Origin of the sequence: Psychrobacter sp. M9-54-1 (assembly GCF_016613355.1) — a bacterium.
Taxonomy (GTDB): domain Bacteria; phylum Pseudomonadota; class Gammaproteobacteria; order Pseudomonadales; family Moraxellaceae; genus Psychrobacter; species Psychrobacter faecalis.
In genome coordinates this window covers 1-46,569 of sequence record NZ_JADGFW010000023.1, presented here as the reverse complement: position 1 = coordinate 46,569, position 46,569 = coordinate 1, and the positions used below count along the sequence as shown (strand labels likewise).

The following is a 46,569-nucleotide window of genomic DNA, read 5'->3' as shown; positions in this document are numbered from 1 at the left end:
ATCAATTATTCTATATATGTCAACACACCCTAGTAACTCTAGTGTAAAACGTTAGCAGCAAAACTGTAACATAAGAAAGCAATATTCCCGACAGGCGGTAGGTATTTAAGGACAGGCGGTGTAAATTTATACTTTTTTACAAGATGCCCCTTATTCAAGGATAGATAAAATAATGAGCCCAAAATTAAGCTCAGTCTTTTATAATTTCTATTAGCAATAGAGGCTAAAACTCATAATAAAATCAGGTAAAATAGTGGTTATGACCGCTCTTATTCAACCTACCCCTCGTAAAATTATTCATATCGATATGGATGCTTTTTATGCCAGTGTGGAACAACGCGACTTTCCTGAACTGCGCGGCAAGCCCTTAGTCGTTGGCGGAGATCCAAATGGTCGCGGCGTGGTTGCGGCGGCAAGCTATGAGGTGCGTCAGTTTGGTGTACGCTCCGCCATGTCGTGTTATGAGGCGCGTAAACGTTGCCCAGATGTCATATTTGTGCAGCCGCGTTTTGATGTCTACCGCGCGGTCAGTCAAGATATTCGCCGTATTATGCACCGTTTAACGCCGCAAGTTGAGCCATTATCGTTAGATGAGGCCTATCTTGATGTGACAGGATTGAACGTACATCACGGCTCAGCCACGCTAATGGCAAATTGGCTACGGGCACAGATTTTAGTGCAGACGGGGCTTAATGCATCTGCAGGCGTGTCATTTAATAAAATGCTCGCCAAGATTGCCTCTGATATTAACAAACCTAATGGTACGGCAGTTATCACGCCAGCGGAGGCCGACGCCTTTATTAGCGCGTTGCCCATTGAGCGTTTTCACGGTATTGGTAAAGCGACTGCTCGGCGCTTGCATGCGATGGGTATCAGTAATGGCGCTGATCTACGACGCACGCCCGCGGCACTATTGGTCAATGAATTTGGCAAGCGCGGTCAGTTTTATCACGACATCGCTCATGGCCGTGACGAACGCCCCGTTAAATCGCAGCGTACGCACAAGTCGGTTGGCTCTGAGACGACTTTTAGGGATAATTTGAATCACGATGACGAGCTACGCAGACAAATCTATGAGCAAAATACCGATGCCTTTAATCAGTTACGCAAAAAACAGCTCATCGCCTATACCATTACCCTTAAAATAAAATACGCTGACTTTACTCAGGTTACGCGCTCACATACCTTATCTACCGCTTTTGATAGTGCCGAATCTGCCCATTACTGGCTTGATAAGTTGTTTTCAGATATTCCGCGCTTACTACCTATTAGGCTTGTCGGGGTGACGTTTTCTTCATTGATGCCTGCTACCCAAATTTTGCCACAGTTAGATTTGTTTGAATAATGGCACTTTACTTGACTTGCAAAGATAAAGATAAATTTTAAGGACTCAATAACTATTACTTAGGCTATTTAATTTATTTTCAGCTTTAATATGAACGGTAGCAGCTGAGGAAAACGTTCTTTCATATCTGCATTTCTGCTACAATTACCGCAAAATCTCCATCTACTGAAAGACTAACTATGACTGATTCTCAACCTGTAAACTTAGATACGACTTGCACCGATACTGCTGACAAAAATCTTGACAAGAGCAGCGTTAAAAACACTAATAAGATGCTAGATAAAAATGCTGAAACTTTAGAATATCTAAGTGTTGATGATTATGATTATGAACTGCCGGACAGCTTAATTGCCCGTTATCCTTTAGCGCAGCGTTCGGCGTCAAAATTACTATATTTAGCCACTAATCAGCAGAAAGATAGCGACAGTCAGATTATAGACAAACAATTCTCTGAGCTGCCCGATCTGCTAAATGCGGGCGATTTAATTGTCTTTAACGACACCAAAGTCATGAAAGCGCGCTTGTTCGGGCAAAAAGACACGGGCGGTAAGATCGAAGTGCTGATTGAGCGTTTGGTTAACATTTCAGATTTAGATAGCACAGTCTTACAGCTAGAAACGACAGATGGCAAGAGCATTGACCAAGAGCATATCGCCCTTTGTCATGTTAAAGCCAGTAAAGCACCTAAGCTTGGGCAACGGCTAGAGATTGCTGATGGTCATATGCAGGCTGTGGTCATAGGTCGTCAAGAAAACTTATTTATCTTAGCTTTTGAAGCGCTGATTTTGCCAGATTTAGAGCGTTATGGTGAGCTGCCTATTCCGCCCTACTTTGAGCGCCACGCCGATGCGACTGACAATACTCGTTATCAGACCGTTTTCCATGATCCAGCCAAACTTGCCAGCGTTGCTGCACCGACGGCCAGCTTGCATTTTGATAAATTCGTCCTAGATAAGCTGGCTGCTAAAGGCATTCATACTGCTTTTGTTACCTTGCATGTGGGGGCTGGTACGTTTGCGCCAGTCAAAACCGACAACTTACTCAATCACACCATGCATAGCGAATACGCTCATCTGCCTCAAGTTACTGCCGACCTCATCAACCAAACCCATGCTAATGGCAAACAGGTGATTGCAATAGGCACGACAGTGACGCGCGTCCTTGAGACCGCTTATCAAAAAACAGCGGTTAATGGACAAGCGCTTTCTAGCTGGGCGGGCGATACTGATATCTTTATTTATCCTGGGTTCAGATTTGGTGTGATAGATAAACTGCTTACGAATTTTCATTTGCCAAAGTCTACGTTACTCATGTTAGTGTCTGCATTTGCAGGTAAAGCCCCGATTGAACAAGCTTACCAACATGCTATTGATAACCAATATCGCTTCTTCAGCTACGGCGACGCCATGCTCCTTGATAAAAAAATAAAAGCGTAAGCGCAAACACTAAACAAACAATAAATATATTGTTTATAACGGCAGCGAAATAAACTGGTAAACTAAACGCTATTTTGTTATAACAACATAGTTAATACTTATTTTTAAAGGGCTGCATATGTCTTGTCATTTACCTCATCGCCTGACTACGATACATCGCTCAGTATCAATGGCGCTGCTTTATTCAGTCAGTTATGCCGCCCTTATATCTAACGCCCAAGCGGCTACCATGGGTAAGACTGTCATTACCTCAGCTCAGCATGAACCTTTATCAGCCAGTATTGTTGTTAATGACATTCAAACCCCTGATTTCTCCGCGAGTTTAGCTGACCCTACCCTTTATCAGCAAATGGGTTTGACTCCAACAGATTCAATGACGGTTCGTTTTCAGCCTACTTCAGCTACCAGTGGGCAGGTCTTTATTACGACCACAAAACCTGTCTCTAAACCTTTTGCTGATGTGGTTTTAGCCATTAATGATGGTGCGCAGCGTAGCGTTATCCCTAAAACATTGCTTATGCCGCTCGATGGCAGCTTGTCCATCAATCCTTCAAAAAATAGTGTGACAGCAGCAAAGAAACCTAATTTGCCTGTTATTTCTTCATCTAATGCTCAGCCACTACTAGTTACAAAAGGAGCCCCTCCACCGTTGCTTTTGGCATCTACAGAAATAGACAAGCCTACAGTACAAGGCAATAATACGGTGTATGCTACTGATCAGTCAGACACTAATCGTTTGAATAATGATGGCAATTCGAATAACAATCTTACTGCACCCATTACAAGTAATACCAGCACGAGTCCAACTGTGGCTCTGAACAGTTCTAATGCTGCGACTCCAATTAATGATGCGCCGTTTAAGTTTGACATCTTAAACATTCAGATTATCCGTCAAATACAGCCTAAAAGTGCAAATAAAGAAAGTAGTGCAAAAAACTCTGACATTATCGTTTCTACGCCTATGACGCCAATGTCAGATAACAGTCCATCAACCGCCAACACTATTGCTAATGACACCATTCCTTATAATAACAATTCCTCTAATAGTATCTCTACGCTAGGCTCTAATGCTGATATATCTAGCATAAGCCCTGATGATACTGGCTCTGAATTTAACTATACAGTACAACGCAACGATAATTTATGGGTTATTGCCCAGCAAATCGCAGAAAAAAACAATCTTGACGTTCAAACCGTGATGAGTGAGATTCAAGCGCAAAACCCGAAAGCTTTTATTAATAAAAATGCCAATCAGCTCAAGGCCGATGCGCAGTTAAGCCTACCTAAATACGATGTCGTGCCGTCGCAAAAAAAGATACAGACAGCCATCAGCGAACAAAGAAAGCATAGTAGAAAAGCAAATACGCCTGTCATCAAAAAGGATACTATTTCGAAAGCTGCATCCAAAGCACAAACTGAGAAAGCTCAAGCAGCGAAACGCAATGAGAAGCCCCCTATAAAGAAAACGCAGAAGCTACCAACCGCCCAGTTTTCTGTGCTCGCTCCTGGTCACGACGGTAGCGCCGATGGTACTAAGGCTAAGGCAGGTGTGGCAACGGGTAATGGCCTTAGTACAGACGTATTAGATATTCTTAAGTCATCAAGACAAAGTACCGCAGACCAAGCACAACGTTTATCAAAGACCAACGCTACACTTGGCAGTTATACTAGAAAACTGCAATTACAAAACCAAAAACTGGCGGAGCTACAAGCTCGTCTCGAAAAATTACGCAATCAATAATTACCTAGCCGATCAGTGCCGTATGCTGCAACCATGATCGTAGGTATAGGAGTAACTATGGACAATATGCTATATATTATCGCTGGATTGGTATGTATTGTACTAATAGCAGTCTTGGTCATGCGCAAAAACAAAGCGCAAAAACCACCAGCACAGTCAAGCATAAAAGCAGACAGAACAGCGACTTTACCAAAACATACCGCTATCAAAGGTGCCGCTACTCAAGCTAATGTCAATAGTGATAAGCGATTTGATCATATTGAGATAGCACAGCGTTTTATGGAGCAACAGCGCTATGATAAAGCTATTGATACCTTAAAACGCGGTCTCGCTGAAAAGCCAAATGATAGCCAGCTAACTCTAAAGCTTCTAGCAGTATACGCAACGATAGATGAGTCTGATAACTTTAATAAAGTCTATGATTCCATTAAAACGCATGGTGATGCCAAAAGCATCGCTCAGGCTGATGACTTAAAAGCATTGCTGACTGAAGAACAAAACCAAGCAGCCGAACGTGCGTTGCCAGCTGATAACAATCAAGACGCTGGCTTTGAAAGTATCGATTTTGATTTGCCAGCGAACAAAATTGAGAATAACGAGCCAACTATTGATCCTAGTCTTAATGAACAAGCGGTCACTCATAACGAATATAAAAATGATTTAGCCGCTAGCTCAGATAGCACGTTAGAAACTTCTAATGATTTCAATGATAGCCAGCAAGATTTTGCCCTCAGTTTAGACGACTTAGAACAAGATATTGATGAGCCAGCTGCTACTAGTGCCGCACCTGTCATTGAGCTAGATATTGCCGATGTAGAAAGCTTATCAACGTCGACGGTCAGCGGCACAAATGACAACAAGAGCAATAGTGAGCTGGATTTTGACTTCGACTTAGCAGAACAGGATAATACTGCGTCAGAAACCAATGCGTCTTTGTCTAAAGATAATTTAAACAACGCTGATGATGAAGATTTTGTCTTAGATTTAGCAGACTTAGAGCTAGATACGAGCGAAACTAATGTGAGTCTTAATGATGAGCCTATGACAGACGTCAGCTCATTAGAAGATGATCTTGCTTTATCGCTTGATATTATAGATGATAATAACGACACACCTGTTGAAACAGAAACATTATCAAATGAAACTTCAACCGTTATTGATGATAGCTTGAATGATTTTGAATTCGACAACTTTGTTCTTGAGGACCATCCATCAGAGAATAACAGTGCTTTGGAAAGCAATAGCATCAACGAGCTTAGTTTCGCAGATGTGGATACGGCAGACAATCAAACAAATGAGACAATAGCTTCTAGTAACGCGCCAACTACTGACAGGTTCGATGACAATACTTTAATCGATGATGATTTTGACTTCGACTCTTTAGCAAGCGCTCCAACAGCGACGACGCCTGTTGACGTTGCAAGCGAAATTGAAAACAATGTTCCAAGTGAATTTACGGCTGATACTGAAGTTGAAGCCACAGAGGACTTTTCATCACGTTTTGCTGCGGACTTTGATTTTGTTAAAACCTTAGATAGCAATCAAGTTACCTTAGACTTAGCCAGTCAGTATGTACAACTGGGTGAATATGATAGCGCCAAACGTTTACTGACTGAGGTCATTAACCAAGGTAATAGCGAGCAGCAGAGCCAAGCGCAAGCACTACTAGATCGCACTGCATAAAAAGTAGCGTTTTCTTTCATCAGCAAGTATTCTATTAGCATAAGAATACTTGCTGATTTTTTTTGTAGTTAGCTTTTCTACTATTTAACGTGCTAAATTACTCGTATCATCGCCTTTTCCACCACTCCTTGATTGTAACCATACTATGCCCTCTTCCGCTATGATAAAAACACTCTCCACACCTACTCAACTCATTTACGCTGGCGGCACTTTTGGCAGTTATGGACGTCCATTAGCGCCATTATCAGCAGACGTTTTTTTGCCAACGCTGCAACAATTATTGGCTGAACATAATGCAGCTACGCACCTAGCGCCCGTATCCTGGCTGGAAAACGGTCTGATTAAAGACAGCAGCCAACTTACTCCTAACGATTTTATTCATTTTTATCAGCTGTTGTTATCGGCTTATGCACAAGGCCATAAACGCTTTGTTTTAATTACTGGTACAGATACCTTGAGTTATTTAGGGGCTTTTTTGGCTGAGGCTTTTGCTGGCAGCGATATTTGCGTTGTCGTTACGGGTAGCATGCGCCCCTTACTCGATAGTGAAGTGCTGGATGCTTATACGATTGATACCCATAGCGACGCTTGGGACAACCTCACTGACGCATTAAAACTGGCGGCAGCTGGTGAGTCAGGTGTGAAGATTAGCTTTGGCGGCGAATCATGGCCTGCACAAACCGTGCAAAAAATTCATAGCCATGACTTTATGGCGTTTACCGGTCACTCACGAGCGGCATATCCGGCCAATAGTTATATCAAAAACTTACCAGATACCCGCCGCCAGCATTGGCTAGATGATCAGCAAGCACTGGTCAGCACTATCGAAGCTCGGGCGGAGCAAGCATGCGTTCACGCTTTATATTGTTTGCCAAATGATACGGACGTTTTAAACAATCAGTTGCGTGCCTTATTATCACAGCCGCCTTGTGGCATTATTTTATTAGGTTTTGGCGCTGGTAATGTACCTTACTCGCCAGCTTTAGCAGAAACATTGCAACTGGCTTATAAAAAAGGTCACATGCTGATATGTGCCAGTCAATGCCCGTTTGGCGGCGTTAGTGACACTTATGCGGCGGGCAGTTGGCAATACGATTATCATGTGATTGCCGGTGGCCGCTTAACCATTCCCGCAATTTATGCGCGCTTGCTATGGCTATTGCTGCGTTATGATACTCCGGCCAGACGGCGTCAACGTTGGTTAAATAATGTCAATCAGGCCGGTACTACTATCAAAAAACGCTAAATAACTATTCACTGTTTATCACTCTATAAGCTTTAACATGACAATACCTGAGATCGAAAACATCAAAAATGACAACATTAAAACTCAAACCGCAACTGAAAACCAAGCAACTTACACCTTAGCCATTGCCATCGAGTTTTTAGGTACAAATTATCATGGTTGGCAACGACAACGAGAAGTACTTGGCGTCCAAGAAGCGTTAGAAACCGCTATCAGTAAGGTCGCCAATGAGCCAGTAGAAGTGGTAGCAGCGGGGCGTACGGATTCAAGCGTCCATGCCAGCAACATGATTGCGCATTTTGTCACTCATGCTTATCGTCCTACCCATAACTGGCTACGTGGCATCAATAGCTTATTACCGGATGATATTGCTCTACGTTGGGTTCAACCGATGCCCGCTGACTTTCATGCGCGCTTTGGCGCTATTGCCCGCCGTTATCGCTATATCACCCTCAATCAAGCCCAGCGCCCTGCTATTTTAAATCATCAAGTGACTCACATTTATGAGCCGCTGGATTTGGCCGCGATGCAATTAGCGGCGGCTGATATTGCCGGTACTCATGATTTTAGTAGCTACCGCGCTGCCGCTTGTCAATCTAATCAGCCTATTCGCCATATCAGTCACGCCAGACTATTTGCGCATGGGCAGTTTATCGTTTTTGATATCCAAGCAGATGGATTTTTACATCATATGGTGCGCAATCTGATGGGCACCCTCTACGCTATCGGCCGACATGAGTTGCCGCCAGCCGCCTTTTTAGATATTTTAGCCAAAAAAGACCGTAGCATTGCTCCGCCGACCGCTTCTGGTGACGGCCTGTATTTTATCAATGCCTACTATCCTGAACGCTTTCAACAGTTATTGCCACACGCGCCTTTGACGCCTGTTTGGCTTAACCTGCCTGATTAAATATTAAGCGGGCATCGTTAATACAAACAGACATACATATCACTTACAAGCTGTCAAGTAAAAATCAGGTTCTGTATTGCTTTAATCCGCTAACTTGCGTATAATATGGTCTTATTTTTAATTGATTGATAGATAAAAAATTATGGCAAAAGACGATATTATTGAATTTGAAGGCGAAGTCATCGACACCCTTCCAAATACGTTATTTAAAGTTCGCCTAGAAAACGGACACGAAATCATTGCGCACATTTCAGGTAAGATGCGTAAACACTATATTCGCATTTTAACTGGCGATAAAGTTAAGGTTGAGATGACGCCTTACGACCTGTCAAAAGGTCGCATTACTTACCGTGGTAAAAACTAAATTTTTATTGCCTAAAATGGTTATAACAGCATTGATATCAATGTTTGAGTGGTTTAACTGATAATAATAATGATATTGCTAACCTACTCATTATTACCTAGCGAATTTTAGTGTTCTAATATCAGTTTTTTGCTTTTACCATAAAAAATACCGCTATTGTAGCGGTATTTTTTTGTCTGCGTTTTATGAAATAATTAAACGTTGAGTTATTTGAACTCGACAGTGGCATCGTTCTTGATAACACCTAATAGGCTCAGTGCATCCCAGTTAGTGAGGCGAACACAACCTGCTGATGCCTGACGACTGATACGTTCAGGATCGGGTGATCCATGAATGCCATACGATGGTTTGCTAAGGCCAATCCATACCACACCAACGGGATTGTTAGGGCCTGGCGGGATAATAGATTTTTTGCCATTATCGCTAGTATAGGTGTAATTTGGCTCGTGAATTTTGACTTTGACTTTATGCGTACCCGTTGGCGAAGGTGTTGCTGTGCTACCTACTGTGGTTGGATAGCTGGCAACCAGATTGTCACTGTCATCGTATGCATATAGGGTTTGCGTGTCTTTATCAGCGACCACTCGGCTCACTGGTGTTGTATTAGGGTTTCCTGGGTTATAGACAATGATGGTTTCGCCACTTTTAAAGCTGGCATTTGGGTTAAGCGATTTGAGATAATCACGACTGATATGAAATTTTTCGCCCAAGGCTTCAAGGACGCTTTCATAATACATACCATCTAGCTTGGCTTTGGCTTCAGCACTAGCAGGAATTTGGGTAGTTTTGACATTCACATCAGCATCTGTCAGCTGATAACTGACCAATACAGGCTGTGTCGTTAGTTTTTCATTTTTAGTCAATGCTTGCCAAGTCTCGTTATTTAAATTATCAGTTACCGTCAAGCCATTGGCTTTTTGAAACGCTTGCATGGCTTTGATGGTGTTCTTACCCCAATAGCCATCGACAGAGCCTACGCCATTTTGGTTCCAGTTTAATAGAGCTTGCAGCTTGGTAGTAGTATCACGATCTCTCTTCATTCCTTGTTTCCAAGTAGCACTATTTACCTTTTGCGCCTGCACTGGCAGATTTTCAGTTGTATATTTAATCGTTGGTAAGTACTTATTTAATGACGTCGCTGCTTTACTATTACTGGCAACTTTTTGACTGACGCCGTTGGTTACTGGGCTAACATCTTTAATATTGTCAGTTTTAGTATGGTCAGTGGCAGCAAAGCTTGGACTCATCACCAAAGCCGCCGATAAACCCAATGCTGTTAATGCGCTAGTAATTTTCGTTAATTGATACATGTAAAACTCCTAGAATTATTATTGATGTTATTTTTATTAGAATTTAATGAGAAATTGACTATCAAGACCCTTTGTTTATAAATATTTTATTTAGGGCTTAATGGTTTTTAAATTATTACGATATCAGACAAAAATAGTGCAGATAAACAATAACTACTTTAATGAGCTATTTATATTGACAGATTGGTGTGTGAGGATATAACAGCTTTATGTTAATTAAACCTATGTCCTGCGGTAGCTGTGTTAAAAAAAGGCTTTTTTTGCGACTATCTGGGTAAGTCTGTTACGGTACATAAATGAGCCATATAGACATAAAAAAACCCATAAATTGCTCAGCAACTTATGGGTATAAAATGAACGAGATTAAACTGTAAAAACTACCTTAAAATGGTCTACATTAGATTAGCTGACTTATACCAGTTTAGCCAATACCGCTTGCCCCATCTCTTGACAGCCCACTTGTTTAAGCCCCGTCTCACTACGATCGAGAATATCAACGGTACGTAAGCCATCGTCAAGCACTTCACTGACCGCTTGCTCGATCGCCTGCGCCGCGGTTTCTTGTTTAAAGGTATACCGCAGCATCATCGCCACCGATAAAATGGTCGCCAATGGATTGGCTTTATCTTGACCGGCGATATCAGGCGCTGAACCGTGGCAAGGCTCATACATCCCTTTGCCCGCCTCATCTAGACTCGCCGATGGTAGCATGCCGATAGAGCCGGTCAGCATCGCCGCTTCATCAGATAAAATATCACCAAACATGTTGCCCGTGACCATGACATCAAACTGTTTAGGGTCTTTGATCAGCTGCATACAAGCATTGTCCGCATACATATGCGATAACGCTACGTCATCATAATCCGCTTGCTGCATCTCAATCATCGTCTGCTTCCACAGCTCGGTGACTTCTAAGACATTGGCTTTATCGATTGAGCAAACCTTGGCGGGCGTACCGGCTGCTTGTGCGCGGGTTTTTGCCAACTCAAAAGCAACTCTACCGATACGTTGAATTTCACTGGTGCTATAAACCATGGTGTTATAGCCTTGCTGCTCGCCATTTTCTAGGGTACGAATACCGCGCGGCTCGCCAAAATAAATACCGCCAGTCAATTCACGAACGATTAACAAGTCCAAACCTGAGATAATTTCAGGCTTGATGCTTGAAGCATTAGCAAGCTGCGGATAAAGTTTTGCCACACGCAGATTGGCAAACAAACCAAGCTCGCTACGAATTTTCAGCAGACCACGTTCAGGACGTTTGCTACGTTCGATAGCATCCCACTTAGGACCGCCAACCGCACCCAATAACACGGCATCCGCTACGCGCGCCCGTTGGAGCGTTTCTTCTGGTAACGGTTCACCCGTTGCATCAACCGCCACACCGCCAATTAATCCAGATTCTAGGGTCAAACCTAAAGCGAACTTATCATTGACAGCATTTAGCACATCAATGGCTTGAGTCATGATTTCAGGGCCGATGCCATCGCCTGCTAATGTTAAAATCGTTGCCATACTAATCCTTGTGGGTAAATGGGGAAGTAAGTTGTTGTTTATGGTATTGCTAGCTTATGGTATTGCTAGCAGGCTTACATAGCCTATTAAAAAACGACTTCTTGGGCAATGCGCTGCGCAAGAAGTCAGGGTCTATCGTCGATAGTTAGTACCGTTTTCTATTCAATTTTATCTAGCCTGCTTTGGTTTTCACTTTATTTTTCGCTGCTGATGGCGTTTGAGCAGGCGCAACTTTAACCACACGCGTTTCTACAAACTCTCCTTGGTGCTCAGCCCCCATCTCTTTACAAAAACGGCGCTTTACGCTGTTGCCTTGATAAAGATCGACACACAATGGCTCTGGAGAAGCCGTTTCTAACAAGCTACCTGAATTTGCGCCAGATTTTTTTTGGTAAGCACGCAGCTGATACGTACCTTCTTCCATAAAGTCGTGAATCATCGCAAAACGCTCGACGTAGCCCAAATTATTTTCTGGATAAAAATTAATCTGCACTTCGCGCTTCGCAGGTGTGACTCGCGCATAATAATTGGTAAGCCCAGGCATAGCAGACGCGGATAAGGGGACAATTTTAATGGCGTTTTTATGGCTCAGCGGCGTCATATCCATCGCAATGGGCGCGGAGACCTGCTTATTGCCCGCCCGACTTTTGCCATTTGCCTCTTGTGTCTTGACTAGCATAGTGGGATTGATCGGCTCATGAGTCTCACTGCTTATAATGCGTGTCTGATCAATGCGCGCTATTTCACAATGATACGTTCCCACGCAGGCGATATTTACTTCACCAGCGACGGGTTTTATTTTGCCTGTCCACGCTTTGGCATTCTCTGCCGAGTCTATCTGCTGATAACCCGTCAACAATTGACAGCCAGATAATAATAAGCTTGCGGCAAGAGCCGTGCCTGTCCATACAGCAAAACGTGTTTTATTCATAATGGCGTCTACTATTTATAAGGAAGAAAATACAATAAGGTAAAAAATAGATTGCCATTCATTTTAGCCACTTAATGCCCATAACTCAACGCTGTATTAGCGCTGAGCTCTTTTTTATGTCGATTAAAATGTTTGAATGAAGCGTTTTTATCAAAGACTAAGCTCTAACCTCATTGAATATCCAAGGTGTTTTTTGCATCATCTTATGCTCATATTCTTTGATGGCATCGCTTTGTTGCAAAGTCAGTCCGATATCATCAAGACCATTGAGCAAACAATGCTTACGAAACTCATCAACCTCAAAAGCGTACTCTTGACCGCTTGGGGTGATGACCACTTGGCGCTCAAGATCGGCGGTTAATTCATAGCCTTCATTGGCAAGCGTCGCTTTCATCAAAGTATCAACGATGACTTCATCTAGCACGATGGGCAACATCCCGTTTTTAAAGCAGTTATTATAAAAAATATCGGCAAAACTTGGCGCAATAATCGTACGAAAGCCATATTCTGAAAGTGCCCAAGGCGCATGCTCACGGCTTGAGCCACAGCCAAAGTTTCTGCGTGCCAGCAATATGGTAGCGCCTTGATAACGCGGCTGATTTAGAACGAAATCTGGATTAATCACGCGAGTGCTACTGTCTTGACCCGGATAGCCTTCATCAAGATAACGCCAGTCGTCAAATAGATTGACGCCAAAACCGGTACGCTTAATGGATTTTAAAAACTGTTTGGCGATAATTTGGTCGGTATCGACGTTTGCGCGATCGAGCGGACAAACGATACCCGTTTGGGTGTTATAAGCTTGCATAAGTTTTCCTATCAAATATATTTATTATTGATAAATAAAGCACAAAATCAAAAGTTAAAACGTACGCACATCGACAAAGTGACCCGCTAATGCTGCTGCTGCTGCCATCGCTGGGCTGACCAAATGCGTACGACCGCCATTGCCCTGACGACCCTCAAAGTTACGGTTAGAGGTTGAGGCGCAATGCTCCCCTGGCTCTAGCTTATCGGCATTCATTGCCAAACACATCGAACAACCCGGCTCGCGCCATTCAAATCCAGCATCCGTGAACAAAGCATCCAAACCTTCTGCTTCTGCCTGCAATTTCACTTGCCCAGAACCTGCTACCACGATCGCTTCTTTAATATTATCGGCAACTTTCCGGCCTTTAATCACCGCTGCGGCATCACGTAAATCCTCGATACGTGAGTTAGTACATGAACCAATAAAAATACGATCAAGCTGGATATCAGTAATTTTTTGCCCAGCGTCTAAACCCATATAAGTATAAGCGCGTAACCAGCCTTCTTCTTGTGCTTCATCAACTGCTTGGTCAGGCGTTGGCACCGACTGGGTAATATCTACGACCATCTCAGGTGAGGTACCCCAAGATACTTGCGGCGCTATCTCGCTACCATCAATCTCAATCACGCTATCAAATACCGCATCATCATCTGAATACAGAGTGCGCCAATAAGCTTCGGCTTGCTCCCACTGCTCCTCGGTTGGCGCATAAGGACGACCTTTGACATACTCAATCGTCGTATCATCGACAGCAACCATGCCGACGCGTGCACCCGCTTCAATCGCCATATTACAGACGGTCATACGACCTTCCATGCTCATGTCTTCAAATACTTGCCCTGCAAACTCAATGGCGTACCCTGTCCCGCCTGCGGTGCCAATTTTGGCAATGATAGCAAGTACCACATCTTTTGAGGTCACGCCAGCGCCAAGCTTACCAGTGACTCGGATTTGCATGTTTTTTGATTTCTTTTGAATCAAACACTGAGTGGCTAGTACATGCTCAACTTCTGAGGTTCCGATACCATGCGCTAAGCAGCCAAGAGCGCCATGGGTAGCGGTATGCGAATCACCGCAAACCACCGTCATACCAGGCAAGACCAAGCCTTGTTCAGGACCGACTACGTGCAAGATACCTTGACGCGCATCATTAATGGTAAATTCAGCAATATCAAACTTGCTACAGTTTTCATCCAAGGTCAGCACTTGCAGACGCGATACTTTGTCTTTAATACCAGACATACCCTCTAAGCGCTCTTTGGTCACTGTTGGCACGTTGTGGTCCGGGCTTGCGATATTAGCCGACAGACGCCACGGCTCCCGATTGGCAAGCTCTAAACCTTCAAAGGCTTGCGGACTTGTCACTTCGTGCAGCAAATGGCGGTCGATATAAATTAGGCTCGAACCATCGTCACGCTTGGTGACTTCGTGAGCATTCCAAAGTTTGTCATATAACGTTTGACCGGCCATGTTGCTATCCTTTTATTTACTAATGACTAAATGGCTCATTACTTTATTAATGAAAGTATGACTTAATCTATTTGCTGGCGCACTTTAAGTTGCTGTTTACATCTAATATTTAATTAACCAGATATTTTATAAAGACAAATATTTTATAATAATGACTATTTATGATGCTAAACGCCTGGTAAAACAAGTAATACGCCGTCAAAAATGCGCTTAACAGAATAAATATGTCACAATACGTCTTGATGTCTTGTGATTATAGCAGGCTAATCCTATAATAATAATTGATGATTTTTACATAGTCACAAACTTTTATTTCTAATTCATTTTGATTAGGTCAGCCAACTTTTAATTATAGCTCGCTACTAGCTAAGGACATCGGTGTGAATACCACAAATTTGACGACATTCGTCACGGTTATGCAAACAGGCAGCATTTCAGGTGCCGCAGAAAAGCTGTTTATCACTCAGCCTGCGGTCAGTAAACGTATTAAAAACTTAGAAGACGAATTTAACATCACCCTATTTGATACAGTCGGGCGCGGTATTGTACCGACGCAAGCGGCTAGTGAGATGTTACCTCATGCCAAACGCTGGCTTGAAGATTATGAAAACTTTAAAATCAATCTCCAGCATTCGCAGCATATTGTCTCGGGCAAACTCGTTATCGGCACCAGCCACCATATTGGCTTGCACCATCTAGCCCCTGTGCTCAAGCATTTTATCCAAGCCTATCCTGCAGTGCAGCTAGAAGTGCATTTTGTCGATTCAGAAACGGCTCATAAAGCCGTGCTCGATGGCGATTTGTCACTCGCATTTTTAACCTTGCCGCCCGTCTATGATAAACGCTTAACCTATCATACCTTGTGGTCAGATCCGCTTTACTTTATGACCGGTACGTTATCGCCTTTGGCGACCAAGTCCAATGTGACGCTCGAGCAATTGGCGCGCTACCCTGCTATCTTACCGTCTGCCAATACTTTTACTAGCCAAATCACCTTAGCGGAATTTGCCAAGCATAATTTAAAACCTTATGCCACTATGAGCACTAATCCTTTAGAATCAATCCGCATGCTGGTTTCTGTCGGTCTTGGTTGGTCAGTATTGCCGCAAACTATGGTCAGTCAGGATTTGGAACGTATCGATATGGCCGATAATATCGAATTACAGCGTTATTTGGGCGTGGTCATTAATCCAAAACTCACCCAATCTAGTAGCGTAACGGCTTTACTAGATTTGCTTGCGCCAATTGACTAAAGCTTTGGCAAGCGATTATATATTATTCGCTAATCAAGATATTTATTTGATAAATAGGCGCGTTCGCATTTGTGTGACTCATACGTTATAATACGTCTGACGTTGTTTAAATAACATAATTTTACCTGAAACTCACTGATAATCATATATTGAAGACTTCTAGTAATATATGATAGTAAGCAGTAGGTTTGATGGTTTTAAATGATTGGTTATATAAGCGGCTGATATTTATAAACGATGATTTGATGCAAGTGAGAAGATAAGATTGCGTTACAAGTTTGCCGTTTGCATTTCATCATAACTTTGTAGGTATCAACCCACAACCACACCAATCATATAAAACTAACAGCAGATTTTGAACAAAAGCCATTATGTCCTACTTAATGGCTTTTTTCGTCTTTAGATTATGTTCTTAAAATATTGTTTTGAGCAGCGTCTTATCAGACTCAATTTTTCTCGTTAAAAATAATGACAGCTAACTATGTTGGTTAAGGACAGTTTATATGAACGGAGTTTCTAGTGGCGTGCTGATATCACTTGGCGCCTATTTCTTAGTGATGATTGGGATTGGTGTTTATGCTTATTTTAAGCAAGCCAATGATACTGAAGGCTATATGCTGGGTGGACGTAGCCTAGGTCCTGCAGTCACCGCCTTATCAGCAGGTGCATCGGATATGTCGGGTTGGTTGCTCCTTGGGTTGCCCGGTGCGATGTACGCTGACGGTGTGGTCAGCGCTTGGATTGCCATTGGTTTGACCTTGGGTGCTTTTTTAAACTATATCATCGTGGCACCGCGTCTTCGCGTTTATACCGAAGTCGCTGACAACGCCATCACTTTACCTGATTATTTCGCTAACCGCTTTGAGGACAAATCACATTTACTGCGGGTTATCTCAGCCGTGGTTATTATCTTATTCTTTACCGTCTATACCGCCGCAAGCTTGGTCGGTGGCGGTAAGCTCTTTGAAAGCTCGCTCAACCTTTCTTACAGTACAGGTCTGTGGGTGACCGCTGGCGTCGTCGTCGCTTACACGCTATTTGGTGGTTTCCTAGCCGTATCAATGACCGACTTTGTGCAAGGTATTATCATGCTCTTTGCCATGGTGATTGTCCCTATCGTTGCTTTGACTGACCTTGGTGGCGTAAGCGCAACGACCAATGCTATCAGAGCCATCGATCCAAGCATGCTCGATATCACGAGTGGCATGACAGCTTTAGGTATTATCTCCTTACTCGCTTGGGGCCTTGGTTATTTTGGTCAGCCGCATATTATCGTACGTTTTATGGCGATTCGTTCAGTGAAAGATGTGCCAACAGCACGTAATATCGGTATGAGCTGGATGATTATCAGCCTGATCGGTGCTTGTGTTACGGGTATCGCGGGCCGCGCCTATGTGCAAAAAACGGCGATGACGCTAGATGACCCTGAAACCATCTTTTTGGTATTCACGCAATTTTTGTTCCACCCACTTGTTTCAGGTTTCTTATTAGCGGCCATTTTAGCCGCAATTATGAGTACCATATCATCACAACTACTCGTGGTATCAAGCTCATTGACCAAAGACGTCTATAAGCTTTTCTTTGATAGAGACGCTCCAGAAGCGCGTCAAGTATTGGTCGGACGTATCTCAGTTATTGTGGTGGCCGTTGTCGCTATTTTGCTGGCGTCTAATCCAGAAAGCTCGGTATTGAACTTAGTTTCTAATGCTTGGGCAGGATTTGGTGCCGCATTCGGGCCTTTGGTTATTTTCAGTCTGACATGGCGCGGCATGAACCGCAATGGCGCGGTCGCCGGTATGGTGGTTGGTGCATTGACCGTTATCCTGTGGGTCTATGGCCCGTTCGAGATGAATGGAGTGGCACTAAACAGTTGGTTATACGCTATCGTTCCAGGCTTTATCTTGAGTACCATCGCTATCTTTGCTGTCAGTATCATGACTGGTGGTCCAAGACCGTCAGTATCTGCTAAGTATAAAGAGATGGAAATGAACTTAGATAAGTAAGCTCTTTTTATTCATTATACAATAATGAAAACCCTCACCAATTTGGTGAGGGTTTTCTTATTATGAGCGATAGGACTTGGATACATAGTATTAAAAGCTTTTGGTTAATAATACTGTCGCCGATTTTTCATCACGATCATCGTAATAACCAAAATTACTTGATGTTGTTTCATAATCGAATACCAATCGTGGTGTAAGTCCTAGTAAAGTAAAGTCGCGTTTCCAAAATTGTAAACCTAATGAGGTGGTTTTGTCTTTTCTTCTTTCATTGCATCGATGGCCTTTAAAGTTATCATAATGTCTAGTCTGTTAATCGACAAAAAAGCGATCTTAAAGATCGCTTTTTTTAATATAGTAACTGAATTTATAACGATAGTTTATTTACCTTGGTAAGATAACTTCATTCCGAGGATATAGCCATCATTGTCTTGGAAATCACCAACGATTTGTTGAGTTGGTAATTTGCCTTTAGCATCACCAAACCACAGGTACTTACCACCTACTGATACTGCCCATTCAGGGGTAACGTTGTATTTAGCACCCAAACCGACACTATAGTAACCGTCAATAGGACCTAGTGATGTTGTCGGATCACCTGAACCACTATCCCAACCAACAGTACCACTAACGGCTAAAGCTGGTGCTAAACGCTTAGCAAGACCAAGTTCTACTTGCCACTGATCATCATCATAATCTACCAATGGAAGACCAACATCATCACCAGTCGCGCGCTTACTTATTTGATTGTATAACGGCGGAACAATTGCAAAGTCACTCCATGGTACCCAGCGTACTTTTGCGGTAGCTAAAGTTGTTGGATTAATGCCCGTTTGAAAATCAAAGTTGACTGATTTTGGGGTAGTTATTTCCATCTCATTTGTTTGAGTTGCTGCAGCTGGATTACCTGCTAAAAGACCTGCTAATGGATATGTTTCAGTGATATCCATTTTATGGTCAATTTCTGAACGATAAGTCAGTGCAGCTTTTAAAGCGATTTCAGGCTTACTATAAGATACACCTGCTAGCCAACCATAATCCATATCAGGGTTACTATTTGAAGTATAACCAGTAGCAAGGTCATAAGCGCTACCACGTAATCTCGTCTGAGCTTCGATACGCTGAGCGACTGGACCACCATAGATTTGGAACTCTTTATTCGCACCGAATTTTGCGCCTAAAATAGCCGTAATACTTTCACTACGTACTTCAACATTAGTCCCTTCAGTATTAGCAAGCTGGCCAGCGGCATAACCATTGAGGCCTACTAAGGGAGCTACTTGTGCTTCGCCGGCAGCAATTTGTGCCTTTCCAGCTACGATTTGTGGACGTAAAGTAGATTCAAGTGCCGGATTTGCTGCAATTGCCGCTTCACCTTGTCTAACTTGTTCTCTACCTGCTGCTAGTTGTTGCTGTACCCCTTTAACATAAGCATCAAGTCCTGCAGCACTGGTAATTGTTTGCCCTGGAACTTTTCCATCTAACTGTTGTGCAATAAGACCATCAATTGCTGCAGTTGGCGCACCTGTAAAGTTATTATCTCCAGTATAGGCAGCAGCAGCGCCAAATGGCTCATCATATAAAATACCAACACTAAAAGTGTCATTAATATCTGTTTTTACACCATAACGGAAAAAATCGTAAGATTCAGCGATATCGCCAGTCTTGTTACCTTTTACATAAGCGGTATCACTAGTCCCGACGTAAGCATTATCATTACCAGTGACGTCAGCATCAATATAGGTATAGACTGCTTCGGCGTAGGTGCCATCTTGTAGGAATGCTGTAATATCTTGACCAGAGCGATCAAGACCTGCAGCATTAGTCATACTAGCTACAGAAAGAGTAGCAATTGCTACGGCAAGAGTTTTTAAATGAAAAGTAGCGCGCATTGGGTATCTCCAAACATCCTCATTGTTAAATCATTCCCATAACTGATATTCGGCATTGTTGCTTAAAATATAAGATTATGTAAACGACGTCCTAAATGCATAGTAATGATTTTTTAACACTAAAACAATACTTAAAACACTTTATTTCTTGATAGTGACTCTTTAGTTCAGTTATTCGTGCCCAAACTTAGCAAATAAAAGTCAGTAAAAAATTTACGAATTAGATCTAATCGCCTATAAGTATATGCTTGCTTATAACCACTTCAGATGAGAACGCTTTCCAACTTTCAAAGCATAAAAAAACGACCCACTGAGGATCGTTTTTATTCTGACTCAAATAATCTGATTTAGATTAAAGACATAAATTCTTAGTTAAAATTTTGCTTAGCTTGGTAAGACAGTTTTACACCAAGAGCAAAACCATCGTTGTCTTCGAAGTCACTAACAATTACTTTACTAGGTATTTGACCTTCTGCATCACCGAACCATAAATACTTACCGCCAGCAGATACTGCCCAGTTTTCAGTGATATCATATTTACCACCTAAACCAACGCTATAGTAGCCTTCGATTGGACCGAGTGAAGTAACAGGGTTGCCTGCGCCACTATCCCAACCAACAGTACCGCTTACCGCAAACTTCGGTGCTAGACGTTTTGCAAGGCCTAACTCTACTTGCCATTGATCCTTATCGTAGCTTACCAATGCAAGACCTTTATCATCTTTTGTTGAAACCTTACTTACATCATTATATAACGAAGGTACGATAGCAAAATCGCTCCAAGGTACCCAGCGAACTTTGGCAGTTGCTAAAGTCGTTGAATTAATACCTGTTTGAAAGTCGAAGTTCACTGACTCTGGCGTATTGATTTCGATATCAGAATATCTGGTAGTCGATAGAGGTAAACCTACGGTAGCGCCTGCAGCGGTAGCTAAAGGAAAAGTCTCAAAAGCTTTTGCGTTATGCTTAATTTCCGAACGATAAGTCAAAGCAGCTTTTAAGGCAATTTCTGGCTTACTATAAGCCATACCAGCAAGCCAGCCATAGTCTTGGTCTTTACTAATATGGGTAGTGTAGCCTTTCGCTGAGCTGTATGCATCGCCACGCAATTTTACGTCTGCTCTTACACGTTGAGCAACTGGACCGCCGTACACTTGAAATTCTTTATTAGTACCAAACTTAGCGCCAAGAATACCAGTAATACTTTCTGTGCGTACTTCAACTTGTGTCGCTTCGCCTGCAACTGCTGCCAATCCTTTTGCAGCTTCTAAACCAATTAGCTGACCTTGTGCAGCCTTGAGTTCTTCAGCTGTCAAGCCACCTGGATTACCTGGAGCAAGAGCACCTTGCAATTGCGGTATTAATACAGAATCTACATAAGCTTCGGTTAGATTAGGATTTTTTGTAAAGTCTTGAATAATGGCATCTGCATCAGTGTTAGTGATAAAGTCGTTTTTACCAGTATAGTCGGCTGCAGCACCAAATGGTTCATCATATAAGATACCAAAACTAAAGGTGTCGTTGATATCCGTTTTTACACCATAACGGAAGAAGTCATAATCTTCTGCGATGTCATCAATTTTATTACCTGAAGAGTCTTTACCGCTAACATCAGCATCGATATAAGTGTAAACCGTTTCAGCATAGGTACCATCTTGCAAAAACGCCGTAATATCTTGACCTGAACGATCAAGACCTGCCGCACTAGCGATACTAGCTGCAGAAAGAGCAGCCAAAGCTACTGTTAGAGTCTTTAGATTGAAATTTGCGCCCATTGTGTATCTCCAAACATCCACATTGTTTTACCGCTACACCGAACTTTGTTAGGTAGGCAGTATCTAAGGTGAAGGATACTAATGTGTTTTTTACATGAAAACAACCGAAAAACACATTGTTTCTGCAATATGACTGAATAGTCAGCGAACCGTATATTTATGCCAAAAATTGCATATAAATATTCAATAAATACTATGCCATTATTTATTGTCTATATTGAGAATATCTTATTGTTAATAATGTGGTGGTCTATCCGCCATAACATCAAAAGGCGCTACACCGCCTTCCCTATCTTGGTTTTGCACTTGCTTATAGATAAACTGTAGTTGGCGCTGCAAGGTTTGGATGTCTCTATCTTGGCGCGTAATCACCTCATTAAGTCGCTCGACGGTAACTTCGAGATGAGAGAGGCTCATTTGCAATTCAATAACCTGCGCTTGTAAATCCGCTTGGCTATCTGCCAGCTGAGCTTGTTGATTAGGAGCGTTTTTTTCTATCGAATTTGGTTGATTCATATTTTTCTCAATAGTAGTTCTCAATAATAGATAGTATGGTTATTTTCTTTATTAAATCTCAGACCTAACCATTTAAAATAGACTTTATAAAATAGTGTTTATAAAGGCATTTACGCATACTACAGTTAGGTGGCAGCATGTTATACTGCTAGGAATTTTGCAACAACCCCTACCTCACTATTATATAAGCTTAAGATATTCTATGGCATTGATACATTTAAAAGATATTCACTTGGCCTTTGGCGTCGCTCCTATTCTCGATGGCATCGATTTTTCAATCAATGCAGGCGAGCGCGTTTGTTTGATTGGCCGTAATGGCGAAGGCAAATCTACCTTATTTAAACTGATTAATGGCTCATTGCAGCCTGACAGCGGCGAGATTATCAAAAATAGCAGCATGCGTGTTGCGATGTTAGAGCAAGACGTTCCGGAAACCAGCGGACGTATCTTGGACATCGTGATGGGCGGTAGCCGCCACACCGCTGATTTGCTGATTAACTATAATAAGCAAGTCGATATGTGTGCCAATGGCGATATGGACGCTTGCGAGCATATGGCAACCTTGCAACACGATATCGATGCGGTACATGGTTGGGATTTAGAGCGTGATGCGACCCGTCTAATTACGACTATGGGACTTGATCCTGAAGCTGACTTGTCTTCACTCTCTGGTGGTCGTAAACGTCGCGTGCTACTTGCGCGTGCATTAGTTACCAAGCCTGATGTGCTATTACTCGATGAGCCAACCAACCATTTAGACGTTGAAAGTATCGAATGGTTAGAGCGCTTTTTACTCGACTGGCAAGGTCTGACGTTATTGTTCGTGACGCACGATAGAGCATTTGTTAATAAGCTTGCTACCCGTATCGTTGAGCTTGATCGCGGTCAATTGACCAGCTATGACGTCACCCAAGGCGCTAAAGGGTATGCGCGTTATCAAGAATTAAAAGAGCAGCAGCTACTCGCTGAAGAAAAAAACAATGCTAATTTTGATAAAAAGTTAGCACAAGAAGAAGTTTGGATTCGCCAAGGTATCAAAGCGCGTCGTACCCGTAACGAAGGCCGTGTCCGTGAGCTAAAAGCCCTGCGCGAAGAGCGTAAAGGCCGCCGCGAGCAAGTCGGTAACGTCAATATCACCATGGGAGAAGGCGAGAAAAGCGGCAAGCTGGTTTGTAAAGTTAAGAGCCTGCATCTGGAATATGATGGCAACGTCTTGGTCGACAACTTTAGCACCATGATTATGCGCGGTGACAAAATCGGTATCGTCGGTCCCAACGGCGCGGGTAAAACCACGCTGATTAAAGCCCTACTCGATATGTCTGATGATGAAGTCACCAAGACCGGCAGCGTCACGCTTGGCACTAATTTAAAAATTGCCTTTTTCGATCAGCTGCGTGACCAGTTAGATCTAGAAGCCAGCGTGGCGCAAAACGTCTCTGAAGGTTCTGACTTCGTCGAAGTTGGCGGGCGCAAAACGCACATCATGAGCTATCTGCAAGATTTCTTATTTGCTCCAGAGCGTGCGCGTACGCCTGTTAAAGCATTATCAGGTGGTGAGCGTAATCGCGTACTACTTGCCAAGCAATTATTAAAGCCTGCCAATATTTTGGTACTCGATGAGCCAACCAACGACTTAGATATGGCCACCCTTGAGCTATTAGAAGAGTCGGTTGCCAGCTTCAACGGTACTATCTTGCTGATTAGCCATGACCGCTCATTTATGGACAACGTCGTTACCTCTACTTGGGTATTTGACACGGATGAAAACGGTAATGGCATCGTCAAAGAATATGTCGGCGGCTATCAAGAATACTTGGTACAAAAAAACCGTGAAGAAGAAGCGAGAGCTAAGAATGCTAAATCGTCTAACGATAATGCTGCTAGTAGCAAAGCTAACAATAAAACTACGGTCGCGGCAAAGTCTAATACCGCTGCGAAAAAGCTTAACTACAATGAACAGCGTGAACTCGATAATTTGCCAAAAGAAATCGCTGCATTGGAAGCTGAGCAAACGGAGCTGGAAGAAAAGTTGGCTGACGGTTCATGGTTTACGAAAGATATGGACGCCGCTACGGCTGCCAGTGAGCGTTTATTAGTCATCGAAGATGAGATGATGACTAAGCTTGAGCGCTGGCATACGCTCGAGAGTTGATATTGTCTAGAGCTATTTATCACCGCATAACCTTATATCGAAAGTGGTTAAGGGTTATAAATAGCTTACGACCACTTACAACCGTGTAATGTGCGGAAAGTTAGTGAACATTGTCTTGATTTCAAGTATCATTCCCTATTGCTGAATACCCTTATTAATTATAAGGTCATTATTCATAATAGTCTTGTTGATAAAAAAGCGTACTTTAAGGTAGGTTAAATATTGATAATTAAGCAGTTTTAGACCAATTATCTTGTTTAACACTGGAGTACGTTTTCTCAAGGCTGCTTTATTTTTAACACAATAATTTATTTTATGACCGAAATAGCTTAGAATAGCAACAATTAGCAAAATTAGGCACAGCTAACGTGGCTTGATAATTGTCATTTTCTAAGCCACAAACCCAGTGTGGGATAATCCCATTTCATTCACCTGGAGGAAGTATTAATGAGCCATGCCGAAGGCGTTAACGTACAACGTCGTAGAGTTCTTATTGCCTCGACTGCCGTCATTGGTGCAGCTGGGGTAGCTGCTGTGGCGACACCTTTTGTCCGTTCTTGGACGCCGAGCGCAAAAGCCGAGGCTGCAGGCGCTGCAGTGACCCAAGATATTGGTTCTATCGAAGCAGGACAGATGATTGTCGTCAAATATCGGGGCAAACCTATCTTTGTGGTAAAACGTACCGAAGACATGTTGAGCACGCTTGAGTCAGTTAAGCCATTACTATCTGACCCTAATTCAGAAGCATCGCTACAACCAGAGTATTGCCAAAACCCTGAGCGCTCTTTATCACCAGAGGTACTGGTGGTAGAAGGCGTCTGTACACATTTAGGCTGTGCACCAAACTACCGTCCTGATGTGGGCGCAGCTGATTTAGGCGGTAATGACTGGTACGGTGGATTTTTCTGCCCATGTCATGGCTCTAAATACGATTTATCGGGTCGTGTTTATAGTGGTGTCCCTGCACCGCTTAACTTACCAATCCCAGAGTACAGTATGGATGGTACTATCTTGACGATTGGGGAGGCTTAATATGAGCATGGGTAAAAAATTAATGCATTGGGTGGACGCGCGCTTTCCTGCGACTGAAACCTATGAATATCATATGTCAAAGTACTATGCACCAAAGAACTTTAACTTTTGGTACTTCTTTGGTGTGTTATCAATGGTGGTATTGGTCAACCAATTGGTGACTGGTATTTGGCTAACGATGATGTACAACCCAAGTGCCGAAGGGGCATTTGCGTCTGTTGAATATATCATGCGTGATGTCAAAGGTGGCTGGCTCATCCGTTATATGCACTCGACGGGCGCTTCTGCGTTCTTCGTCGTCGTATATTTGCATATGTTCCGTGCCTTGCTGTACGGTTCATACCAAAAACCGCGTGAGCTTATTTGGCTTATCGGTATGGGTATTTACCTAGCATTAATGGCAGAAGGTTTCTTCGGTTACCTACTCCCTTGGGGCAACATGTCATTCTGGGGTGCTCAGGTTATTCTAAACTTACCTGCGGCTCTACCTGTCATTGGTGACGGTCTTGCTGAATGGGTACGTGGTGACTATATCATCTCAGGTATTACCTTAAACCGCTTCTTTGCTTTGCATGTGGTTGCTATTCCACTTGTCCTTGTCGGCTTAGTGTTTATGCATTTAGTGGCGCTGCATCACGTTGGTTCGAACAACCCTGATGGCATTGATATTAAAAAGCTAAAAGATAAGAATGGCGTACCATTAGACGGTATCGAATTCCATCCGTACTATACTGTGCACGATATGGTTGGTATTGTTGTCTTCTTTATCTGTTTCTTTGCAGTCGTATTCTTCTTCCCAGAAGGCGGTGGTTTCTTCCTTGAGCCACCAAACTTTGAGACAGCGAACTCGCTGAAAACACCTGCGCATATTGCGCCAGTATGGTACTACACACCTTTTTATGCCATCTTACGAGCCGTTCCTGATAAGCTTGGTGGTGTTATTGCAATGGGCGGTGCGATTGCCTTCCTATTCTTGATCCCATGGCTAGATAGATCTCCTGTACGCTCTATACGCTATAAAGGTATTCTGTCAAAGATTGCGCTTACTGTCTTTGCTATCAGCTTTGTCGTATTAGGCTACTTGGGTGCAACACCTGCAACCCCAACGGCGACTATCATGTCACGTATATTCACAGTTCTATATTTCTTGTTCTTCTTATTGATGCCGTTTTACACTGCCATTGAGAAGTGTAAACAGCCACCAGAACGCGTTACCGGAGGTCACTAATGAGCACGCTAATTAAATCCCTAGCTGGTCTAGGCTTAGGCGCGGCATTAACCTTGACTGCTGGTAGCGCACTGGCAGCAGGCGGTGGCTGCGGTACTTTTACCAATGCCGACGGCGTGGTAGAAAATTTGGCTTGTAGCACCGCCCCTATTGATTTTACCAATAAGGGTTCGCTACAAAACGGTGCGAAAATATTTATGAACTACTGCGCTGGGTGTCACTCAGCAAAGTATGTTCGTCATTCGCGCATTGCTAAAGATTTAGAGATACCGCCTGAGCTGGTTGAAAAGTATTTGATGGTCACCACCGATCAAATCGGTGATCATATCAATGCTGAAATCGATCCTGAAGTACAAGCATCATGGTTTGGTGCTGCACCTCCGGACTTGTCACTTGAAACAAGACTACGCGGTGATGACTGGGTTTATACGTATTTGCTATCGTTCTATGAAGATCCAAGCCGTCCTTGGGGCGCTAACAACTTAGTTCTAGCAAACGCTGCTATGCCGCACGTGTTGCATAACATGCAAGAAGAGCTTAGTGCTGAAGAGTTTGAATCTGAAGTTGGTGACTTGGTCAACTTTATGGCGTGGATGGCAGAACCTGCCCGTCATGACCGTCAAGTGATTGGCTTCTTTGTGATTTTATTCTTGTTAGTACTGCTCATTCCAGTTTACTTATTGAACAAAGAGTTTTGGAAAGACGTAAAATAATAAAGCAATAAAGATCCAAAGTTAATCTAAAAAATAAGCACTACTTCGGTAGTGCTTTTTTATGTCTGCATAAATGGTTAATTATAAAATCTTCTGTTAACGATCGCCTCATGGGCAATGTTTACGTACACTACCTTGATAAACGCGGCGACATTGTTTACGATAATAGGCTTTATTAATACATTAGGCTTCCATGATTGATGCGAATGACATTCCAAGTAGTCAGCTGATTTTATACGCTGACGATGGCTACAATAGCCATGTGGTCCGCCTATTGCTTGAAGAAAAAAAGCTTGCCTATTATTTATCGCGGCTACATTCTGAGCGTCCGGAAGACTTGACCGAGCTCAATCCTTATCACACTTTGCCTGTTTTGCAACAGCGTGAGATTGCGCTATATGAGATTAACGTTATCTTCGAATACCTTGAGGAGCGTTATCATGCCAATAAACTACTGCCAGACACGCCGCAAGAGCGCGCCCAGTTTCGCCAATTGGCTTGGCGTATACAACATGATTGGTTGGTGCTCGGCAAACGATTGCTGTTGCATCCGGACAGTTTTAACAAAGCGCAAGCAGCCTTGGCGAAAAAGCAGCTAAGCGACTCCTTGATTACTTTGTCGCCTTTATTCGCTCATAAGCCTTACTTTATGGCCGACGAGTTTGGTTGGTGCGACGTGCTATTAGCCCCGCTGTTATGGCGATTGGAAGAGATGGGTATTGAGCTACCGTGTGCTATCAGCCGCCCTCTATTCGACTATCAAAAACGGGTCTTTGAACGTGACAGCTTTCAAAAAAGCGTGCGTTAATTAGACAACCGCTGATGACTCCCCTAAAATAGACTCTGATATAGAATAGCGATATAGTGAATGATTTTTCTATAACCACGACTTTATCGCAAACGAGATAGTATTTAATAATAATGCATAAGGAAACCGAAAAATGAGCGAAGAAACCACCTCTATTACCCCAACACGTCCCTATATGGTGCGCGCGCTATATCAATGGATAGAGGACAATGCGCTCACCCCATACCTGATGGTAGATGCTACTGCTGACAATGTACAAGTCCCTAAAGAGCATGTCCAAGACGGACGTATCGTGCTCAACATTGCTAGCCGCGCAACCGGTAATATGAGCATGGAAAATGATTATATTCATTTTAGTGCGCGCTTCGGCGGTGTCTCGCAAGAGATTTGGGTACCATTGACGGCGGTAATGGGGATTTATGCCAAAGAAAATTCGCAAGGGATGTTTTTTGATCCCAATGAATATGATGATTATGTCCCTGAAGAAGATGCAGCGACTACCTTTAAGAAAAGTGCCGCTGCCCCGAAACCTAAGCGCGATAATAAAGCCGGGTTAAAAGTTTTAAAATAATTGCGTTAAAAAATCGATTTTGAAATAGCCAAAAGAGTCAGCCATAAAAAAGCCAGTCATATTCAAGATGCTGGCTTTTTTTCTTGTTAGCCCAAAATACTAACAGACTAAAAAACACTTAATCTCTTGGCGTTTAAGTGCTTGATGATTAGGTTCTTGGCAGCGTCACACCGCGCTGACCTTGGTATTTACCGCCACGGTCTTTATAACTGGTCTCACAAACGTCATCGGCATCACTTTGAAAAAATAGCATTTGTGCCACGCCCTCGCCCGCATAAATACGCGCAGGCAAGTTGGTGGTATTACTAAACTCTAACGTCACATGCCCTTCCCACTCAGGCTCAAGTGGTGTGACGTTGACGATGATACCGCAGCGTGCATAGGTCGATTTACCAAGACAAATTGTCAGCACATCACGCGGAATACGAAAATACTCCATCGTGCGCGCCAAAGCAAACGAATTTGGCGGAATGATACACTCGTCACCGATGACGTCAATGAAGCTTTTTTCATCAAAGTTTTTTGGGTCTACAATCACTGAATGCACGTTGGTAAAGACTTTGAACTCAGGCGCACAGCGTACGTCATAGCCGTAACTTGAGGTACCATAACTGACCAAACGCTCGCCGGCATCATTAAAACGTACTTGACCTGGCTCGTATGGTTCAATCATGCCATGTTCTTCGGCCATTTTACGAATCCAGCGGTCAGACTTGATAGACATTGTTGTTCCTTAAAAAATTTTCAATAGCCAATTTTTAATAGCCATTGCGATAATAGATTTTTGGTAGCGACGATTATACGGAATTGACGGCGCAATTTATAGAGCGGCAACGACTTTAAAATTAAACCTGCTATTTATAAATGCATAATAGGCGCTCATCAGTTACCATTTAGCAAAATGATCTTCCGCTAAGCCCATTACCTTATCAAGCTTAATCACCTCATCTGCTAGCCGTATCTCACCACTATAAAAACCCAGCCATTGCTCAAAGATACTAGCGAGCACACCAAAGTTATCGGTCTTTTTATAAACAGTAATCGGCGTAAAGGTTAAATCAATATCAACCTTACTCCAGCCGAGGTTCTGATGATAAATACGCCAAGTATGCTGCGCAGCTGCATCCAAATCTTGACGTATAAACATCACAGGCGGCAAATACACTATCTGCCCATCAAGCCAGCAGGCATTTTCACTGGCGCCGGTTTCATTGACGCCCATCGATAAGTTTAAGGTGAAATGACGGCCATCGGGCAAGTAGCTATTAATACAAGTCCAAAACCAATTGGTCTTGTGGCGCATATAGCCAAGCGTCCAATCTAGGTTGGCTATAGTGGTGGCGCTAAAATCGATTTTTTTGGACTGAGTATCCAGAGCTTTAGTATTAAATTTTGAATTATCTTTAATAAGTAGATGTCCAGATATTGCTGTCAGCGGCTCTTTTTGGGTAAAGGTCCAACCTCGCCTACCTGTCGGTGTACAGATAGCTAGTGGCTGTGATTGTCTTACTAAGGTTGTATTGAGTGCAAGGTTTTGACTATCTAGCACAACGTTAATCTGGGAAGGCGTAAAATCCAATGTTACGGTCAGCTTGTCATGAGTAAATGCCATTTGACCCTGATAACAATCGCCTCCTAATAAGGTCTGCCAAGTCAAAGGTTGCAAGGCTTCGCAAACTTCTAGCTCACTAGTTTCATCATTATAGAGATACACGAAGGCGCTGGTCGCAAGCTTAATCGTCGCTAGTGCTAGGCAAAATCGATAAGGCGGCTCGATAATTTGGATAAAACAAAATTGGTTGGCTTTTAATTCTTTGCGCCAGTTTGGCAGTGCTTTTTGCGAGATAAGATGACTGTGATAGTCAAGATAGTTGATGCGCTTAACGTTAGCAAAAACGCCAAAGTTAGGTTGACCGTTTTGAATAAGCTGGTCAATCTCAACTGCTTTCAAGTGATTAGTGATAGGTTGATGATTATTATTTTGCTTCATGGTTAAGGCATCCTAGCCAAAATTCATTACGAGACTACCTGTCCTTGGTAGCTAACCATGCTGCTGACGATTCTTCTCTTCGCTTGTCCTGAAGCAGCCCAAACGGCTTCTCTAATAGCTTTAATCTCTATCATCGTCAAACCATCTATAAGTTCTTCTGTCACATTGACTACTGCAAAAGAACTTATGCCAAACGGATGCCTAGAAAACTTAAGCAATAAATCAGTCATAGCTTGTACTGCTTGTAAAAAATCAGCAATCACCATTCGGCGATTGCTAAAAGCCGCATTAACCTGATGGCGTTTGCTACTGCCATCTTTATAGTAGCAAACAGAGCTTACTTGATTATTCGACAGCTCAATCACGTATATCGGCGGACGAAATAGCTTTAGGAGCTGATATTACTTGGGGATATTGTCTAAATGACGTTGATAAATGGATAGACTCACGATACTTCCCTTTTGAAATTCAAAATCACTTAGATTTTAATGTTTTATATGCTTAGGCTATTTTACTAACTTTAGAAGCCATTAAAAACTATTAGAAAATCCGCTTATCATCGACAGGTTTGGCAAATTTATTGATATTGGCTTCGATATTTTTCGCAATACTTAGATAATACGGCGCAAATTCATCATCGACCAACACGCTCGGCTCACCTTTATCCACTTGGGCGCGAATACCACTAGCAAGTTGCAACTGACCCAATAGTGGCACATGGTATTGCTCAGCGATTTTTTCGCCGCCACCCGTACCAAAAATCGCTTCGGTATGGTTACAGTTGCTACAGGTATGCAGCGCCATATTTTCAACCACGCCAAGTACTGGAATATTGGTTTTATTAAACATCTCGATGCCCTTTTGCGCATCAAGTAAGGCGATATGCTGCGGCGTCGTCACAATCACCGCGCCCGTCACCGGAATGCGCTGCGCCAATGTCAGCTGAATATCGCCAGTACCAGGCGGCATATCGATGACTAAGTAATCGAGCTGCGGCCAATTGGTTTGATTATAGAGCTGCATTAAGGCGCCAGTGGCTTTTGGTCCGCGCCACGCCACAGGCGTATTGTCGCTATCGAGCAAACTACCAATCGATAGCATTGCCAAACCATGCGCTTCAATAGGTACAAACTGTTCGTTTTCCAGCTCAGGTTTGACTTTGTCCACGCCCAGCATCGTCGGCATACTTGGTCCGTAAATATCAGCGTCTAGCACGCCAACCCGATTGCCTGACTTCTGTAATGCTAAGGCGATATTAACGGTAGTGGTTGATTTACCAACGCCGCCTTTACCCGAAGCGACGACGATAATATGGCGGATACGTGGATGCGCCGTTAAGGATGCTTGTGTCGGCGCTGCTTTCGTAATCGGCGGTTCGGACTGATTGCTACTATTTGTATTTGCAGAAGGTTTGGCCTGCTTTTCCATCGCGTTAGTGGTTTTTGGCATGGCTTTTGGTAGGCTTGACCCCGCGCCTTTTGCAGGTGCTGGCAGGCGCACATTCATATGAATCACTCTGATGCCATGCGGATGCAGTAGGTTGCCAAGCTCTTGCTGAATGGTCTCAGGATCGCTATCTTGCGGCAGACGCAAATCCAAAGTCAGCTCATCGCCATCGCGCTCTAGACCTGTGACCATAGTCGCAAGACTGCTATTACCTAAATGGTAATTGAATAAAACCTGATCAACGGCGCTATCACGAGCCGCTTGTTGCTGCGGAGATTCGGATTTCGAAGATGCTCTTTTTTTTATAAAATTAAACATAGCTACCTCTACTACCTATATCGATGGTTAAATTTGGCAAAAACGATGAATCTTTTTAAACAATAGCTGTTTGAAATTGTTTAAAAGAACTCTTAGCTAAAACTTTAGCCCATAAAACTTTTGCCAAATGCTTTTATATAGATACAGTGTAGCTTAATGGGCGCTATAAAAAAACCACACTGTCAGTAGGTATGAGGGTCAAAATTGGTGTTATTTTTTTATTTAAGCGGTCTTATGTACATGACCGTTTATTAAACAAACTAACCAATCGGTAAAAATTTAGAAGCGATGAATAAATAAATCAGCACGCCCGACGCATCACTGATTGAAGTAATCAAAGGCGCACTGGCGGTTGCAGGGTCAAAACCGAGTTTATTGAGTATAAAAGGCAGACTCATACCAATGACACTACCAATCATAACGACGCACAGCATACTTAGCGCCAGAACCAAAGAGACGGTCGCGTCACCGCGCACATAGCCGATAAGGGCAATGGCAACGGCCATTGTCGCACCGAGTAGCAGTGCAACTAAGGCTTCGCGGCCAAGTAGCGAAAACCAATCACGCATCACCACATCACCCGTTGCTAAAGCACGTACCATTAAAGTCGCTGATTGCGAGCCGGCGTTACCGCCACTATCAACCAGTAAAGGCAAGAAAAATACCAATACTAAGTTTGCCGCAATGACGTCTTCGAAGTTAGCGATACTTAGCCCCGACAGCAAGTTGCCAAATACTAAAAACACCAGCCAAAAAACCCGCTTACGATAGAGAACGGTAATACTGACGTCTTTTAAGCGCCCGACCATGGTTGAGACACCGCCTGATTTATGAAAGTCATCGGTGGCTTCATCGCTTGCCACGTCCATCGCATCATCATGGGTGACGATACCAACCAACGCCCCACTGGCATCGGTAATGGGTAGGGAAATTAAGTCATAACGGGCAACAGTTTTCGCAACGTCCTCTTGATCATCGTTGACATCAGAAGAGATGACCGAGCTGACCATGATGTCTTTAATCAGCTGCTCAGGCGATGATAAAATAAGCACCCTTAATGACACCACGCCCAATAGCTTACGCGCGTCATCAATCACATAAGCGTGATAAATAGTTTCGGCATCAGGCGCTTCTAAACGTAGCGCATCCAAGGCTTCGGCGACAGTCATCTCAGCCCCTAACGTCGCATAATCGGAGCTCATCAAGGCACCAGCCGTGCCTTCTTCATAAGCGGATAGACGACGAATATCCTCACGCTTTGCCTGCGCTAAGGCAGGTAATAGCACGTCGCGTTGGTCTTGACTTAAGCGCTTATACAAATCAGTTCGTTCATCAGATGGCATCTCGCCGACTATCTTGGCTAAAATAGCGCGTGGAAAGACATAAGCGAGTGCCACTTGACTATCAGGATCCAAATAAGCAAATATCGTCGAGCGATTGGGTAAATGCGCAAGGAGCTGCCAAGCGAGTTTGGGTTCAATTAATGCCAATAAATCGGCTATATCGATAGGACGCAGATCTTGAATCTCTTCGATCGCTTGCTCATACTGCTGCTGCTCGATAGCACGGCTTATTTTTTTGGCATAGGTCAACGCCAAGTCTTTATTATTCATCGCTTTTACTCCGTGCAGCGCAAAATGGGGCAACAGACGCTCATAAAAAAGAGCCAATATTATTGGCTCAAATTAACATAAAATCAAATGCTAAAGGATTGGGGTTTTATTAGCAAGCGAATGATGCTTAGACCAAGCAAACAGCCCGTAAAACTATCCATTGACCACAGCGTTAATTCATAAACCAACCATGACTGGCAACGATAGACTGCCCAGTAAATACATTACTTGGAAAAGCCGCTAAGAATAATGCCAATTGAGCGATATCATCAACCGTGGTAAATTCTTTATCAACGGTATTGACCAACATAATGTCATTTACCACAGATTCTTCACTGATGCCTTTTTCAACCGCTTGTTGCGGGATTTGTTTCTCGACTAATAGTGTTTTGACAAAACCGGGACAAATGACATGTGCGCGTACATTATGTTCAGCGCCTTCTTTTGCCAACACCCGGCACAGTCCAAGCAGTCCATGCTTGGCAGTTACATACGGTGCTTTAAATAATGACGCTTCATGCGAGTGCACCGAGCCCATATAAATGACCGTACCGCCTTTGTCAGCCTTATACATATGCTGCACAGCCGCTTTAGTCGTTAAAAATGCCCCATCTAAATGAATAGCGAGCATTTTCTTCCAATCAGCAAACGCCATTTTATGAATCGGGTCAATGATTTGAATACCCGCATTTGATACAAGAATATCAATACCACCAAAGGTATCCACTAATTGCTGTACGCCAGAATTTACGGCACCCTCTGAGGTCACATCCATGGCGATCGCTAACGCACGTCCGCCAGCGGCTTCGATAGCATCGACCGTTTGCTGTGCGGCTGCCAGATTAATATCAGCAATACCAACGGCAGCGCCTGCTTTAGCATAGGTTTCAGCGATATCACGGCCAATGCCGCTTGCAGCGCCAGTGACTAATGCCACTTTGCCGATCAAATCTTGTTGTAATGTGGTCGCCATATTTTATAGTCCATTATTAAATAGGTTGTTTGGATGCCTGTATTACCCGCTTATTTATTAAACTGGCTTATTGGGTAATGCTCACTGGCGTTTTTTCTTGTAACTCCTCCAAACTTACGCCTTCTGCCAGCTCAACCAGTTTTAGCCCATGATCAGTGACGTCTAATACGGCAAGCTCGGTAATGATACGGTCGACCACGCCTTTACCTGTCAAAGGCAATTCACACTCGGCAAGAATTTTTGGCTCGCCATGCTTATTGACTTGCTCCATCAGTACAATCACGCGCTGCACGCCAGCAACTAAGTCCATCGCGCCGCCCATGCCTTTGACCATTTTTTTCGGAATCATCCAATTAGCCAAATCGCCTTTTTCGGATACTTCCATCGCGCCCAAGATGGCAAGATTGACATGACCACCGCGAATCATCGCAAACGATTCTGAACTACTAAAATAGCTGGCACCCGGTTCGGTGGTGACGGTTTGCTTACCTGCATTAATCAAATCCGCATCGACATTTTCTGCCGTTGGAAACTCACCGATACCGAGTAAACCGTTTTCAGACTGAAGCCAAACATCGACGCCCTCAGGGATATAGTTGGCGACTAGGGTCGGTAAACCAATACCTAAATTAACATAATAGCCGTCTTTTAATTCTTGAGCGGCACGCTGTGCCATCTGCTCTCTTGTCCATGCCATGATAATTTCCTTATTTTTTACAAAGCCTATTGTTATTTTTTCATTAAAACTATTAAATAATCTTTCATTTAAGCGCTTGTAGTGGCTGCTTTGGTAGTAGTTTTTTCAATACGTTTTTCGGGATTATCATTTAAGACAATACGTTGGACAAAAATACCCGGCAGATGAATCTCATCGGGGTTTAGCTGCCCAATCTCTACGATTTCCTCGACTTCCACAACTGTAACTTTACCCGCCATCGCACAATCTGGATTAAAGTTACGCGCCGTTTTATTAAAAATTAAGTTGCCGGCTTTGTCAGCCTTTTGTGCTTTAATTAGTGCCACATCTGCCCGCAAAGTATGCTCAAGTACATAGGTGCGACCATCAAACTCGCGCGTTTCCTTGCCTTCAGCTACTTGTGTGCCAACGCCAGTTGCGGTATAAAACGCTGGAATACCAGCGCCGCCTGAACGCAGTTTTTCCGCTAACGTTCCCTGCGGCGTTAGCTCAACCTCTAGCTCGCCTGACAGATATTGGCGCTCAAACTCTTTATTTTCACCGACATACGATGAAATCATTTTTTTGATTTGGCGCGTTTGTAATAGTAAGCCTAAACCAAAATCATCGACACCGGCGTTATTACTGATACAGGTTAAATCCTTGACCCCGCTATCACGCAGCGCTTCAATCAGCGCTTCAGGAATACCGCACAGTCCAAACCCTCCAATAGCGAGAGTTTGCCCGTCACTGACGATACCTTTTAACGCCTCTGCTGCGCTACTGTATACTTTTGATTGACTCATGCTCATCTCCTTGCAAGTCACATTATTTTTTATATAGGTAATGTCTCATCGTTTATATAAGACAATACATTATGTATCGATATAACTAAATTACACTCTCTTTGCTAACTTAGCATATTATTATCCTAGCGACCAGATAACAATCTTAAAATACTTATATGCTAAATCCTTGAGTAACTGCGTAGCTGCCTGCGTGATTAAGCATCGATTTAATTACCAAGGTAATATCACAAAATCGGCCGAATTACGGTATCATAGGCGCACTTTTTTAATTCTTCTCTTTTTTAGAGTTATTGGACGTTTTAAGTGTTAATAATTTAGCATTGATAATACGGTGCTGACTCCTCATAAAGTGCTCGAGACGTTTGAAAATCAACCCGTTTTTATAAAAATATAGGTGACAAAAGTGCGTGAGATTCTAGTAACCAGTGCTCTTCCTTATGCCAATGGCTATATCCATTTGGGGCATCTTGTAGAATATATTCAGACCGACATTTGGGTACGTGCGATGAAAGCACAAGGCCATCAGGTCACCTATGTCTGCGCTGATGATGCACACGGTACGGCGATTATGCTCAAAGCAGAAGCCAATGGCGTCACCCCAGAAGAGCAAATCGCCTCGGTAAAAGCCTCACATGAAGCCGATTTTGCCAAATTTTTGATTGACTTTGATAATTATCACAGCACCCATTCAGAAGAAAACAAGCATTTCTCTGAGTTGATTTATCGTCGCCTTAATAGCGCCGGACATATCAGTACAAAGGACGTCAAACAGCTTTTTGACCCTGAAAAGCAGCTGTTTTTAGCCGATCGTTTTGTCAAAGGAGAGTGTCCTGAATGCGGCGCGCTTGACCAATATGGCGATAACTGTGAAGCGTGCGGTACCACTTATGATGCGACCGACCTTATCAATCCGCATTCAACGCTATCTAATGCGACGCCCGTGCTTAAAACTTCTAAGCATTATTTCTTTGATTTGCCTGAGTTTGAGCAATTCTTAAAAGATTGGACGCGCAGCGAAAATCGCTTGCAAGTCTCCGTCGCCAATAAACTGCAAGAATGGTTTGACGCGGGTCTGACCAGCTGGGATATCTCGCGTGATGCGCCGTATTTTGGTTTTCAAATTCCAGATACCCCAAGCGATGAGCCAGAAAAATACTTTTATGTCTGGCTAGATGCGCCAGTCGGATATATGGCAAGCTTTAAAAACCTATGTGATAAGCGTGAAGATACAGAGCAAGCACTTGATTTTGACCGTTATTGGATGCAAGAAAACGAGCATAAAACCGAGGTGTATCATTTTATCGGTAAAGACATCGTTTATTTCCATGCGCTATTTTGGCCAGCGATGCTTGCCGGTAGTGAGTTCCGTACGCCGACTGGTGTCTTTGCCCACGGTTTCTTGATGGTCAATGGCGAAAAAATGAGTAAGTCACGCGGCACCTTTATCAAGGCCGAAACTTACGCGGAACACTTACATCCTGAATACTTGCGTTATTATTTCGCCAGCAAACTGTCTGACAAAGTTGAGGATATCAACCTTGATTTAGAAGACTTTATGCAAAAGGTCAACTCTGACTTGGTGGGTAAAGTGGTCAATATCGCTAGTCGCAGTGCCGGTTTTATCGTGAAGAAATACGACGGTATGCTGTCAGAGGTTTGCGTAGAAACAGAATTACTAGAAAATATTACCAAAACCGGTGATGAAATTGCCGCCGCTTACGAAAACCGCGAATTCTCGCGTGCGATGCGCTTAATCATGCAATGTGCTGATAAAGCCAATGAATATATCGATGAGAAAAAACCTTGGTCACTTGCCAAGATCGAGGGCACTGAGCAAGAAGTGCAAGACGTCTGCTCGGTGGCGATTAATATCTTCCGTCAACTCATGGTTTATCTGGCGCCAGTATTGCCTGAGCTGACGGCCAATGCTAAAGCGTTCTTAAACATTGATGACTTAAGCTTTGCTAGCCGAAATCAATGGCTTCTTGGTCATAAAATCAATAAATTTAAACCTTTGATGCAGCGTATCGAAGAAAAAGACGTTGCGGCAATGGTTGAAGATTCAAAAGCTTCATTGGCACAAGCAGACGCTCCTACTGCTAGCAGCAATAATAATTCAGATAATAAAACAGCAGTAGTAAACACCCAGCCAGTACCAGCAGCTAATACTGACAGTGAAGCTGGGCAAGCGGACTATATTGGTATTGAAGACTTTGCCAAAGTTGAGATGAAAGTGGCGCACGTCTTAGCCTGTAATTATGTCGAAGGTGCGGATAAGCTTTTACAATTTACCTTGGACGTTGGCGAAGACAAACCGCGTAATGTCTTTAGCGGTATCCGTAAGTTTTATGAACCTGAGCAATTACTGGATAAAAAGGTGATTTGCGTCACCAATCTTGCGCCGCGTAAGATGAAATTTGGCATCTCAGAAGGTATGGTATTATCGACTGGCAACCCGAAAACACAGCTAACGGTGGTTACTTTACCGGACAACTGCGTGATTGGTGATGTGTTGGCTTAACTGCGGTTGTACTTATATAATAAAAAAGATGCTTTCGTGGCATCTTTTTTTGCCCAAAATTCATTGGTGACAAAATAAAAAGAGCATGGGCAAAAAATAAAAATATAGACAAAAATCCATCTTTACTAACCTTTATAAAATGAATGACAAATGCGTTTTATTTTCTTATTGCCATAAGTTACATTACTGTCATAATATGGACGTAATCATCAAGGGATTGATTACCTTTATGTTCGCCCGTTATCTCATCATGCACATAATATTGACTCGGGTAACCTGCACTCTTTAACCTATGAGCCAAAATAAAATGACCTTTGCCACTACTTTACGCCTTAGCCTGTGCGGCGCTGCTATTAGCGCGGCGCTTGGTTTAACCGCTTGCTCTAATAATGCGACCGACCCTGCCGTCAACGCTGATGATAGCGCGAATAACGACAAGCCTGCCAAAACCTTGGCCATCACGCAAATTGTCGAGCATCCTTCTTTAGATGAGATGCGCCGCGGTATTATTGATGAGCTGGCGGACAACGGCTACGCAGAAGGGCAAAACCTAACCGTTAATTTTCAAAGTGCGCAAGGGAATACCGCAACGGCTGGGCAAATTGCCAAACAGTTCGCCGGTGACAATCCAGATGCTATCGTTGCCATCTCAACACCTTCTGCGCAATCGGTAGTTGCTTCGACAAAAACTGTTCCGGTTATTTATACCGCCATTTCAGACCCTGTGGCAGCCAAGCTAATTGACGAAAATGACGTGCCTATCCAAACCAATGTGACTGGTTTGTCGAGCGAATTACCTATTGAACCGCAGTTAGACAATATTCAAAAAATTGTCCCTAATGTGAAAACCATTGGTTATGTTTATAGCCCAGGCGAAGCCAATTCCGTAGTGGTTCTTAAACAACTGGAAAAAGCAGCACCAGCACGCGGGCTTAAGATATTGGGCGTTACTGCCAATCGCCCTACCGACGTTGCAATGGCGACTCGTAGTCTGGCAGGCAAGGTAGAGGTTATTTATACCTCATTGGATAACAACGTGGTTTCGGCCTTTGAAGCAATGGCAAATGCGGCTAATGAACTTGATATCCCAGTTATTGCCTCAGATGAATTTAGCGTCAGACGCGGTGCGACGGCGGCACTTGGTGTCAATGATTATGACTTTGGCCGTACTACAGGCAAAATGGTGTACCGGGTATTAAACGGTGAAGCGACCAAAGATATCGCACCGCAAGTGATGAATACCTTAACACTATACGTCAGCCCAAAACACGCCGCGGAACAAGGTACTAGCCTATCGGCAGACTTACTTAAAAACGCCATCAATGTCGACAAAGAAGCACAAAAGGCCAGTAAATAGTCACTAATAAATAGTTGCGTCTCAATAGTAAAGAATAAATGGACGGTAATTAATAATCAGCTATACAACGGATTACACAATCAGCTAGGATAATGGCTGGCAGCGCTACCCTTTTTTATCTTTTATATAATGTACGGACACATTATTATTTTCAGGAGTCAGACCCATGTTGTATCAAAATCGTTTTGCCAAGGCTTTATTATGGGGCGGTGTTTGCACCGCTATCTTGACCGGCTGTAACCAGCCAGCACAAGATGCCAACACCACTGACGGCGCTACAACGGGCGGCGATAGCAAAGCTGCCATGAAAACGGTCGCTATTACCGCCATCGTTGAACATCCAGCACTCGATGATGTGCGTAAAGGCGTTATCGACGAGTTAAGTGACGCCGGCTTTAAAGAAGGCGAAAATTTAACCATCAACTTCCAAAGTGCCCAAGGTAATACCGCCACTGCCGGTCAGATTGCCAAGCAATTCGTCGCTGATGCACCAGATGTCATCGTAGCGATTGCCACGCCATCGGCTCAGTCTGTAGCCGCTTCTACCAGCAGCATTCCTATGGTGTTCTCAGCGGTCACCGACCCTGTTGCAGCAAAACTGGTACCGAAACTTGATGGCTCTGGCACCAACGTTACTGGCGCCTCTGATGCCCTTCCTTATGCCCCGCAAATCGATTTGATGCGTCAAATTATTCCAAGTCTAAAAAACGTCGGTTATGTCTATAGCCCAGGTGAGGTGAACTCAACCATCGTTTTAAAAGCGCTAAAAGAGAATCTGACCCCGCTTGGTATTAACGTTCACGAAGCGCCTGCGCAGCGTAGTAACGATATTGCGATGGCCGCTCGTAGCCTTGAAGGTAAAGTCGATATGATTTATACCTCAACGGATAATAACGTGGTTTCAGCATACGAATCACTGTACCAAATCGCTAAAGAAAGTAAGATTCCACTAATTGCCTCTGATACCAGTTCGGTTGAGCGCGGTGCCGTTGCAGCCTTAGGGGTAAACTATTACGATTTGGGCCGCGAGACTGGTAAAATCGTTACGCGTATCTTAAACGGTGAAAAAGCAGGCGAAATCCCTGTTTATACGCCGCAATCGCTTGATTTACATGTCAGTCCAAAGAATGCGCAAGCCGAAGGCATCACGCTACCACAAGCCGTTATCGATAAAGCAAAAGTAGTGTTAGAATAACTGCCGCTTTTAACTCTAATTTAAACGGTAGTTTTTATCAATTATCGTCTAGGTTAATTGGATATGGCTATTTTGATATGGCTATATAGGTAGCGCAGACAAACCCAGCTCTCAGTCAGTAGGCTGGGCTTGTTTTTTCAAGGCTTTAAATAAGCAAGACTTAGGGTTATTAATAGTAATTATAAGTTTTGCTTGACCCTAACTGCAGATACCCCTATCTGTTAAATTCACCGCTTAGTCGTTTAAGCAAAGTTGGCTGATTGATAGCGCGATATGTCGCCTATCTCAATTATCTCGCCATCATTTATTAAACGCTGGGTTATGACTTACTGATCTCTTATGTCTTTAATTGCTTTTTTTGGTGCGCTTGAAAGTGGTCTGATTTATGGCCTAGTGGCGCTCGGCGTCCTTATCTCATTTCGTACCCTCGACTTTCCGGATTTGACCGCTGACGGTAGTTTTCCGTTGGGCGGCGCTGTCGCGGGTATTTCTATCATCGCTGGTGTGAATCCTTGGCTGGCTTGTGCCTTTGGTATGCTAGCGGGGTCAGTTGCGGGTATCGTCACCGCATGGCTACACGTTAAACTGGGTATTTTACAGCTGCTTGCCAGTATCCTTGTGATGGTTGCTTTATACTCTGTCAACCTACGGATTATGGGTGCGCCAAACTTACCATTATTAGGTGAAACGACAGTATTTAGCACCTTGGTCAGTGATGGCAATGGTTACTGGATGCGCTGCCTTATTATTGGTGTCGTCGTGCTATTAGCCATGTTGTTTTTAAACTGGTTTTATAGTACCGAAACGGGTTTATCGATGCGGGCAACTGGCTCAAACCTACGTATGGCACAGGCGCAAGGTATCAACACCTCATGGATGACCATCATTGGTATGGCAATCTCTAACGGCTTGATTGCTTTAGCAGGCGCACTATTTGTGCAGACGCAAGGTGGCGCTGATATCTCCATCGGTATCGGGACGATTGTCATTGGTTTGGCAGCGGTCATCATCGGTGAAACCATAATTCCAGCTAAGCGAATTTGGCTGATTACCTTTGCGGTGGTCGTTGGTGCGGTGCTTTATAAGCTCTTTATTCAGGTGGCTCTATCAAGCAGTACATTACGTAGTATTGGATTTGGTCCACAAGATTTAAACTTGATTACCGCGCTACTCGTGGTATTGGCCTTAGTCTTACCAAAAGCTAAAAATAAATTTTTAAGTCGTAAAGTTCGGGCTTAATGTCAATGTGCAACCATAAGGAATCATAATTATGATGCAAGCTACAGATTTGCGGTTGACCTTTAATCCTGGAACGCCCATTGAAAACCCTGCCCTACGCGGTATCAATTTAAATATCGCCGATGGTGAATTTGTCACCGTCATCGGTACCAATGGCGCAGGCAAATCGACCTTTTTAAATGCGGTCAGTGGCACCACGCGCGTCGATAGCGGTTCGATCTTGTTAAATGGTATTGATGTCACCAAAAAGACCGCGCACCAACGTGCCCATTGGGTCGCTCGCGTTTTCCAAGACCCAATGGCGGGAACTTGTGAGGCGCTAACCATCGAAGAAAACATGGCGCTTGCCTATAAGCGCGGCGGCAAACGTGGTTTGAACTTTGCGCTTAATCAAAATAACCGTGACTTATTTCGTGAGAAATTATCAGTATTAAAGTTGGGTCTAGAAAATCGTCTGACCGACCGTATGGGACTGTTATCCGGTGGTCAACGTCAAGCCGTTAGTCTGCTGATGGCCTCATTGCAGCCGTCTAAGATTCTACTACTTGATGAGCATACGGCGGCCCTTGACCCTAAAACGGCGGCGTTTGTTTTAGAATTGACTGATAAAATCGTTACTGACAATCAGCTGACAACGATGATGGTCACGCACTCAATGCAGCAGGCTCTAGCTCATGGTACGCGTACTGTGATGCTTCATCAAGGTCAGGTGGTATTAGACGTATCTGGCGATATCCGTAAAGGCATGAACGTGCATGATTTACTGGATATGTTTGAGCAGACACGCGGTGAAAAGGTCGAAGATGACAGTTTGATATTAAGCTAACTCATTTCGCAAAATATTTTGAATTTAAAAATAAAACGCCTTCTCATTAGGCGTTTTTTTATGGCTGTTTTATTTATTGAGAATCAAGCATGACCAACTTTTGAATCAGCTCACTAACATGCTGTGCTTGCATTTTCTTCATCACCTGTGAGCGATGTACCTCTACCGTACGTATCGAGATATCTAAAGGGTCGGCGATATTTTTATTCAGATTGCCTTGCATCAACTCATGAGCGACCTGTTTTTCTTTCTCGGTTAGCTGCGCATAGAGTTTTTTGATCCCATAAAGCTGAGCACGCTTGAGTGTTAATACTTGCGCACGCTCAAGCGCTTCTTGGAGACGGTGACTATTAATCGGTTTCTCTAAATAATCGGCGGCGCCTAGTTTGAGCATGTTAACCGCATCAGCAATCTCACCTTGACCAGTTAATGCAATAAGCGCAATGGGGCTTTCATGTTGATTAAGCTGCGCTTGTAGTGCTTGACCGCTCATTGCTGGCATCATTAAATCACTGACGATCACCGCGGGATAATAGATATCAACTTGCTGCAAAAAAGTCAGGGCACTTGACCACACTTGGGTCGGCAATCCTAAGCTGCTAATTAAAAAATTACAGGAATTACGCACGCTTTCTTCATCGTCGATGATATGAACCAGTAGAAGTTCATTATTGCTATTAATTGGCGTTTGCCATTCTGAGTGCTTAACTGAATTATGCTGAGCATTCATACGCAACCTTATGATTAAGTGTATTTGCAGATTTTATAAATACTTGGATTTACATAGCTCTGTTTTTATTATCTTATCTCTCAACATCATCTGCCAAATGCAGCGGCAGATAAAAAGACACTTGCGCACCTACCCTGTTTACTAATGGATGAGTATTTTCCGTTTTTATCAAGCGCACTTTACCATTTAACGACCGCTTTAAGCGTTGCTGATAACCGCCTAACGCTTGAATAGTATTAAGCTCCTGCTGCACTTCGATATTGCCAAGCTGCATCATACCGCCAAGCGGCTTGCATAGACGCTGACATATCATCAGCCCCAAGCCTAAACCATTTTCTTTGGTCGATTTGGTGGCGTATTTATTAGTCAGACGCTGTTGTGATTGACCCTCAACTAACTGCTGATTACCCTCTAACGGCTTATGGTCAAGCAACTGCGCTTCATCAAAACCGCCTGCATCATCGGTTATATGCAATACGATATAAGATTTACCATTATAATCTTTTGCCTGACAACGTAACATTATCTGTGTCGCCCCTTGCTGCTCGGCATTTTGCTGTAACGCACTTTCTGTTGCTTGTTTGTCTATTGCTTGCTTTTCTAGCACATGCAAACGATTTACCGAGTTTTTATCCACATCTGTACTTTCTTGAACGCGCCGACTCATTTGATTGCTTTGGCTGCGAATCAATAAGCCTGGCGCATAATTTTGAATGGTCGCCAGCGGCTGATTGATTTCATGGGCGATTGAACCACTCATCTCACCGATGACATCGAAGCGTTCAGATTGACGTAGCTGAAGGTCATAATCACGAATCAGTTGATTTTGCAGAATGATTTTTTGCCGTCGTCGCCATGCCAACCAGCTCATCCACGCATAATTCACCGTCGATATCAGTACAATTAAAACGATAACTGCCATCCACAATCGATGCGCCTTTACCCAATCGACCATATGCGCGCCCAGCTGCTTTTGTGCCGGATGACGATTCATATCATAAAGGATACGTTCAGCATCGCTACTCGATTCGGCTGGTAGCCAGCGCTGTCCTATCCCTAACGACTCTTGCTCTGGTTGACTCTTTCCAAATTCACTCAAACCAAATAAATTTTGATTGATTTGCCGAATCAAGGCAGCAAGTGCTTGCTCGGTCGCCGCCAATGTCCAATTGGGATATATCTTTGTTGAAGACTGACAGCTAGAAGCGGTCGCCACAGGGTGAATAAGTCGGTATTGTTTTTTATTAATCTTTCCTTGCTGCGCCATCTCTTCCATGAGGCAAAGCGGCACAATCGCTGCATCTACACTGCCACTCGCCAATGCATGTAATGTGCGCTCAATAGGATAGCCTACAAACTGGGTCTGATAACGGTTGGACGGTACCCCGTTTTGTTGTAATAAATGCGCGACCAGCAGATAACCGCCGAAAGCCTCACTATCGACGGCGGCAATTTTACACTGCTGCAAATCTTGCAACTGATAAATACCGCTGTCCGCCTTTACCCAAAGTGCACTGGCGACCGCTTCCATGGCGCTGGGTTCTTTTAACTGCCTGTCTTGAGACAGTTTATTAAATTCATTGGCTAGATTAACCGTTGTAGAAAGCGGCTTATCAGCGCTTTTATTAAAACTTTTTTTATGAAAGTTTTTACCCTGGTTATCATCAGGTATATCCAATTGAGCGGTCTCTGTATCAGCTTGCAAGGTCGCAAGCCAGCGCCAATGGGTGGTATTCATTTTAATCAGTTGAACTTGTGGTCCAAGCACTAGGGCAAACTGCTGCGCTTCGATTTCCTGCTGCCAATTTTCTAACGCTAGCGGCACCAAAACCACAGTGTCTTCTCGGAGTTGCTCATTAAGCTGATTGAGCCAAGGTTGCCAGCGTTCTTGTGCAGCCGTTTCCCCTTGCGGTGCCAGCACGCCTAAATAGTAGGTTTGTGCATTGGCGCTACCCAGCATCAACCAAACAAAGAACGCTACCACGATAATAAAATAAGCGTTCAAGCTAGCCCAGACTTTAGACTTTTTAACCATAAACCTAGCCTTACAGTTGAGCTATCAAACAGCCATTATAAATGAAAACCATAATTATAATGTGGTTTTCCACAATATCACAATGTTACCCTCCACTTTATACTAGATAACCCCAGTTCGGGATAAGCCACATTGTAAC

At 43.5% G+C, this 46,569-nt stretch carries 38 protein-coding genes and 1 pseudogene; 20 read left to right on the top strand and 19 right to left on the bottom strand.

Translation table 11 applies throughout. The features are described from left to right. Positions 1-259 precede the first annotated feature (259 nt). The 7 genes from dinB (at position 260) to infA (ending at position 8,725) form a co-directional block, all read left to right on the top strand. Complete coding sequence (dinB, locus tag IQ457_RS09600) at positions 260-1,345, top strand: DNA polymerase IV (protein WP_144296445.1); 1,086 nt, start codon at positions 260-262, stop codon at positions 1,343-1,345. 179 nt (positions 1,346-1,524) lie between these two features. Next, positions 1,525-2,781 carry a tRNA preQ1(34) S-adenosylmethionine ribosyltransferase-isomerase QueA gene (gene queA, locus IQ457_RS09595; protein ID WP_200662983.1) on the top strand — a complete coding sequence of 419 codons (1,257 nt, stop codon included), beginning with the start codon at positions 1,525-1,527 and terminating at the stop codon, positions 2,779-2,781. A gap of 118 nt (positions 2,782-2,899) precedes the next feature. Beyond that, entirely contained in the window at positions 2,900-4,522 is a 1,623-nt protein-coding gene (locus IQ457_RS09590; RefSeq protein ID WP_200662982.1) for a type IV pilus assembly protein FimV, read from the top strand. A 57-nt stretch (positions 4,523-4,579) separates the two neighbouring features. Next, positions 4,580-6,205, top strand: coding sequence for a FimV/HubP family polar landmark protein (locus IQ457_RS09585; RefSeq protein ID WP_200662981.1), 1,626 nt, complete (start codon positions 4,580-4,582; stop codon positions 6,203-6,205). Between the two features lie 145 nt (positions 6,206-6,350). Continuing rightward, positions 6,351-7,451, top strand: a complete 1,101-nt coding sequence (locus tag IQ457_RS09580; protein ID WP_200662980.1) for an asparaginase — start codon at positions 6,351-6,353, stop codon at positions 7,449-7,451. Between the two features lie 37 nt (positions 7,452-7,488). Next, positions 7,489-8,361, top strand: coding sequence for a tRNA pseudouridine(38-40) synthase TruA (truA, locus tag IQ457_RS09575; RefSeq protein ID WP_242465403.1), 873 nt, complete (start codon positions 7,489-7,491; stop codon positions 8,359-8,361). A gap of 142 nt (positions 8,362-8,503) precedes the next feature. After that, complete coding sequence (gene infA / locus IQ457_RS09570; protein ID WP_021814850.1) at positions 8,504-8,725, top strand: translation initiation factor IF-1; 222 nt, start codon at positions 8,504-8,506, stop codon at positions 8,723-8,725. A gap of 206 nt (positions 8,726-8,931) precedes the next feature. Here the strand turns inward: infA and IQ457_RS09565 are convergent, their stop codons facing one another. From IQ457_RS09565 to leuC, 5 genes are all read right to left on the bottom strand, one after another. Beyond that, positions 8,932-10,035 carry a L,D-transpeptidase family protein gene (locus IQ457_RS09565; RefSeq protein ID WP_200662979.1) on the bottom strand — a complete coding sequence of 368 codons (1,104 nt, stop codon included), beginning with the start codon at positions 10,033-10,035 and terminating at the stop codon, positions 8,932-8,934. Between the two features lie 411 nt (positions 10,036-10,446). Beyond that, on the bottom strand, positions 10,447-11,550 hold the full coding sequence (gene leuB / locus IQ457_RS09560) for a 3-isopropylmalate dehydrogenase (protein ID WP_200662978.1): 1,104 nt from the start codon (positions 11,548-11,550) through the stop codon (positions 10,447-10,449). 172 nt (positions 11,551-11,722) lie between these two features. Continuing rightward, positions 11,723-12,481 (bottom strand): hypothetical protein, encoded by a 759-nt coding sequence (locus tag IQ457_RS09555; protein WP_200662977.1) that lies wholly within the window; start codon positions 12,479-12,481, stop codon positions 11,723-11,725. A 157-nt stretch (positions 12,482-12,638) separates the two neighbouring features. Beyond that, positions 12,639-13,289 (bottom strand): 3-isopropylmalate dehydratase small subunit, encoded by a 651-nt coding sequence (gene leuD / locus IQ457_RS09550; RefSeq protein ID WP_200662976.1) that lies wholly within the window; start codon positions 13,287-13,289, stop codon positions 12,639-12,641. A 54-nt stretch (positions 13,290-13,343) separates the two neighbouring features. Then, positions 13,344-14,762: a 3-isopropylmalate dehydratase large subunit gene (leuC, locus tag IQ457_RS09545; RefSeq protein WP_200662975.1), complete on the bottom strand. Its 1,419-nt coding sequence runs from the start codon at positions 14,760-14,762 to the stop codon at positions 13,344-13,346. A gap of 380 nt (positions 14,763-15,142) precedes the next feature. Here leuC and IQ457_RS09540 point away from each other — a divergent pair, with 380 nt between their 5' ends. Together IQ457_RS09540 and putP are read left to right on the top strand one after the other, a co-directional pair. After that, positions 15,143-16,015, top strand: a complete 873-nt coding sequence (locus IQ457_RS09540; protein ID WP_144296455.1) for a LysR family transcriptional regulator — start codon at positions 15,143-15,145, stop codon at positions 16,013-16,015. A gap of 503 nt (positions 16,016-16,518) precedes the next feature. Then, entirely contained in the window at positions 16,519-18,018 is a 1,500-nt protein-coding gene (gene putP / locus IQ457_RS09535; RefSeq protein WP_144296456.1) for a sodium/proline symporter PutP, read from the top strand. A gap of 90 nt (positions 18,019-18,108) precedes the next feature. On the opposite strand, the pseudogene IQ457_RS09530 reads toward putP, so the two are convergent. From IQ457_RS09530 to IQ457_RS09515, 4 genes and pseudogenes are all read right to left on the bottom strand, one after another. Beyond that, a pseudogene (locus IQ457_RS09530) lies at positions 18,109-18,309 on the bottom strand (surface lipoprotein assembly modifier); the annotation flags it as partial. 86 nt (positions 18,310-18,395) lie between these two features. Continuing rightward, entirely contained in the window at positions 18,396-19,907 is a 1,512-nt protein-coding gene (locus IQ457_RS09525; RefSeq protein ID WP_200662974.1) for an outer membrane protein transport protein, read from the bottom strand. A gap of 368 nt (positions 19,908-20,275) precedes the next feature. Then, a complete protein-coding gene (locus IQ457_RS09520) occupies positions 20,276-21,682 on the bottom strand; it encodes an outer membrane protein transport protein (protein WP_200662973.1) in 1,407 nt (468 codons plus the stop codon). A 234-nt stretch (positions 21,683-21,916) separates the two neighbouring features. Further along, positions 21,917-22,198, bottom strand: a complete 282-nt coding sequence (locus IQ457_RS09515) for a SlyX family protein (RefSeq protein WP_200662972.1) — start codon at positions 22,196-22,198, stop codon at positions 21,917-21,919. A 202-nt stretch (positions 22,199-22,400) separates the two neighbouring features. On the opposite strand from IQ457_RS09515, the gene IQ457_RS09510 reads away from it, so the two are divergent. The 6 genes from IQ457_RS09510 (at position 22,401) to IQ457_RS09485 (ending at position 28,702) form a co-directional block, all read left to right on the top strand. After that, complete coding sequence (locus IQ457_RS09510) at positions 22,401-24,350, top strand: ATP-binding cassette domain-containing protein (protein ID WP_200662971.1); 1,950 nt, start codon at positions 22,401-22,403, stop codon at positions 24,348-24,350. 447 nt (positions 24,351-24,797) lie between these two features. Then, entirely contained in the window at positions 24,798-25,382 is a 585-nt protein-coding gene (gene petA / locus IQ457_RS09505) for a ubiquinol-cytochrome c reductase iron-sulfur subunit (RefSeq protein WP_200662970.1), read from the top strand. A gap of 22 nt (positions 25,383-25,404) precedes the next feature. Further along, complete coding sequence (locus IQ457_RS09500; RefSeq protein ID WP_200662984.1) at positions 25,405-26,610, top strand: cytochrome b; 1,206 nt, start codon at positions 25,405-25,407, stop codon at positions 26,608-26,610. After that, positions 26,610-27,323, top strand: a complete 714-nt coding sequence (locus IQ457_RS09495) for a cytochrome c1 (protein WP_200662969.1) — start codon at positions 26,610-26,612, stop codon at positions 27,321-27,323. Before IQ457_RS09500 ends, IQ457_RS09495 begins: the two co-directional genes overlap by 1 nt. Before the next feature lie 193 nt (positions 27,324-27,516). Beyond that, a complete protein-coding gene (locus IQ457_RS09490; RefSeq protein ID WP_200662968.1) occupies positions 27,517-28,131 on the top strand; it encodes a glutathione S-transferase N-terminal domain-containing protein in 615 nt (204 codons plus the stop codon). A gap of 133 nt (positions 28,132-28,264) precedes the next feature. Then, the gene (locus IQ457_RS09485; protein WP_144296473.1) at positions 28,265-28,702 is read left to right on the top strand and encodes a ClpXP protease specificity-enhancing factor; all 438 of its coding nucleotides are present in this window, start codon (positions 28,265-28,267) and stop codon (positions 28,700-28,702) included. A gap of 148 nt (positions 28,703-28,850) precedes the next feature. On the opposite strand, the gene dcd is transcribed toward IQ457_RS09485, so the two are convergent. From dcd to IQ457_RS09445, 8 genes are all read right to left on the bottom strand, one after another. Continuing rightward, complete coding sequence (gene dcd, locus IQ457_RS09480) at positions 28,851-29,426, bottom strand: dCTP deaminase (RefSeq protein ID WP_102076576.1); 576 nt, start codon at positions 29,424-29,426, stop codon at positions 28,851-28,853. Positions 29,427-29,588: 162 nt separating this feature from the next. Next, positions 29,589-30,692: a DUF2804 domain-containing protein gene (locus IQ457_RS09475; RefSeq protein ID WP_200662967.1), complete on the bottom strand. Its 1,104-nt coding sequence runs from the start codon at positions 30,690-30,692 to the stop codon at positions 29,589-29,591. 26 nt (positions 30,693-30,718) lie between these two features. Beyond that, entirely contained in the window at positions 30,719-31,057 is a 339-nt protein-coding gene (locus IQ457_RS09470) for a hypothetical protein (protein WP_200662966.1), read from the bottom strand. 175 nt (positions 31,058-31,232) lie between these two features. Beyond that, positions 31,233-32,456, bottom strand: coding sequence for an iron-sulfur cluster carrier protein ApbC (gene apbC, locus IQ457_RS09465; RefSeq protein ID WP_200662965.1), 1,224 nt, complete (start codon positions 32,454-32,456; stop codon positions 31,233-31,235). A 260-nt stretch (positions 32,457-32,716) separates the two neighbouring features. Continuing rightward, entirely contained in the window at positions 32,717-34,069 is a 1,353-nt protein-coding gene (gene mgtE / locus IQ457_RS09460) for a magnesium transporter (RefSeq protein ID WP_200662964.1), read from the bottom strand. Between the two features lie 172 nt (positions 34,070-34,241). Then, complete coding sequence (locus tag IQ457_RS09455) at positions 34,242-35,042, bottom strand: 3-hydroxybutyrate dehydrogenase (RefSeq protein ID WP_200662963.1); 801 nt, start codon at positions 35,040-35,042, stop codon at positions 34,242-34,244. Positions 35,043-35,109: 67 nt separating this feature from the next. Next, complete coding sequence (locus IQ457_RS09450) at positions 35,110-35,739, bottom strand: CoA transferase subunit B (RefSeq protein WP_200662962.1); 630 nt, start codon at positions 35,737-35,739, stop codon at positions 35,110-35,112. Positions 35,740-35,807: 68 nt separating this feature from the next. Next, positions 35,808-36,524 carry a CoA transferase subunit A gene (locus tag IQ457_RS09445; protein WP_144296479.1) on the bottom strand — a complete coding sequence of 239 codons (717 nt, stop codon included), beginning with the start codon at positions 36,522-36,524 and terminating at the stop codon, positions 35,808-35,810. 406 nt (positions 36,525-36,930) lie between these two features. Here IQ457_RS09445 and metG point away from each other — a divergent pair, with 406 nt between their 5' ends. The 5 genes from metG (at position 36,931) to IQ457_RS09420 (ending at position 43,665) form a co-directional block, all read left to right on the top strand. Beyond that, positions 36,931-39,048 carry a methionine--tRNA ligase gene (gene metG / locus IQ457_RS09440; protein ID WP_200662961.1) on the top strand — a complete coding sequence of 706 codons (2,118 nt, stop codon included), beginning with the start codon at positions 36,931-36,933 and terminating at the stop codon, positions 39,046-39,048. Between the two features lie 307 nt (positions 39,049-39,355). Then, positions 39,356-40,405, top strand: coding sequence for an ABC transporter substrate-binding protein (locus IQ457_RS09435; RefSeq protein WP_144296582.1), 1,050 nt, complete (start codon positions 39,356-39,358; stop codon positions 40,403-40,405). 166 nt (positions 40,406-40,571) lie between these two features. Further along, positions 40,572-41,600 (top strand): ABC transporter substrate-binding protein, encoded by a 1,029-nt coding sequence (locus IQ457_RS09430; RefSeq protein ID WP_144296481.1) that lies wholly within the window; start codon positions 40,572-40,574, stop codon positions 41,598-41,600. Positions 41,601-41,939: 339 nt separating this feature from the next. Beyond that, entirely contained in the window at positions 41,940-42,839 is a 900-nt protein-coding gene (locus tag IQ457_RS09425) for an ABC transporter permease (protein ID WP_068404436.1), read from the top strand. A 31-nt stretch (positions 42,840-42,870) separates the two neighbouring features. Continuing rightward, positions 42,871-43,665: an ABC transporter ATP-binding protein gene (locus IQ457_RS09420; protein WP_144296483.1), complete on the top strand. Its 795-nt coding sequence runs from the start codon at positions 42,871-42,873 to the stop codon at positions 43,663-43,665. Positions 43,666-43,738: 73 nt separating this feature from the next. Here IQ457_RS09420 and IQ457_RS09415 read toward each other — a convergent pair whose 3' ends face one another. Both IQ457_RS09415 and IQ457_RS09410 read right to left on the bottom strand, forming a co-directional pair. Then, positions 43,739-44,395 (bottom strand): response regulator transcription factor, encoded by a 657-nt coding sequence (locus tag IQ457_RS09415; RefSeq protein WP_200662960.1) that lies wholly within the window; start codon positions 44,393-44,395, stop codon positions 43,739-43,741. 73 nt (positions 44,396-44,468) lie between these two features. After that, on the bottom strand, positions 44,469-46,430 hold the full coding sequence (locus tag IQ457_RS09410) for a PhnD/SsuA/transferrin family substrate-binding protein (protein ID WP_200662959.1): 1,962 nt from the start codon (positions 46,428-46,430) through the stop codon (positions 44,469-44,471). Positions 46,431-46,569 lie beyond the last annotated feature (139 nt).

Coding starts and splice junctions, on each gene's coding strand:
- truA (WP_242465403.1), top strand. CDS start 7,489: ATGACAATACCTGAGATCGAAAACATCAAAAATGACAACATTAAAACT.
- leuC (WP_200662975.1), bottom strand. CDS start 14,762: ATGGCCGGTCAAACGTTATATGACAAACTTTGGAATGCTCACGAAGTC.
- leuB (WP_200662978.1), bottom strand. CDS start 11,550: ATGGCAACGATTTTAACATTAGCAGGCGATGGCATCGGCCCTGAAATC.
- IQ457_RS09555 (WP_200662977.1), bottom strand. CDS start 12,481: ATGAATAAAACACGTTTTGCTGTATGGACAGGCACGGCTCTTGCCGCA.
- queA (WP_200662983.1), top strand. CDS start 1,525: ATGACTGATTCTCAACCTGTAAACTTAGATACGACTTGCACCGATACT.
- petA (WP_200662970.1), top strand. CDS start 24,798: ATGAGCCATGCCGAAGGCGTTAACGTACAACGTCGTAGAGTTCTTATT.
- IQ457_RS09455 (WP_200662963.1), bottom strand. CDS start 35,042: ATGGCGACCACATTACAACAAGATTTGATCGGCAAAGTGGCATTAGTC.
- IQ457_RS09510 (WP_200662971.1), top strand. CDS start 22,401: ATGGCATTGATACATTTAAAAGATATTCACTTGGCCTTTGGCGTCGCT.
- IQ457_RS09425 (WP_068404436.1), top strand. CDS start 41,940: ATGTCTTTAATTGCTTTTTTTGGTGCGCTTGAAAGTGGTCTGATTTAT.
- IQ457_RS09485 (WP_144296473.1), top strand. CDS start 28,265: ATGAGCGAAGAAACCACCTCTATTACCCCAACACGTCCCTATATGGTG.
- IQ457_RS09450 (WP_200662962.1), bottom strand. CDS start 35,739: ATGGCATGGACAAGAGAGCAGATGGCACAGCGTGCCGCTCAAGAATTA.
- IQ457_RS09445 (WP_144296479.1), bottom strand. CDS start 36,524: ATGAGTCAATCAAAAGTATACAGTAGCGCAGCAGAGGCGTTAAAAGGT.
- IQ457_RS09520 (WP_200662973.1), bottom strand. CDS start 21,682: ATGGGCGCAAATTTCAATCTAAAGACTCTAACAGTAGCTTTGGCTGCT.
- mgtE (WP_200662964.1), bottom strand. CDS start 34,069: ATGAATAATAAAGACTTGGCGTTGACCTATGCCAAAAAAATAAGCCGT.
- IQ457_RS09475 (WP_200662967.1), bottom strand. CDS start 30,692: ATGAAGCAAAATAATAATCATCAACCTATCACTAATCACTTGAAAGCA.
- apbC (WP_200662965.1), bottom strand. CDS start 32,456: ATGTTTAATTTTATAAAAAAAAGAGCATCTTCGAAATCCGAATCTCCG.
- leuD (WP_200662976.1), bottom strand. CDS start 13,289: ATGCAAGCTTATAACACCCAAACGGGTATCGTTTGTCCGCTCGATCGC.
- IQ457_RS09415 (WP_200662960.1), bottom strand. CDS start 44,395: ATGAATGCTCAGCATAATTCAGTTAAGCACTCAGAATGGCAAACGCCA.
- IQ457_RS09500 (WP_200662984.1), top strand. CDS start 25,405: ATGCATTGGGTGGACGCGCGCTTTCCTGCGACTGAAACCTATGAATAT.
- IQ457_RS09590 (WP_200662982.1), top strand. CDS start 2,900: ATGTCTTGTCATTTACCTCATCGCCTGACTACGATACATCGCTCAGTA.
- IQ457_RS09420 (WP_144296483.1), top strand. CDS start 42,871: ATGATGCAAGCTACAGATTTGCGGTTGACCTTTAATCCTGGAACGCCC.
- IQ457_RS09580 (WP_200662980.1), top strand. CDS start 6,351: ATGCCCTCTTCCGCTATGATAAAAACACTCTCCACACCTACTCAACTC.
- IQ457_RS09410 (WP_200662959.1), bottom strand. CDS start 46,430: ATGGTTAAAAAGTCTAAAGTCTGGGCTAGCTTGAACGCTTATTTTATT.
- dcd (WP_102076576.1), bottom strand. CDS start 29,426: ATGTCTATCAAGTCTGACCGCTGGATTCGTAAAATGGCCGAAGAACAT.
- IQ457_RS09495 (WP_200662969.1), top strand. CDS start 26,610: ATGAGCACGCTAATTAAATCCCTAGCTGGTCTAGGCTTAGGCGCGGCA.
- dinB (WP_144296445.1), top strand. CDS start 260: ATGACCGCTCTTATTCAACCTACCCCTCGTAAAATTATTCATATCGAT.
- IQ457_RS09585 (WP_200662981.1), top strand. CDS start 4,580: ATGGACAATATGCTATATATTATCGCTGGATTGGTATGTATTGTACTA.
- IQ457_RS09430 (WP_144296481.1), top strand. CDS start 40,572: ATGTTGTATCAAAATCGTTTTGCCAAGGCTTTATTATGGGGCGGTGTT.
- IQ457_RS09435 (WP_144296582.1), top strand. CDS start 39,356: ATGACCTTTGCCACTACTTTACGCCTTAGCCTGTGCGGCGCTGCTATT.
- IQ457_RS09525 (WP_200662974.1), bottom strand. CDS start 19,907: ATGCGCGCTACTTTTCATTTAAAAACTCTTGCCGTAGCAATTGCTACT.
- infA (WP_021814850.1), top strand. CDS start 8,504: ATGGCAAAAGACGATATTATTGAATTTGAAGGCGAAGTCATCGACACC.
- IQ457_RS09490 (WP_200662968.1), top strand. CDS start 27,517: ATGATTGATGCGAATGACATTCCAAGTAGTCAGCTGATTTTATACGCT.
- putP (WP_144296456.1), top strand. CDS start 16,519: ATGAACGGAGTTTCTAGTGGCGTGCTGATATCACTTGGCGCCTATTTC.
- IQ457_RS09515 (WP_200662972.1), bottom strand. CDS start 22,198: ATGAATCAACCAAATTCGATAGAAAAAAACGCTCCTAATCAACAAGCT.
- IQ457_RS09565 (WP_200662979.1), bottom strand. CDS start 10,035: ATGTATCAATTAACGAAAATTACTAGCGCATTAACAGCATTGGGTTTA.